The sequence below is a fragment of the Vibrio sp. 10N.261.52.C2 genome (genome assembly GCF_041471425.1).
Taxonomy (GTDB): Bacteria; Pseudomonadota; Gammaproteobacteria; order Enterobacterales; family Vibrionaceae; genus Vibrio; species Vibrio crassostreae_C.
Map to the genome: position 1 here is coordinate 94,113 of NZ_JBFROH010000032.1, position 57,671 is coordinate 151,783.

Below are 57,671 nucleotides of genomic sequence, written 5' to 3' on the forward strand. Positions count from 1 at the left end.
CAGCCATCCCTCCAGTGGCGTGAATAATATAAGGGGTGGAGGATCTTGTAAACCCTTAATTTTCATAATTTTGTTTTGTTGCTTGTTTTCTAATCATTCACGGCAATAAAAAAGGGAAGCCATTGGCTTCCCTTTGCTGTTTGCTGATTATTTAGTCATTTTTTGTGTAGAAACGCTGTAGCTCTGTCAGGCCTTGCATCAACACAGGTAAGCGAGGGCTTACGTTTTTCAGGCGCTTGTAATTTTGGTCGTACAATTTGTAGTTACCAAATTTATCCAACACCGTTGTTTGCTGGTCAGTAACAAGAGCAAGTTCACGAGAGTCGCCCGCGAGAATCCACTTTCTGTTACGTTCATTAAACAGGCTGCGACCACTACTGAAATCTGTTGGGTTCGAAGATACACCCAATAGCTCTTGCATCAGTGTTACTGACACGTCTAGATGACTAGAACGGTGGGTGTATTCAGAAGCAGACTTGCCAGGCCAGCTGATAAACAGTGGTACTTGTAACTGATAACGACTGTAGTTGGAGTTTGCACCCCAGCTGTTGGTTTTGGTTTCGTTAAACTCAGTACCGTGGTTAGAGGTAATGATAACCACCGTGTTATCGGCAAGCTCTAAGCGTTCCAGTTCAGCGTAGATAGTTGCTAGCTGAGCATCGGCCGCTGTCGCCGACTTTTGATAATCTGCAGCAAAACGTTCTGCTGTTGTTAACGTTGAGTCCGACTCTGAACTTGAATCGTAGCTGGCGAAGTTATCCAGTGTAGTCAGTTCAATAAAGTTAAACCAAGGGCGTTTAGCTTGTGGTGATTGAATCCAATCAGACCAAGCTTTGATTGCACTCTGGTCATCATAAGTTGCTTGCTGTGGCATAACATCACGGCCTCGGAAGATAATATCCGAGTAAAGTGTATCGCTAAAGTTGTCGCCGCTGAAAGCAGCAAACTTATAATCGTGATTATCTAATACATCCAACAGTACTGCGCTTGACCCTTGAGCTTCGATGCTGCTTGCGTAGCTGCTCGGCAGGCCGTAGAACAAGCCGAAAATACCAAACATATCGTTACTTGAACTGTAGTGGTTGGTGAAGTTGATCGACTGTTGTGCGTAAGCATAGCTGTTTGGCATCGCTGTCGCATTTAGTGCGTCAGCGCGAAGGTTGTTCACACTCACCATCAGGATATTAAGATCATCACTGCGGCGGTTGTATTGAATTTTTTCTAGCGGATAGCTAACTAGGTTTACGTTCTCTTTGTTCGCTTCTAAACGCTCAAGGTACTCTTCACGATCTAATAGGCCATGTTTTTCCATAAAGCTTTTCGCTGTCATTGGGTAAGACAGTGGGAAGTTCGCTTTCTGGCTAGTAATTGGGTTATAGAAATACGCATCAGCCCACATGTAGGTCAAGTGGCTGCTGATGAAACACAAGAAGAAGACGGCAGTAATTGGACGGCCAATGTGTTTATGAGATAGTTTACGCTGCTTACGCCAAACCCATTCAGACAGACCAAGCTGTAATAAGAAGATAAATGGCATAACAATAAAGAGGTGCTGCAAATCAGACGTGAATGCAGATTCCTCTCCACTGAATAAAACCTCCCACACGACAGGCGTCAGGTGGAGGTTTATATTTTGATACGTTTGGGTATCAATCAGTAGGACAGTTAAACCTATGGTCGCAAAACAAACCGCAACCAAACGTAATAACTTCCTCGACGGAAGAATAAAAGTGAGCGGGAACAGCACTAATAGATAGAGCGCGAACACTAAAAAGCCAAAATGACCAACCCACGATGCAGCCAAATAAAATTGACCTAGCAAGGTTTCTGGCCAAGCAGATTGAGTAATATAACGAGTACCAATCAACATCGCAGCAATGATGTTGAAAAATGCAAACCAGTGACCCCAACCAACTAGTCGAGATACACGATCGCTATATGAGTTTGCGCTGTCTACCATTTATAATTCTTTTATCCGTCAATCAAATTTAGTGAGACTTTTTATCTTCAAGAGAAGAAATTAAAGCCTCGGCAAATTTTTCAGCAATTCCTTTGCGTTGTGAAGCAGCAACATTCTGATTTAAGACATTGGTTGCGATATTTCCAGCGATCATCAGTGAAAGTTCTGGCGAAGCTTTGTGCTTAGATAGTACAGCACCTACTTCAGCTAGGATTTTTTCAACTTGATCATCTGTGTATTTAGATATAATCGGCATAAGGACTCTAATAATGATAGTAAAAGCGGCTTATGATAACCTACTATGCACGACAACTGAAACCTGAACGGTAATATTTTCACTATGAGCCTTCACCTTTCCAACGTAATTTTACACCAGCTGAGTAAGAACGATCAGGATGAGCTGATTGTTAACTATCGTGCTGAATCTCTAGAAAACGATGCTTCATCTGAAAGCCTAGTTGCTGAACTTCACCGTGTTTTTAATTCAAAAGCAGGCAAAGGGTTTGGTTCTTTCAAATCTGACAGCGAATTCCAGCAGTGGTTGCATCAACTTCGTGCTGGTGAGACAAACTTTTACGATTTTTCTCAAAAGAGTGCGCAACGTCTAAAAGACGAACTATCAAAGTATCCATTCGCTGACGAAGGTATCTTGGTAATGGCTGAATATCAGTCACTTGCAACAGATTACCTTTTCATTGGTTTATTGCCTTCAAACCAAAGCCTAAAGGTAACAGAAGGGCTTGATATTAGTGCGACTGACTACCTTGATATCTCAAAAATGGATATCGCGGCTCGTCTAGACCTTTCAACTTATGAGACTGATAAAGAGTCAAACCGTTACTTAACTTACATTAAAGGACGTGTTGGCCGTAAAGTCGCGGATTTCTTTTTAGATTTCTTACAAGCTGAAGTTGGTTTGGATGCGAAACAGCAGAACCAAGTACTGATGCAAGCGGTAGAAGACTTCGTTTCTGACTCTAAATTAGAGAAAGAAGAAGCGATCAGCTACAAAAAGCAGGTTGCGGATTACTGTAACGAGCAGCTTAAAGCGGGCGATGAAGTACAAGTTCGTGAACTTTCTGGTGAGTTGCCAGCAAGCACAGATGGCACAAGCTTCTTTGACTATACTAGTGAGCAAGGCTACGAGTTAGAAGACAGCTTCCCAGCCGATCGCGCAACTATGCGTAAACTAACAAAATTTGTTGGTGCTGGTGGCGGTTTGAATGTTAGTTTTGATAGTCTGCTTCTAGGCGAACGTATCTTTTACGATCCGGAGACAGACACGCTTACGATTAAAGGCACTCCACCGAACTTACGTGACCAACTGACTCGCAATAAGTCATAGTCCGAAGTTAACGGATAAAAGCGGCAGCAGGATGTTGTCGCTTATTTTGTGCTCAATCTTTTAGTAAGTGTCATGGCTTCAAGTTAACACGCACAAGGAATATAGATGGAACAATCAGTAGCAAAGCCCAAACGCTTTAAAAAACCAGCGACCTTCTTGGTTGTGCTCTTGGCTCTGTGGCTACTTCCTTCATTGGCTCTTCTTAATCTAAGCCGTTCCTACACCAATTCTCTTGCTCAAATCGAAGAGCTCGGTATTCGAGTCAACGAATTGAGGCAATCGCTCTATTTCTCAGAACCGCTTCGAGTCTCTCGTATCAATGATCTCGCACTCGACGCTCAGTTAGTTTATTCGATCCGACTGCAGATTGAATCTGATTTCCAACACGCCTTGTTTCGTCCTGATGTGAACCAACTGTTGTACGTAGCCGATCAGTTCCTAGAAAAGTTCGATGAGTTCATTCCGATCGAAAGCCAAGTTCAAGACATTGTTGATAACATTAAGATGTTGCGTGCTGATAAAGAGCTTTCCCCTAAGCTAAAGCCACTATTAAATGAATTCGGAGTTGTGGTATTTGAAGCAATGTACTCTGACAATCAAAGTTCGTCAGCGACTTATCGAGCCTTTGATTCCATTCTAGAAAAATCTTATTCATTAGAAACCGAAGAACAAGATGCACTCCAACAACTACTGGCTGATGCGTCAGCATTGTTGAGTGATTACGCTCAGCTTAACTATTTGGTTGATAAGATTAAGAAAAACTCAGTAAATGAACAGATCATAAAACTCGAAGCTGAGTTCCATGATCGTCAATTCAACCTATTGTTGGTGATGCTAGGCTTAAGCTTGGTGGCGATGAGCGGGATAGTGTTTTGGGGCGTTAGGTCCACAAAAACGATGAAAGAAGCAGACCAAGAACTCAGCTCTGAACTAGAAATTAATTCAAGTAAGGAAGACGCTTCTTATAGCGATGTTGTTTCCTCAGCAGTGAAACAAGCAGATAGTGACGCTTATGTATCCGAGAACAGGCCAACGCGCCAGTCTTCCGACTCTCAACCTCCGCAGAGCGTTAACGTTACAAGCCAACCCGTTGTACCGCAATACTCTATTCAGCAAGTCCCTGAACAGGCGCCAGTAGTAGAGAAACACGTTGCCAGTGTCACAGATTCAAAGCCTGCGATTGATATCGAAGACATGTTAGAAACGCTCGATGGTGATGCTGAGTCTGTCGAACTCTTGCTTGGTGTGTTTGTACAAGACCACGCAGGTGACTACGAGAAGTTTAAGTCTTTGTTGACCAAAGATGAAACCTCCGCGGCTCGCATTGTACATAGCTTAAAAGGCGTGGCTGGCAGTATTAAAGCGTCTCGGTTAGCCATCATTGCCGCAACCATTGAAATGACAATGAAGCAGTCCAGAGCGATCAGTGAACATGATTTAGCTGAACTAGAGCAGGCTATAAAAGCCTCTGTGGATTCTGCTCATGAATATTTAGACAGTCAGCGTTAACTTTTACAGGGTTTTTGACAATACTCTGACGAAGCGCTCATACAATCAGCGCCCCTAGTCTTTGTCAGAGGTTTATATGTTACGAGTTTCGAGTCGAAGTTGGATGGTGTTGGTGCTTAGCATTGTGCTAAGTGGTTGTTCTCTCTTAGAAGTTAAGTTAGATAGTCAAACGACGCCTCTCACTCAACAAGAGTTAAATGCTCGGCTCATGACGCGTGAATACGCCAAGATGTTTTTTACACGAGTAGAAGACTCGGCCGATCTCATCGCGCAATCTTACCCTGCTGATGACACCTTACATCAATCTTATGTGTTGCTTTGGAAGATCTATGCAGAGCAGGGCTTACAACAAGCGGCTTACCAAACTTCCCCTATGTCTGCGTTAATTGACTCGTGGGTTTTCACTGCCCAAATGAATCAGTTTTATAGCCAAGGCGACGGCGCGGATCTGTTCGCGACGGATGATGCAGTAGAGACCGCTCGTTTTCTTGATCAAGAAGCCGAGAAGCTGGCAAAGGGTGTATTGAGTTCGAGTGATTTCAAAAACAGCAAAGCGTTCGTTGCGCAGTTTTCTGCTAGCCACCCATTTAAAGACCTCACATTCAGAAGCACACCTGCTTACCGTGAATGGCTAAATTACCTTGGTAAAGACGAGTCGCAAATCGTCCAGAGCTTAGGCACCATGCCAGAAGCAATGAGTGACGCATCTGATCGTTTAAGCCTTATGGCTGACCAGACACCGAAACTGATGACGTGGAAAGCTGAGTTGGTTGCATTGAATAGCTCGCTAACGGGTGAAGACCTATCGATGACGCTAGAAAGCCTTCGTCAAACATCAGCAAGCATGCAAGACTTTATTGAGAACAACCCAGAATACATGCAAACGCTAGCCTCTATTATGTCGACAGAAATGCAGCCATTGCTCAATGATCTTAGTGACAAAACAGACCAAAAACTGGCGATGTTGAGCGATGAACGTGTGGCTTTAGAAAAAATGGTGACACGTGAGAGAGAAGCACTTGTAGAGATGATTGCGAAAGAGCGCATCGAGATTGCGGGTATTGTGACTTCAGAGAGAGAACTGTTCACACAAGACCTTGATCGCGTCTCTCAAGAGGTGGTGGTACTTGCGATTGATAAACTGATGGAGTTAATCAAAGGTGTGATTATCTACTTCATCCTGTTTATCTTAGTGGTGTTCTTTGCTCCGTTAGGTATCGGTTACTGGTTGGGTAAACGAACCGCCAACAAATAAGTAAATCAGCAGATCAAAAAAGAGCGCCCTAGGGCGCTCTTTTTGCATTTAACCATTAACGTTTTGAGTTATGTTCGAAAGCGTTAGCTCCTGAACTTAAGCTTGTTGCTTGCTTAACTCTGTTGCTTCTTCAGCTTCAAACGCTGGTGCTGTTGGTTCACACTTATCAACGAACCAACCCATGTAAGATGTCACGATAGTCACGATGATACAGATGAAGCTTAACCACATGAACGGTGCGTAAGACAGCGTCGCAACACCAAGAATACTCGCCATGTAGATACCGTTATCACTCCACGGAACCATACCCGACGTTAACGTGCCACCAAACTCAGCATTACGCGATAGGTTCTTACGTTTGTAGCCTAAACGGTCGTAGTTTTTCGCACAGATTTTTGGTGTAAGGATTAACGATACGTACATTGCAGAACCGAATACGTTACCCATGAAAGCCGTACCAATTGTGCTAGTCGCTAGTGAACCTGCGCTGTTTACGCGGCGCTCAAACACCTTAGCGATTGTCTCTAGTACGCCCACTTTATCCAGTAAGCCACCAAAACCTAGACCAAATACGATAACCGCAACTGAACCCAGCATTGAAGACATGCCGCCACGGTTAAGAATCGAATCAATAAACTCTACGCCAGATGAGATTGAGAACGGTGCCCAAGCCGTGTTGAATGCCGTTAGGAAGTCGATATCTTGGATCATGACTGCCCAGATAATACCCAGCAGAGAACCAAAACTGATGACCGGGAATGAAGGCATACGGAAAGCCAACAGACCAAGCACGATAAGTACCGGAACGAATGAGTAAGGCGTGATGTAGAACTGAACTTCCATTGCTTTGATTACAGAGTCTACTTGGCTCATGTCAACGTTGCCCGCGTAGTGGAAACCAAACGCAGTAAACATGATGCCTGTAATCACGTAGCTGATTAACGCAACTGGAAGCATGCCCTTGATGTGTTCAACCACTTCAACACCAGACATTGAAGAAGCCAGAATCACTGAATCAGAAAGCGGAGACATCTTGTCACCGAAGTAACAACCTGACAGCACGGCACCTGCAGTAATCGGTGCTGGAACACCTAGACCTTGGCCGATACCCATCATCGCGATACCTGCTGTACCCGCAGCACCCCAAGAAGTACCGGTCGCCAATGCAGTTAGAGAACAGATGATCATGGTCGCTAAAAGGAAGATAGAAGGGTGGATAGCTTTCAGACCATAGTAAATGATAGTAGGTACGATCCCGCCTGAGATCCAAGTACCAACAAGAGCGCCAACGGCTAAAAGTATTAAAACTGCGCCTAAGCCATTGGATATTCCTTTGAGTGCTGCTTTTTCTAAGTCTTTGTATTGGTGTCCAAGACGAATACCAAGAACCATGATAATGAACCAGCCAATATACAAGGCAAGTTGAATTGGAAGGTCAAGCTTTGCAGTAAAGGAAAAAGCAAGGGATAGAAATAGTCCTAACGCGATGAATACCTGCAATAGGTTCGGTAGGCGAGTTTTACTCTGCTTCATAAAAGCCTCTTGTGATTTCGAGCATTTATAGTGCTTCGTTATAGTGTGTGGTGCAAAATGGACACTACAGTAATTAGTTTATTATATCGAAAAAATACGTCTAAGTTGTGATATTTGACTGTTAACTCAATCAATTGTGGTTTCATAATCTAAAATTTTGTTAAATTCATGATGGTTACATGTTGAAATCTGTCGCACGTTATTTTCGTTTTGTAAAATAAAACTCTGATTAACCTTGGTTTAAAAGAGGGATTTACTGTTTGTGATGAGCGTCGATTGAATCGATTTTGGCGATGTAAATGTTTGAATTTGACGATAATGGGCGCTTAATCAATGAGGTGAAGATGGAATGTCGATACAGGGATAACTGCACGATTCATTACGTTCACTTAAAAGAAACGAAAAAGTTACACTTTTTGACAAAAAGCGCTTGAGTTCTGTTTCTGAAAAACTTATAGATGGGGGAGAGCAATTTTTAATTTATACATGGAGAGTGAGCGATGAGAGTAGGTCTAGTTGGTTGGCGCGGTATGGTTGGTTCTGTACTGATGCAACGTATGGTTGAAGAGAAAGACTTCGACTTGATTGAGCCTGTTTATTACAGCACATCTCAGATTGGTATTCCTGCCCCTGTTCTAGGTGGTAAAGATGCGGGTCTACTTCAAGACGCTTTTGATATTGATAGCCTAAAACAGCTTGATGCTGTGATTACCTGTCAAGGCGGCGATTACACATCAAAAGTATACCCAGCACTGCGTCAAGCAGGTTGGAAAGGTTACTGGATTGATGCAGCTTCTACTCTGCGTATGGACGCTGATTCAATCATCACTCTTGATCCTGTTAACTTGGCTCAAATTCAGCAAGGCATTCACAGTGGCACCAACACGTTCGTTGGCGGTAACTGTACTGTGAGCTTAATGCTTATGGCTCTAGGTGGCCTATACGAGAAAGGCATGGTTGAGTGGATGAGTGCCATGACTTATCAAGCAGCTTCGGGTGCGGGTGCTAAGAACATGCGTGAGCTGATCTCACAAATGGGTGTGATCAACGACAGCGTAAGTTCTGAGTTAGCAAACCCTTCAAGTTCAATTCTTGATATCGATAAGAAAGTGGCTGATACGATTCGTTCATCTTCATTCCCAACAGACCAATTTGGTGCTCCGCTTGCGGGCTCACTGATTCCTTGGATCGATGTGAAGCGTGAAAACGGTCAGAGTAAAGAAGAGTGGAAAGCCGGTGTTGAAGCGAACAAGATTCTTGGTCTAGATGGTCAGCCAATCCCAATTGATGGTACTTGTGTACGAATCGGTGCAATGCGTTGTCACGCTCAAGCACTAACGATCAAGCTTAAGCAAGACGTGCCAATGGACGAGATCGAAGAGATCATCGCAACGCACAATGATTGGGTTAAAGTGATTCCTAATGACCGCGACATCACGGCACAGGAGCTAACACCAGCGAAAGTAACAGGCACAATGTCTGTACCTGTAGGTCGTCTGCGTAAGATGTCGATGGGTAACGACTTCCTAAACGCCTTCACGGTTGGTGACCAACTACTTTGGGGTGCTGCAGAACCACTACGTCGTACTCTACGCATTATCCTTGCTGAGAAAGCGTAACTGCTTCATTTTTGAGAATAATTAACGAAGAAGCGCCTTAGGGCGCTTTTTTTGTTTCTGATGACAGAAGCCTGACTTTAAAACCTTACCTTTCGTGCGTCTTAAAGTTGGAGCTAGAAAATGAAGCAAACCTTAAAGGTTTTACTCTTATCGAGTTGATTGTTGTTATCGTCATTATTGGTGTTTTAGCGGTTGTTGCAGCACCTAGGTTTTTAAACATACAACATGACGCTAGGGCTTCGGTTATGGAAGGGCTAGGAGCATCGGTCCATACTGCGGCTGATTTGGCATTTGAAAAAGCCGCAGTAGAAGGTATGGAAGACCAAGAATCATATTTGATTCCTGAGTACGGGCGAGTGAAGTTTGGTTACCCCGCGGTTGAAAAAGGGGGAATGGAGAACTTTTTAGCGATTGATTCAGGGTTTCATGACCTGACGACTGAATGGACATGGGCAGCGCATAATAATGGGCCTGTGACCGACCCTGACCTGTGGCTGATTACCCGATCGGAATATTTGTCGGACGTTCTTCCTAATGACTTCAATACCGCTATCGAGAAGACCCAATGCTATGTGAAATACACGGCTGCAATGGAAGTAAATGATGGCTACCAAGTGGAAGTTTTCACAGATGGCTGTTAGTTGCTTTAGTTAGATAGTTAACAAAACAAAAAGAGCTCTTAGGAGCTCTTTTTTTGGTTTTTATTCGGTCTCGTCGGTGACGACCCGCTTGTCTGGATCTGCTAATTCGCTAGCACAGTGCTTGCAATACATCGCGTCCGAATCATGGCCCGCTCGGTTGCAGTTAGGACACTTAACTAACTCTTTGTGCGAGTTCATCTCATTACTGAGTTCTGCAGTAATGATCCCGGTTGGCACCGCTAAGATAGAGTAACCCAATAGCATGGTCAGTGATGCTATGGCTTTACCAAGCGCGGTCTGCGGCACCATGTCACCATAACCTACCGTAGTGATAGTCACGATGGCCCAATAGATACTGTGAGGAATACTGGTGAAGCCATTGTCAGGACCTTCAATAACAAAGATCAAGGCGCCAAAGATAACCACCAAGATGCCGACGGTGCTAAAGAAGATCAGTATCTTTCGTCGTGCCATTAATAGTGAGCGCAACAGAATATTCGAATCTTGCAGGTAGCGAACCAGCTTTAGAATTCGGAAGATACGCATCACACGCAGCAGTCTCACCACACCCATAAATGAAGCGCCTGGGAAGATGATTGCTAGGTAGGTCGGAAGAATCGCCAATAGGTCAACGACACCATAAAAACTGGTGGCGTAAGATTTTGGCTTTGGGGAGCAATAGAGCCTTAACAAATACTCAAGAGTGAAGAGTGCAGTGAAGGTGTATTCGATATAACGCAGCTGTTGTGACCATTCGGTCATCACATTAGGGATGGATTCTAAGATCAGAACCAACAGCGAAGCCAAGATTGCAACGATCAGAGTTATATCAAATGCACGTCCGGCTGGCGTGTGAGTACCAAAGATAATGACGTACAAATGATGCTTGAGTGGCTTGCGTGACATAAGGAGAGGTTCGTCTTCTGTTAAATGCATTAACAGTCATTATACAAGCTTCATAATAACGAGGCGAGTGAAAGCCCAATTGCTTTACTCGCCTCATCTATATTTCAATATTGTTGCCCTTTATAGAGCAACCGAAATGTTGTTAAACGTTATGCCAAGCCTGGGAACAGATTACGTAGGCCATTGGCGATGAACTCGATGCCCAATGCGCCAAGAATCAGACCCATGATACGAGTGATCACGTTGATACCCGTTTGACCTAAAAAGCGAACGATAACCGGCGCTGAACGGAACAAAAGCCAAGAGCACGTTGCGAATGCGATGATGCTAATGCCGATGCCGACCGTATCAATAGCAGCAGGGTAGCGAGAACCATAAACAATGGTCGAGCTGATTGCACCTGGGCCTGCCATTAGCGGCATAGCAAGTGGAACAACGCCGATCTGCTCTTTGCTGATGTATTCAGACTTCTCTTGTTTGTTCTGCTTATCTTCACCGAGCTTACCGCTCATCATCGAAAATGCGATGCTCAATAACAGTAAGCCACCAGCAACGCGGAATGAATCCAACGAGATGCTAAACATATCAAGCAGCATTTGCCCTGCAACAAGTGACATAATCAAGATCACGGCAACAGCAATATTTGCTTGTAAGGCTGTCCTGTTCCTCTCTTCTGGCGGCATATGAGCAGTAAGAGAAACAAAAACAGGCATGATGCCGATTGGGTTTACGGCAGCAACAAGCCCAAGGAAGAATTGCATAAAAATTGCGAGTTCTAAGCCTTGCATGAGAGCGATCTCCAGTTAGCGTACTTAAGGTTGAAGGGTTGATCTGTGAATAGTTTAGGCGCGTAATGTAAGGGACAAACTCAATTTACGCGAATGAAAAAAACTAACTTGAAATGGGTGATTCTTTTTAGAAAAACTAATTGAATCTCACTTTTGTTTTAAGCCTGTTGCAAGCTAGTTGGTAGTGTTTCATTTTGTAATTTATTATTGAGTAACTGTTAACCGACGCACGAAATTAATAAAAATTATGTCAGAATCTAGCCCGTACAACGCTATGGATATACTCTCAGTAGCACGAATATAGCTGTATACATGTAATTTAACGGACTAAAAATGAAACTTTTTTACAGTTTATTACGCTATGTAGAAAAAAGTTGTCTGTTTGCTTGTTTTTTGCGCGAACGAAAAGTGTGAGTTTAATCTATATAAATCATGCTCTTAAGTTCATTTTTGCGATTGCCTTACTACTTTCTGGTTAATTCTTTTTGGGTAACTGATCTGGGTCAATTTTTTTCACACAGTGAAATAATATACTCAGCCCTGAAAGCAATTTACTAAGAACGCTGGTGTTTAAGGTTAACGGCAAGCAGCGAATTTAATAAAAAGTTTTTAATATTTATTATTTTAGGAGATCCACCATGCCTGTAACTAACTTAGCGGAACTTGATGCTCTAGTAGCTCGCGTTAAAGCAGCACAAGAAGAGTTTGCAACATTCTCTCAAGAGAAAGTAGACGCAATCTTCCGCGCAGCTTCTCTTGCTGCTAACCACGCTCGTATTCCACTTGCTCAACAAGCAGTTGCTGAATCTGGAATGGGTATTGTTGAAGATAAGGTTATCAAAAACCACTTTGCATCTGAATTTATCTACAACAAATACAAAGACGAAAAAACATGTGGCATCTTAGAAGAAGATGACAACCTAGGCACAATGACTATCGCTGAGCCTGTAGGTATCATCTGTGGTATCGTTCCAACAACGAACCCAACTTCTACAGCAATCTTCAAATCTCTAATTTCTCTTAAGACACGTAACGGCATCATCTTCTCGCCACACCCACGTGCAAAGAACTCAACTAACGACGCAGCGAAACTAGTTCTAGACGCAGCTGTTGCAGCTGGTGCTCCAAGAGACATCATCGGTTGGATCGACCAACCATCTGTAGAGCTTTCTAACGCGCTTATGAAGCACGACGGTATCGCACTTATCCTTGCTACTGGTGGTCCAGGCATGGTTAAAGCAGCATACTCTTCTGGTAAGCCTGCTATCGGTGTTGGTGCTGGTAACGTTCCTGTCGTTATCGATGAAACAGCTGACATCAAACGTGCTGTAGCATCTATCCTTATGTCTAAGACTTTCGATAACGGTGTAGTATGTGCTTCTGAGCAAGCTGCAATCGTAGTTAGCGAAGTATATGACGAAGTTAAAGAGCGTTTCGCTTCTCACAAAGCTCACGTTCTATCTAAAGCTGACGCTGATAAAGTACGTAAAGTTCTGCTTATCGACGGCAACCTAAACGCTAAAATCGTAGGTCAACCTGCTCCAGCAATCGCTGAAATGGCTGGTGTTAAAGTTCCTGCTGATACAAAAGTACTTGTAGGTGAAGGTCTTGGTAAAGTTTCTTACGATGACGAATTCGCTCACGAGAAACTATCTCCAACTCTAGGTCTATTCCGCGCAGATGACTTCGAAGACGCAGTTGCTCAAGCGGTAACTATGGTTGAAATCGGTGGTATCGGTCACACATCTGGTCTTTACACTAACCAAGATACTAACGCAGACCGCATCCGTTACTTCGGTGACAAGATGAAGACTGCTCGTATCCTAATCAACATCCCGACTACTCACGGTGGTATCGGTGACCTGTACAACTTCAACGTTGCACCTTCTCTAACTCTAGGTTGTGGTTCATGGGGTGGTAACTCTATCTCTGAGAACGTAGGTCCTAAGCACCTTATCAACAAGAAAACTGTAGCGAAGCGAGCTGAAAACATGTTGTGGCACAAACTACCTAAGTCTATCTACTTCCGTCGTGGTAGCCTTCCAATCGCAATGAGCGACCTAGAAGGTAAGAAACGCGCATTCCTAGTAACTGACCGTTTCCTATTCAACAACGGTTACGCAGATGACGTAGTTAGCTTGCTTAAAGCACAAGGCATCGAAGTTCAAACTTTCTTCGACGTTGAAGCGGATCCAACGCTATCTGTTGTTGAGAAAGGCGCTGAAGCAATGAAGAGCTTCCAACCTGACGTAATCCTTGCTCTAGGTGGCGGTTCTCCAATGGATGCTGCTAAGATCATGTGGGTTATGTACGAGCACCCAGAAACTCACTTCGAAGAACTAGCAATGCGCTTTATGGACATCCGTAAACGTATCTACAAGTTCCCTAAAATGGGTCAAAAAGCTGAGCTTGTATGTATCACTACAACTTCAGGTACAGGTTCAGAGGTTACTCCATTCGCTGTTGTTACTGACGACAAGACTGGTGCTAAATACCCACTAGCTGATTACGAAATCACGCCAAACATGGCTATCGTTGATGCGAACCTAGTAATGAACATGCCTAAGTCTCTAACAGCGTTCGGTGGTTACGATGCAGTAACTCACGCTCTTGAAGCTTACGTATCTGTTCTAGCGAACGAGTACTCAGACGGTCAAGCTCTTCAAGCTCTTAAGATGCTTAAAGAATACCTACCATCAAGCTACAAAAATGGTGCGGCTGACCCAATAGCTCGTGAGAAAGTACACAACGCAGCAACTATCGCTGGTGTAGCATTTGCGAACGCATTCCTAGGTGTGTGTCACTCAATGGCTCACAAAATTGGTGCTGAGTTCCACCTACCACACGGTCTTGCTAACGCACTACTTATCTCAAACGTTGTACGTTACAACGCGAACGATAACCCAACTAAGCAGACTGCATTCTCTCAGTACGACCGTCCACAAGCACGTCGTCGTTACGCTGAAGTTGCTGACCACCTAGGCCTAAGCCAAGCTGGTGACCGTACAGCTCAGAAGATTGAACGTCTACTGACTTGGTTAGAAGAGCTTAAAGTTGACCTAGACATCCCACTATCTATCCAAGCTGCGGGTGTTAACGAGTCTGACTTCATCGCTAAACTAGACGAGCTAGCTGTTGAAGCGTTCGATGACCAGTGTACAGGTGCTAACCCACGTTACCCTCTAATCACTGAGCTAAAAGAAGTTCTAACAACTTCTTACTTCGGCCAACCATACGTTGAAGGCGAAACTTTCGAAGGTACTACAGTTATCCTTAAGAAAGCAGACCAAAAGCCAGCTGAAGCGAAAGCGCCAAAAGCTAAAAAAGAAAAAGCTAACGCATAATAAGTAAGCATTAGTTTTGAGATAAGTTTTCGCTAGCACGATACTTATCTATCGGGAAAAGATGAAAGCCCCAGTCGAGAGACTGGGGCTTTTTTTATGTTTGGTTCGTTTGTAAAACGGATTGAGAGGCAATAGCTCTGCTACTTAATATGAGCTGAGCCAGTCATGTTCAATTGGAATAGGGAGTTAAACCTCTGCCGCGACAACTCGCCCACTGAAGTAGTCATTCGAGACAATGTATTCGGTTGTTCTGGTCAGCTCGTCTTGCAGCTGCGCCCAGTGACATCGGTTGAGCTTGCCATCGGAGTTATGAACGGCGGGAACAACGCCACCGACTCGAATGCCAAAGGGAGTCAGCTCTTTCGCCCAACTATGGGTAAAGCCAGTGATCATTGAGTTTGCGCTCTCTAAGCCAGACACATCGTGAAAGTCATCATGAGATATCACATTCACAATCACGCCTTCCTTATCTTCCTCTCGCAATCTCTCAGCACTGATTTGCCCAAATGCGAACAGGGTCGATGCCATCGATGAGAGATCATTAATAAAGCTGCTCACAGGCTGATCGCCAATTAGGCTAGGCATTGGGGAGCTTATCCAGTTATTGACCAGCACATCGGGTGTCGTGTTGAAGGTGGTTTGAATAAAATCATATACGCTGAGAATCGCTTGGCTGTCATTGCCTTTGAGCGTGTAGTGGTAAACAGAGTCAGAAAACCGGGCACACTGTAGATACGTCGCTTTAAGTGCTTCCGTGTCTTTATCACAAAGGATGACGGTGGCTCCAAGGTTAACAAAGTGGTTCGCAATCGCCCCCCCCAGTCGCGAGCCGGCAGATGTCACCAATATGATTGAGCTTTTTATTTCCATCCCAGTACCTAAACAAATCGTCCATGTCGGATAAGGATGGGTTAAAATTTATACAACGGGTGTGAATTGGTTCAAACTAAGGTGTGCCAATTAATAAGTTTTTATGAAGTTAGTGGCACGTCACATTTTGTAGTAACTTCAAGCGGTAACCGACATCAGGTGTTTTTAGGTTGCCTAAGGCTAGTGGTTCGTATCACTCGTGTGAATACTTTGAAGTGTGCGAGTTAGTCGAAGAAGAGCTATGGATAGACAGCGAAAAAGGGAAAGGTAGGCGACCGCTATACTTGAGCTTGAATTTGATACTGACGTTGCGCGGTGGTTAGCTCATTGTAGAGCGTGGCATGTGGCAAATCAGGTAAATGCTTGTTTGCGAGTTTGCGTCGGTCATGACCAGAAAGGTTTTGGTAAACCTCTTCGGGTAAGTCGGCTGTATCTTCAGGCATGAAGGCAAGCGCTTCAGGTTTCAAGTAATGGCTGAGCTTGGCGCTGGCAAGGCTAGCTTGATGAAAATGATTAGATTGCTGAGCTGAAATCTCATATGAAGACTGGTTTGAACGCAGTTGTTGAGGTTCTGCTATGCCAAATTGTTTGCGCAGGCGATCTTCATTTGTCTCTGTGATTTCAATGGTGTCAATTGGCGTGCAATCACGGACATCATTAGAAAACATAGATAACAGCAACGCGAAATCTGCACGGCGACCTTGCTCAACCGCTTGGCTGATCCCGATGCCGAACTTCAGTTCGTTGATGATTCCTGGTTTGTCTAAAGTATGTATTTGCATGTCGCCTCTCATTGGATACACCTTTAACGGCATGGAGTCGGCAAACTTTAGTGTTTAATTACAGGCAAATAGAGAATTTATGTAGGGTTGGGAAGAAGGCTATCAATAGTTCGAGAAATAAGCGCTATTGGCGGGTTTATTACGAAATGTTTAGATTTTGTGGAACACGACAGATACAAAAAAGCTCACGCCGAGGCATGAGCTTTCAATAGATAACTCGCTATAAATAGCGCAGCGTAAGCAATAATTACTTAGCTAGGTTCTCTTCTACGAAAGACCAGTTTACTAGGTTCCAGAATGCAGCCATGTAGTCAGGGCGAACATTGCGGAAATCGATGTAGTAAGCGTGTTCCCATAGGTCAACAGTTAGAAGTGGAGTAACACCTTCTTCTGTTAGAGGAGTAGCAGCGTTAGAAGTGTTAACGATGTCTAGAGAACCGTCAGCTTTCTTAACTAACCAAGTCCAAGAAGAACCGAAGTTGTTGATTGCTGAATCAGTGAATTTCGCTTTGAATTCTTCGAAAGAACCGAATGCAGCGTTGATAGCTTCTGCAACAGCGCCAGTTGGTTCGCCGCCCGCTTTAGGAGCAAGACAGTGCCAGTAGAACGTGTGGTTCCAGATTTGAGCAGCGTTATTGAAAACACCACCAGTAGAAGTCTTAACGATCTCTTCTAGTGTTTTGCCTTCAAACTCAGTACCTGGGATAAGGCCGTTTAGCTTAACAACGTAAGTGTTGTGGTGCTTACCGTGGTGGAAATCTAGCGTTTCTGCTGAGATGTGTGGTTCTAGCGCGTCTTTCGCGTAAGGAAGAGCCGGTAGTTCAAATGCCATTGCTCAATTCTCCATTGATATGAAAGAGTTAACTCTTTCGATTGCTTCCAGTGATATTATTATTCATGGCTCGCTATACTGCCAACCATGGTCAATTTGCTGACTTGCGATATAGTTTAGCAAGTTTTTACTTTATTAAAAGCTTATTTCATTACTTTTGTGTGAATTGTTAGCTTAGCTTGTTAACCGCTTTTTTTATATGGTTTTTATTCTTTTAGTTTGGGGTAGAATAAAGGCAATAAAAGCCGTAATCCATTAACGAGGAAGCAATGGAAACTATCGATAAAATCAAACAGCAAATTGAAGAAAACACTATTCTACTGTACATGAAAGGTTCTCCTAAGCTACCTAGCTGTGGTTTCTCTTCTCAAGCGTCTCAAGCTCTAATGGCATGTGGCGAAAAATTTGCTTACGTAGATATCCTACAAAACCCTGATATCCGTGCAGAGCTTCCTGCTTACGCACAGTGGCCAACTTTCCCACAACTTTGGGTTGAAGGTGAGCTAATCGGTGGTTGTGACATCATTCTTGAGATGTTCCAAAAAGGCGAACTTCAGCCAATCATCAAAGAAGCAGCGGCTAAAGTTGCTGGCGATGACGCTGAATAAGTTCTAGCCTTTGCGCTGAATAGTTAAAATGAGGGGCCTTAATCAGGCTCCTTTTTTGTTTGAATTGATCGAATCATTGACTCGATAAGGAATGAACAATGAACGTAAAACTTCATTATGTGCATGATCCAATGTGCAGCTGGTGTTGGGGTTACAAGCCAACACTTGAGTTATTGAAACAACAATTGCCTGCGAGCATTGAGTTTAACTATGTAGTGGGTGGTTTGGCCCCGGATTCTGATGAGCCAATGTCAGAAGAGATGAAAGGCAAGCTGCAAGCGATTTGGAAGCAGATCGAAGCTAAGTTGGGTACTGAGTTTAACCATGATTTTTGGACAGAGTGCCAACCTGTTCGCAGTACTTACCCTGCGTGCCGTGCCGTGATTGCTGCAGGTTTTCAAGACCACTACGAAGCGATGCTTGAAGCGATTCAACATGCTTACTACCTTCGTGCGATGTTGCCACATAGCCAAGACACACATTTGCAGTTGGCTGAAGAGCTAGGTATGAATGTTCAACAGTTTGAAAATGACCTTTCTAGCAAGTTATTGGAAAGTGAGTTAGATGACCAGCTAGGCTTTAAAGAAGCGATGGGTGTATTTTCTTACCCGACCTTAATGCTTGAAGTGAACGGCATCTTTAGTGAAGTTGAATTGGATTATCATTCAACGGAAGCGACGCTTAAGTCTATTCGCGAAATTTTAGTGAGTAATGCTCCCGCTGCGTAATTCAGCGAGAGTCATCTGTATTCGCAATGATTTCTAAGGCTTACTCATCAGAGTAAGCCTTTTTTGTTTGGTGTCGCTAGTTCAATGAGAGTGAGCGGAAGGAAGAGTAGAATGAATCTCAGAGACAAAAAAGACCGCACGAGGCGGTCTTTATAAAAGTGAGTGTAGGGCTCTTTAACTACAAACCTAATTACAGAACCATGGCTGCAATCCAACCGAATACGATCAGTGGGATGTTGTAGTGCAGGAATGTTGGAACTACGGTTTCCCATACGTGCTCGTGTTGACCATCAGCATTTAGACCAGACGTTGGACCTAATGTTGAGTCAGAAGCCGGAGAGCCCGCATCACCAAGTGCTGCAGCTGTACCTACTAGAGCGATTGTTGCCATAGGCGAGAAGCCAAATGCTGCTGCTAGTGGAACGTAGATGGTAGCAAGGATCGGAATCGTAGAGAACGAAGAACCGATCCCCATTGTTACTAATAGACCAACGATGAGCATAAGCAGTGCTGCTAGAGGCTTGTTGTCGCCGATGCTTGTTGAAAGTGCTTCAACCAGAGATTCAACGCCACCTGTTTGCTTCATAACTGCAGCGAAACCTGCCGCTGCAATCATGATGAAACCGATCATTGCCATCATGTGAACGCCCTTGGTGAAGACATCTTGTGTCTCTTTCCAAGCAATGACGCCACCGAAGGTAAATACCATGAAACCCGCTAGAGCACCGATGATCATAGAGCCCGTCGACAGTTGAACTGTTAGCGCAGCTACGATACCCGCCGCTGCAACTAAGATGTGCTTCTTGTTGATCTCTTTCACTTCTGTTGAAACAACAGTGTGAGAGGTTTCTTTGTATTGGCGAGGCTTACGGTAAGTAAAGAATACTGCAGTAAGGAGACCGAAGATCATGCCTGCTGCTGGTAACAACATTGCCATAGGTACTTGGCTTGCTACAACGTTTTCAAGACCATTGTCGTGAAGGTTTTTAAGCAGGATGTTGTTTAGGAAGATGCCACCAAAACCAATCGGTAACACCATGTAAGGTGTAATCAGACCAAAAGTCAGCACACACGCAACTAGACGACGGTCTAGGTTCATTTTTGCGAATACGCCTAGTAGAGGTGGGATTAAGATTGGGATGAAGGCGATATGTACCGGAATCACGTTTTGCGAAGACATGGTCACTAAGATCAACGACGCAAGCATGCCGTATTTAAGACCAGTCGATGCTGCACTGTTCTCTTTGCCGTGAATGCGTTTGATAACACTTTGAGCAAGGAGATCTGTGATACCAGAACGTGAGATAGCTACAGCGAATGTACCAAGCATAGCGTAGCTAAGTGCAATCGTTGCACCGCCGCCTAATCCACTTTCGAAAGCCGCGACTGCGTCGTTCAAGCTCATACCAGAGGCTACGCCACCGATAATTGCACTGAACGTCAGAGCAACGACTACGTTTACACGCATCAAAGCTAAAACAAGCATGATGCAAACTGAAATTACAACAGGATTCATATTATTCTCGGGATGTTGTGTTTTTTATGAAGGCAATACGAAAAAACGTTTACCGACTCTATTTTTTATTCTTCGTCAACAAGAGGCCAACCACCAAGGGCTTTCCATTTGTTTACAATGCCGCAAAATAACTCTGTGGTTTTTTGCGTATCATACAAAGCAGAGTGTGCTTCTTTGTTGTCAAATTCCATCCCTGCAGTGCGGCAAGCTTTAGCCAAAACGGTTTGACCGTAGGCAAGACCACTAAGAGCTGCAGTGTCAAAAGTAGCAAATGGATGGAAAGGGACGCGTTTAAGCTTACAGCGCTCACTTGCCGCATTAACGAAGTTCAAATCGAATGTAGCGTTGTGAGCAACCATGATTGCGCGACTGCAATCTGAAGCTTTTTGTTCTTTTCTCACTAGCTTGTAGATTTCTTTAAGGGCTTCTTGTTCCGACACAGCACCACGTAATGGGCTAAATGGGTCTTTAATTCCGTTAAAGTCTAATGCTGCCTGCTCTATATTTGCGCCTTCAAAAGGCTCAATGTGAAAATGAAGCGTTGATGCAGGGTGCAGATCTCCGTTCTCATCCATTTTTAATGTAATGGCACAGATTTCTAATAATGCATCGGTTTCAGCGTTAAACCCTGCGGTTTCCACGTCGATGACCACTGGAAAATAGCCGCGAAAGCGTTTTTTTAGGGTCAGAGCTTCGTTTTCTACAGTCATGTTAGCCCAAATAAGTGTGATTAAGGCTGCATTATTGCAGATAATAGCAGTGATAAAAACTAGGGAAGGGCAATAAATCATAAATTACCTAACCCATTACGGCTTGATAATTGCATATTTAAACGTGAGAGAAAAATGCGGCAATTGGCTGCATTGTTAAACGAATTGCTTAAGAGATACTCCACTTTATGAAGAAACAACTCATAACAGGTTCAATGCTATTTTCGCTACTTGTGTCGTCATCGGTCATGGCACAAGAAAAGCGTTACGGAGCATCTCCTCAACAGTCGACATGGGAGATGGTGGCCAACACGCCACTAGAATGTCGCTTGGTTCACCCAATTCCAAACTTTGGTGATGCTGAGTTCTCATCTCGCGCGAGTAAAAAAATCATTTTGGACTTTGAGCTTAAAATGCGTCGCCCAATGGGTGCTACGCGTAATGTCAGCTTGATTTCGATGCCGCCACCTTGGCGTCCGGGTGAAAGTGCTGATCGCATGACAACCATTAAGTTCTTCCAACAATTTGATGGCTATGTCGGTGGTCAAACAGCTTGGGGCATCTTGAGTGAGTTGGAGAAAGGGCGTTATCCGACATTCAGCTACCAAGAGTGGCAGAGCCGAGATCAACGTATCGAAGTGTCGTTGTCGTCAGTGCTATTCCAAGAAAAATACAATGTGTTCAGTGACTGTGTTGCTAATCTGCTGCCTTACAGCTTTGAAGATATCTCTTTCACTATTTTGCATTACGACCGCAACAGCGATCAGCTGAATAAATCGTCGCGTAAAAGGCTGAGCCAGATTGCTGATTACGTTCGCTATAATCAAGACATCGACCTTGTGCTGGTGGCAACGTACACCGACTCTGTCGACAGCAAAGGGATTAGCCAAAACCTTTCAGAGCGCAGAGCGGAATCGTTAAGAGAGTACTTCAAATCTCTAGGCTTGCCAGAAGATCGTATTCAAGTACAAGGCTATGGTAAGCGTCGTCCGATTGCAGACAATAACTCGCCAATTGGTAAAGACAAGAACCGACGTGTTGTGATCTCTTTAGGTCGTACACAGGTTTAAGCTAAACAATAGCTTGTTTTGAAATGACAAAGCCCGTCTTGATGACGGGCTTTTTTATGTTTTAGATTTGGAGTCGTTGTTTGGACGTAACTTGTTTAGTTCAAGCGGAAGCGGGCGATCATTTCACAGTTGGTCGCGGTATCGATCTTCTCCACCATAGAGGCAATTTTAGGGTTTGGGTGGCGTTTCATGAAATCGATCAGCGCTTTCTTACAGCAACCAATAGAATCGATAAAGCTTGAACATTGAGTATTAGGGCACTGAGGGATCAGTGTGAGTACCTTTTCGGAAGCCAGTTGAAGATACTTGAGCTCGTATTCAGTGTCGCCAGCCCAACGCCAGAATTGAGCAAGATTGTGGCAAGAAATCACCGAGATCAGTAACCGCTCATCGGCTTGAATATCGGTGCGTTCTGTAATTTCTTCACTTAAGTTCAAAGCCTGCTGATAATGAAGAATACTTCGTACAGGATCGTCGAGCTGCAATGCAGTATCGGCAAGTAACGTGTGTTTTTCCCATTCGCTAATCATTGTATTACCTCATTAATCAATAGGTGGTTAATTTAAATAATAATTATTATCATGTAAAGTTTCATCAATGAGATTGTTAAGAATAATTGGTGAAGCATATCGATTATGGGGAGAGTGATAAAAAAGAAGCGAGCATAGTGCTCGCTTCTTTTTTATTTCATCAGGCGTTCAAACTCAACTTCTCAAAGAGGTTAAGGAATTAACCTTCTAGACCTGCGCTTGCTTGTTTGTTCTGAATCAGCTCAATCATGTAGCCATCAGGATCTTTAACGAACGCAATGTGTGTAGAGCCGCCTTTAACCGGACCCGCTTCTCGCGTTACGTTGCCGCCAGCTGCTTTAATCGCATCACACGTTGTGTAGATGTCATCAACACCGATAGCAACGTGACCAAAAGCAGAGCCAAGATCGTATTCCGTGGTGCCCCAGTTGTAAGTCAGCTCAATCACTGCGCCTTGAGATTCGTCGCCAAAGCCAACGAAAGCCAGTGTGTATTCGTACTCTTTGTTTTCGTTCTTACGTAATAGCTGCATGCCCATTACATTGGTGTAGAACTCGATAGACTTGTCTAGATCACCCACGCGTAGCATGGTGTGTAAAATACGACCGTTTGACATGATTTGCTCCTAGCTTGTTATTGGTTGTTTCTTTTATAGCACTATATATGAGCAAGCTCATAAGCAACACCAAAGAGATGATGAGTTTGGTCATATTTTCTTATTCTCATCATCTATCTTACTCTCCCTCTCTAGATTTTTCTTATTTGTATTACAAGAAAATGAAAGTAGACGGCCTTCTTGATTTGTCAGTCACTATTGATTAATTCGAAGTTTTGCATAAATAGTAAGTTTGAGTATTGGTCTTTTTTGTAATGGTCTTGGTTATTGAATTGTGATTTATATCTCCATCTTGTTGCTGATTTCCTTTCGTTTTTACAATTGGCATCTAACTTTCCATTTTATCAATTTATGATTACGCCAACATCTCCCTGTTTATAGAAAGGTTATTCCGATGTTTTACTTCGTTATTAAGGAATTTTCGATAAAATACGCCGATAACCAATGGTTTTTACGAAAGTGCAAAGGGTGTCTATTTTTTGTGCTTATCTTTTTTAAACAATAGTTTGGGCTTGTATTGTTTGTTTTATGTTTGATGTTTGATGTGGTTGTGTTTTCAAAGTAGTTGTCAAGTGTGTATCAAGTGTATCTTTTGCGATCTTTGCTAAATAGACAATCCTTACTATATAGTTTTTCAAGCGCACTAAATCGACTAAATATTCACTTTTGATTTGTGCGATTTTTCTATCACATAAGAATAAGTATTATTTTATTACATTAGCCTCGGCGTGAGGCATTGATGTGGAGTACTCAAATGACGAGTAAATGGTTTACACAACAAAGTTCAGATGTTTTAAACGAACTGAACGCAGATCAAACGACAGGTTTATCAACTTCTGAAGCGGATGCACGCTTAGAGAAGCACGGCACTAACGAACTGACTGCACAAGAGTCAGCTTCTGCGTGGGAACTGTATATTCATCAATATAAAAACCCACTGATTTTTATTCTAGCTGTTGGTGCAATCGTTTCTTGGTCTACTGGCCACGCGATTGATGCTATTGCTATTGCAGTGATTATCCTTATCAATACTGGTATCGCGTTCTGGCAAGAATTTAAAGCTCAGAAAGGGATGGAAGCGCTAAAAGAAATGGCAGCTCCAGAAGCCGAAGTGATGCGCGATGGTAAATGGATCAGTGTTCCAGCTAAAACCCTCGTTCCTGGTGACATCATCAAAATTAATACTGGCGATATTCTGCCTGCTGATGTTCGTATTCTTGAGTCAAACCGTCTGACGGTAGATGAGGCTGCACTGACCGGTGAATCTGAGCCAGTGAATAAGCAGTCTGAACGCCTTGAAGATGAGACCCTTGGTCTTGGCGATCAGAAGAACATGGGCTTCATGACAACAATCGTGACTACAGGTACAGGCCTTGCTGTGGTAACAAGCACAGGTATGCAAACTGAAGTTGGTCACATCGCTGATATGATGAACCAAACGGAAGAGACGAAAACACCAATGCAAGAGCGTATGGACACCATCGCACTCGCATTATTGGTTGTTGCTCTTGTGGTTGTTGCTATTGTTTGTGCTATCGGTGTTTACCACGGTATGCCATGGTTAGAAATCCTAACAACAGGTATCTCTTTATCGGTTGCCGCTATTCCTGAAGGTTTACCAACGGTGGTTACTATCGTATTAACGATGGGCTCGACTAAGATGGTTAAGAATAATGCTTTGGCTAAACAGCTAGCAGCAATCGAAACGCTTGGTTCTACAACCGTTATCTGTTCAGATAAAACCGGTACGCTAACACAAAACCAAATGCAGGTGATGAAAGCGTACGATGTGTCTGGTCGTTACTGGGATGTGTCAGGTAAAGGTTTTGATCCTAAGGGTGAATTCATTACCAAAGGTCACAATGTCGAAGCGACAAACAGCCCTGCAATGATGAAAGGTCTTGTTGTTGCAACGCTTTGTAACGATGCTGAATATGTAAATGCTGATGGTAAATGGACGGTTCGTGGCAACCCGACAGAAGGTGCACTAATTGTTGCAGCTGCAAAAGCAGGTCTTAAACAAGATGAAATGCTATCAACGGGTGGCTACTCAATCGTTAAGAAGTTCCCGTTCGATTCTGGTCGTAAGATGGCTTCTGTTATCGTTCGTGACCCACAAGGTAAGCACTTCCTAGCATTGAAAGGTGCGCCAGATGTTGTTCTTGGTAAATCAACCAGCTTCATGGTTGACGGTGGTTTCGTACCAACGGTTGGCTGTGAAGTTTCAGGCAACTTGGCTCTCGATACCGCACCGTCTCAAGAGCTTCATTTAAACTTTGAAGCGGCAATCCAAACCTTTGGTGGTGATGCTCTGCGTACACTTGCCGTTGGTTTCCGTGAATTAAAAGAAGAAGAGCTTGAGTTAGATTTCCCTGAGCTTGAAAAAGACGTCAGCATCCTGGGTATCTATGGCATCATGGATCCACCACGCCCAGAAGTACGCGATGCAGTAAATAGCTGTTATAGCGCTGGTGTTCGTACGGTAATGATTACCGGTGACCACGCAGTCACGGCAGCAGCGATTGCTCGTGAAATCGGAATCATCCGTAGCGAAGACGATCTAGTGGTAACGGGTGCTGAGCTTGACCAAATGGATGACGAGAAGCTGTTGTCTATCTGTTCTCAGGTTGCAGTATTTGCCCGTGTTACTCCAGAGCACAAGCTGCGTATCGTAAAAGCGCAGCAAGAGAACAATGAAGTTGCCTCTATGACCGGTGACGGCGTGAACGATGCGCCAGCACTGCGTCGTGCAGACATTGGTGTTGCGATGGGTATTACAGGTACGTCTGTTGCGAAAGACTCAGGTGACCTTATCCTGTTGGATGACAACTTCAGTACTATCGTGAAGGCGGTACGTCAGGGTCGTCAAATTTTCGATAACCTACGTAAGTTTATCCGCCAAGCACTTACAGCGAACGTGGGTGAGGTTTCGGTAATCCTATTTGCATTCCTACTCATGGGACCAGATGTAGTACTTCCGCTAACTCCACTAATGATTTTATGGGTTAACCTCGTTTCTGATGGTCTACCAGCACTCGCACTCGGTGTTGAGCCAGAAGAGAAAGATCTCATGGAGCGTAAGCCAGGCAAACGTGACCAAGGCTTCTTCTCTAATGGTCTAGGCGCTCGTATCCTAACTCGTGGTCTCGCATTAGGTGGTCTAAGCTTTGTGACATTCTCTTACGCACTCGACGGTGGTTACAGTGCTCAATACGCACAAACCGTTGCGTTTTTAACACTGATCTTTGCTCAACTTTGGAGCTTGTTCGATGCACGTACGTTTACAACGATTTATCGTAAGAATCCGTTCACTAACCACTACCTACTTGGTGCGGTGGCAGTATCGGCTATCTTGTCTTTAAGCGTTGTGTACACAAGCTTCGGTCAGTTGGTATTCAGCACAGAAGCGCTAGAGTTTAATCACTTAATATCGTTAATCTTCATTGCAGCAGTACCAACATTTGTTCTATCTGCTATCAAAGAAGTGACTAAAGTGGAGTTTATCTAAGACAGACTTCTTAGCTAAATAATTGAATCCCGCCATAAAAGGCGGGATTTTTTATGCCTGTTGTCTTGGGAGCGCAGAATTAGAAGTGAAAACTTATGTAGAGGCGGATTCTAGAGAGTGGCAATAAAAAAGCAGCGCTTTAAGCGCTGCCGTATTGATTAATCGTTGTGAACGGAAAGACTAATCTTCGCTCTTTTCTTTGAATTCACTTTATATGAACTAAAAATCATCTTTACTCGGTGGGTGAGTGAGTGACTATCTAGTTATTGTAAGGGGTGTAAGTGCCATCAACGGTAAAAATACATTACAAATACCCTTTAATTTGTAAAGGTGATGATTTTATAAGACTAAACTCGACAAAATCATCCCCAATATCCTTTACAAAAATAGTAACAAATTAATCAAATACACTCTAGTTGACTTTACCCAAAGTCTTGGCAAGGCGATGGCCTCACTGCGTGAACCATCACCCTGCTAAAAGGGTATCTAGGGGAATGATGGTAAAGTAAAATAATAAAGCCACTCCTGACGCTCGCACGGCTCGCTAGTCGCTAGGCGTTTATGATTTTTCTTGACCATCGGTATCACTCACAAAAGAGCTTCGTAACTCGTTTTTGGACAGGAATCATTTAGAGTACTCTGTCTAAGTCGACTAATATTGATTAGAAAAAATATCCCAAATTATCAAAGATCTATAATTAGTTTTGCCCTCTTTATCTACAAAACGAGCGGTGAGCGGTAGCCGTAGAGTACAGGGCAAGATCACCAAGCTTTACCTTGAGCTAAGTTTTTTATCTTATACTTCTTTTTGATAACAAACCAAGTCAACCATGTCTGAGCTCAATTTATTCAAGTACTTTGTAGCCATTGAAGATACACGCCAATCAGGATGAGTTGTAAATAAACTCTTTGATATTCTGTTCCTTACCACTAGCGTTGTGATTGCAGGAAGTCAAGGTTGGGAAGAAATTGAAAAGTTCGGGCGTGACAAACTGGATTGGTTGCGTAAGTTTTAGTTTTCTTTGCATTTTGACCTAATTACTCTTTATTAAAAACGACGTATACTCCCTCAAAAGTAGCAACCAACTCATCCGCACAAAATAGATTGCAGGCTATTTGAACACGCCCTTTTCCCTTGCGTTGAAACGCACGATGAAACCGAGACCACGCCGTAAGGTTGTCATATTTACATACTGCTGTTACATCTTTGTTGGCGGGCTTCAGGTATCGAATGCTATTTTCTTGAATAACAATTTGATGTTTTTTACCCTCTAACTGGGCATAAACTAAAGACCAACCTGCCAAAATACCAACAACAGATAAGCTGCCGCCAAACACCGTATTCATGTGGTTTGTATTCACTCTCAATGGTGCAGTAATCTCGATATTTTTGCTGCTACAAGTATTCACACCGATACCGAGAGACTTTGATACTGGTATATGATGATGAAGGTAGACTTCAAGCTCTCTATTTTTCATATAGACCGTTGCCTTTTTCAGACCGCCACAATATTGCAAAAGTCCGTTTTAGAGGGATGCAGGAATTACACTTTAGCTAATTCAGTTAATACTTGCTTATAAGTATCCACTGATTGGGCTCCAGAAATAGCGCTCTCGCGATTGAATACAACCGTTGGAACACCTGATATACCCGCTTGTTTCCATTGTTGTTCCAGCGACTGGACATGACTTCGAATATCATCATCATCTAGGCATTGCATTGCTTCGTCAACATTAATACCAAGACTTTGCAACTCTTGCTCGAGGGTACTCTTGCTGGATATATCTTTTTGCTCGCTATAAAACGAAGCAAATAACCGGTTTTTAAGCTCGGTTTGCTTGCCTACACTTTTTGCATGCTCCAGAAGAATATGAGCATCAAGGGTATTTACAGCTTTTAGCCCGTCAAAGTAGTCGAATTTAAATCCAACGTCTTCTCCAAGCTCTGTCATCTCTTTTCTGAAACGAATGCTATCTTCTAATGTAGTACCGTACTTCCTTTTAAGGTGGGCACGTAGGTCTTCACCTTCAAGCGGCATATCTGGATTTAACTGAAAAGGTTGCCACTCAATCTCAATGCGATCTTCTATACCAAGCTCTTTTATCGCGGTATTTAAACGCTTATAACCGATAATACACCAAGGACAAATCACATCTGACACTATATCCAATTTGATTTTCTTATTCATATTTAACTCTTTTTATCAAGCGTTTAGTTTCAATTTTATTTCATTAAATAACACTAAGCAGAATCCAAATTGTTTATTATTCGGTATCCTGCTCATTTTCACCGTAGAGAGTTGCGGTTCTATATTTTTTGCTCACAAAGCTGAATTGTTGGAACGGTATTAGTGAAGTTCGGTACATCAGCTTTTATCTTCTCTGCATTTGGGCCAAATGCCGTTTGAAATGACTCTATAGATTCAAATGAAATTGTACTAATCGCCACATATGCCGCTGCTTCACCAGGAACAACACTTGTTAGCCCTGCATCTACTGTCGCCCCTTTTAGTGCGTCTCCCAGAAGCTCTCCTATCATAGGAACATGTTTGTTGCAGTAGTAATCAAAATCAAAAATCACATCATCGTTATTTGGGTATATTACGTATACTTTAATCATTGCTTTTTCCCTTTTTCCCTTTTTCTTTCACTAAAGTTTTAAACTGTTGGGGGTTACATTTTGTTCTTGGGCATTGCTTTTCCAATCATTGATTCACCCATTATTGCCTGCTTTTGGTGGGAGATGATCCCAGAAAGAATAGCGGTCATTCGATTACGTTTACCTGGAACCACAACTGCTTTTCTACCCAAACCATTGATAGCTATTTCTGCTACTTCCGCTGGATCTTTTGCAACCATTGGTAGTTTTGACCAGTCAACACCATTATCAGCAGTCATCGGTGTAGTTGTTAACCCAGGAGAAAGAACCGTTACATCAATACCTTTGGGTTTAAGTTCGCCATGAAGAGATGCACCTAGCTGAAGAACATAGGCTTTGGTACCTGCATAATTTGAAAAATATGGGGAAACCATATGACCAGAAAGACTTGATACCATTAAAATGCCGCCTCTTTTTCTTTCGATCATCGCTGGTGTAAAGTGGTGAGTCAGTTGCAATACAGAGGTAACGTTAAGCTGTATCATCTTCAACTCTTGCTCTAGAGATGATTTAGCAAACGAACCATTAACTTCAATACCAGCGGCTAGTACAAGTAGCCCAATACTTTTGTCAATTTGCTTAACTTTTTCGACGCCTTCTGACGTACTTAAGTCAGCAGAAACGGTCGTTGCTTTAATTCCGTAGCGTTCAGTAAGCAACGTAGCTTGCTCTTCAAGCTCTTTTTCTCGACGAGCGACCAAAACAATGTTCAATCCTTTTGCTGCAATCTGGCTTGCCATTTCTGCGCCAATGCCTGATGTTGCCCCTGTGATAAGTGCCCAATCACCATATTTTTCTTTAAAGCTGATACCCATAATTCGTTACCTTTCTCTGTGTTTAGTTGATGGGGTAACTATATGGAATTTGGAGGTACAGGGCTCTCCATAAAAGTTCAAAAATTGCTCACATTAGTTCAAACGAGCCAACCTGAATGGAAAGGTTAAAATGCGTTGGTGTCAGGTTAAACGAAATTGAGAAGGGGATAGACCTGTTTGTCCTTTAAAGGCACGGTTAAACGTGGAAATCGACTCGAAACCTGTTTCAAAAACGATGTCGGAGATACGTAAGCTATTATCTTTCAGTAACACTTTAGCTTTGTTGATTTTTAATTTGGTAATGTATTTTATTGGGGGTTCTGAATACACCTCTTTAAACTTACGTTTAAAAGTAGAAACACTCATATGACACAATGCTGCCAACTCATCCACACTCAGATCCGCATACAGATTACTTTGGATAATATCTTCAAATTTGGCAAAGTTAGGTTTAAACATAGAAGCAAGAAAATCGAGTTCAGAAGGTGCGCTGGTTCTTTTCGCCATAAGAATGACAAATTCACGTAGTTTGCTCTCGATAAGCAAATCATCCGCCAACTCTGGAGAATCCAGCAATATACTGATGCTATCACGATAGTGCTCTAGCAATTTGTCCACTTCAACCTGCAAAATATTATAATCGACCCTGTATTTTGACTGGCTAATATCAAAGTTAAACAGTGACTGAAATATTTCAGGATAGAGAAGGATACCAATCGCTTCACCTGCACCTTCATCATTATGATAGCTAGTGTTTTCATAAAAGTAGTTGGTGCATTTTGCCAGTATTCCGCAGTTTTTGTTCAATGAAGCAGATTCTGTCTGTTCCCTGACGTTAAAATCGCCATTTGTGACAAACGCAAAACACGCTTCACTGTCTACAAATACGCGCGGCATACGTTTGAAACTGGGTATATCTTGTTTTTGAAAAACAATACGTCCATTATATTTTATTGTTTTCATTTAAAGGCACCATTCAATAGTATTGCGATAAGGATAAAGCAGTCTACCTGCTCGATTAACTAATTGGCTCAACTAGAATCGTGTTGCTACGGTGCTGCACTCATAATCATTAGACATCTAAAACTCGACAACAAAGCTAAAGCTCGAGAATAGTCTACGCATAATCTATTTTTCAAATGTACTCAATACAAGCATGAATGCATGTATAGATCGAGCGAGAGATTCATGTGGTCTTTGCCCTCTTGATTGAACTTTTAGTCCTTGACGAAACGTAAGGAAATAGTCGGTCAAATGCTCTGCATCTATACCATCAATAAGTCGTTCTGTTTTCTCATATTGAGTAAAAAATGCCAGTGTTGCAATACGACCTTGTTCAAACTTCTTAATAACATACTCATAGAGGGCTGGTTCGTTTGATTTTAATTCAACAATACTGTTTGTAATTAAGCAGCCGTAAGTGAGTAGATCATTCTCTGGATTTAAGAACTCACTATCAAATAAATATTGAAGATTCTCTGATATTGATTTATTTGAGTCGAGTTTCTTGAGTACCACAGACATGTGATGCTCAACATAGAAATCTACTATACATTTAAACACGGTTTCTTTGTTGCCAAACGCGTTGTAAATACTGGTTTTCGTTAATCCTGTAACGGTCGATAATTGATCCACCTTAGTCGACGCATAACCATGCTGCCAAAAATATTTGGCCATAACTCCAAGCACTTCTATCTCGTCAAACTGTCTTTTCTTTGCCATTTATCTATACAACTACATAAAATTCTTATTGACACCTATTGTACTAGTTAGTACATTAATTGCAAATGTACTAACTAGTACAATTAAGCAAAACAATGAGGAACAAACGATGTATTCAGCTATAGCACTATCACTACTTGGATTTTCCACAACGGTGATTGGAAGTTTGCATTACTTTCTAAAAGTAAAAAAGAACAAGCCGCCCAAAAATCCTATCATCCTTATGCTAGCACTTGCCGCAGGTGTCCTTTTGGGGCTAGGTGCAATTATCAGTGGGATTATAAATATGCATTGGAGCTTTGTTTTCGTTGTCTTAATGTCCAGCTTTTCCATATTTCTTGGTGGTAAATTCATTTGGGTATTCAGTCAAAAAGATACTCCTCTAGGTGATATTGAGGTTGCAATTGGAGATAAGTTCCCACAATTCGAATCAACCACATATGACAACGAGATTTATTCGACTGATGACCTAAAAAATCAACGTGTTCTACTTAAGTTTTACCGAGGTGCTTGGTGTCCATACTGTAGTGCTGAATTAAAAATGTTTAACGATATGAAACCGACTCTGGATCGATATGGAGTTAAGGTCGTTGCGTTGTCGGGAGATACGGCAGAACAAGCAAAAATGCACATCGAACGAGATAGTTTAGATCTTCTTCTTTTGTCAGACCCAGAACTCAAAGTAGTTAAACAATACGGCGTTGAACACCACAAGGCTTTAGGGGCTGACTCGTCTAAAACAAAAACAGTATTAGGGCTGCCATTTCCTACTTCATTTGAATACAAATCAATGTCTATCCCAACATCGATCTTAATTGATGAACATGGTGTCATCCAATGGATAGATCAATCTGAAGACTATCGACTAAGAGCAAGCGAAGAACGATTAACTCAAGCCTTACGCAACGTTTTCACCATTAATAAATAATAAACCGAGAGAATTATTATGTTTAACTACCACAATATTGAAACAGCACCAGAAGCATCAAAGCAAATGATGGAGCAATCTAAAAAATCACTTGGTTTAATTCCAAATTTACATAAAGTGCTAGCAGATGCTCCTGCAACTTATCAAGCTTATTTGAAGACTTATGAGTTATTCACGCAAAGTACACTATTCAGTCCACTCGAAGCTCAAGTGGTTCTGATGACATCAAACTTTGAAAACAACTGTCACTATTGCGTTCCTGGTCATACGTGGATCATGAAATCAGCTAATATGCCAGAAAGCATTATTGAAGCACTACGGGAAGGAAATGAGTTACCTGATGTCAAACTACAAGCGTTGCATGTCTTTACTAAAGAGCTACTAGATAATCGTGGTCATATAGGTGATGAAAAGTTGCAGAACTTTCTAACGGTAGGATACACAGAGCGGCATGCGCTTGAAGTGTTGACAGGCCTAGCTTGCAAACTTATTTCAAATTTCACCAATGCATTATCTCATACACCAGTTGATGGCCCATTAAAGGCTTTTGACTGGACTCACCCTTCAGAGAGGTAAGATCAATCTGAAGAGAGTATCTACTGATACTCTCTTTTAATGGCCGTGTATTTTCATAAGTATATGTGTTGTGGATTAGTAAATTTGGCCACATAGTCAGAACTCTAGGCATAAAGAAAAGTAAGTCAAATTACGAACCTTTAATATAGCCTCATTCCTGCTCTAGCTTGTTATGGGGCAGAACCAAGCTAGCCCCCTACGAAACAACTTTGTTATCACAGTTATCACGTAAAACAGCAAAATGAGAATGACGTTGACTGTCGGAAAGCCGCTTAGTAAAGCTTCCAAACCTACTGAAATATCTGTCAATTTCACCGTAAAATCCGACACTGAAAACCCTATTAAACCTATGTTTTATAAAGGTTAATTTCGGTTGCAAAAGTTATCATTTTTTTTAGAAAAAGCATTCCGAACTGAAAGAGCTCAACATCTGCCACTATTGATCACTGGTAGCGCGTAATAGAGCTACTTTTTGTGGTTATGGTCGTGTCTGTGCTTTAGCTAAGCTAGCTCCTTTGTGTTCGACACGTAAATCCATATTTTATAAACACTTTAGGGGAGAAATAAGTTCATTTCGCAGGTTGCGATTCGCACACTGCGAAATGAGCGTCTAACTCGAAAGTGGGCAAATTAACGGGTTAGTAAGCTTTAATGAACAAACTGACGGAACACAAATAAGCCTCGCATTGGCGAGGCTTGATGGTGTTCATTTGTAGTATTGGTGACGTCTTTTCGAATTATGCTTCCAACACTTAGCAACGTCATATACGTGTGCAGGGTAATCATCCCACGGGTTAGCTAGTGATCTTCCTCTAGCTGCTCGCAGTTTGATAGGATATTCACCACACTCAACTTTATGGAGGAAATAGTAGCTCTTCTCCTGCTTGGTTGAAAAATGCTTGTGAGTTCCACTGCGTACGCTAGGATACACATCCCACAGATAATCCCCTTGCGCTTTGACATAACTTCGATACTGTCGTTTTAGTTTTTTCATTTACCCTCCAGGTTTACATTACCTAGAAGGGGGCCTGTGCAAAGTAGTTCATTCGTCCACCATGATGTGCTCTTTACCCAAGTCTAGCAACTTCTAGTTAGGGCCTAAAATCATTACCAAAGCTTATCAAGAAACCATTAGTCTTAACGCCATCTGTGAAGAGTTTGGGCAAAAATGGGGCAGACTCGCTTGAAATTAAAACAGCAATGTTTCATGTCTTTGAATTATTCTTAAGCTTCGCTATCGATTCTAGTTTTCCAATTAGCTCACGATCACTGGCGACCATACCAAGGTCATTTTCGAGGCCTAATACTGACAAAACGATCATATAGTGCCCAATAGAGACTGTTGAATCACCTCTAATGATCCTTCGTAATGTCGGTTTTGATATCGCCGTTCGTTGGTGTAACAACTCCTGTGATATATGCCGTCGCTTTAACGCCAACTCGATATTCTCACCCAGTTGTTCGAGGATGCGTTGCTGTCTAGGAAAAACCACGGCTCTGCGACGTGAGCTCATAATGAAACTATATCTCCATCAATGTTCAAAATGTGAAAGCGTAGTTTCACTAAAGGTCTAGGTATACGTTCTGTTGTAAGTAACTCAACCAGTAACATTATACCTTCTTCATACATGCGTCCCCATAAACACATTACCGACAGTACCAAAAGTAAGTCAATTGTGTCTCATATGAGTTAAATAGATAGCCGGCACAAGCAAAGTTTGGGGCAAATGTATGGTACGCCCCGTTTTGCAAGTGAATAAGCAAAATAACAGAGTTGGTTTGCGCTAATGTATTCAGAGTCTACTTGAGACTTACATTAGCCCCAGCTCTACGATGAGATCCGCGCCAGATTGTCCTCATAAGCGAGAAAGCATTTTTAATGCTGTTTTGCCCCTCAGGTCTTCAATCTGGTGGTCTAACCGTTTTGTCATCTTGATTTATCATATGCAAATTTTGGTTATACTTTTGATTCAAACGCCTTGTGAGAGTTCATCACTGACCATGCTATGCGAGCCAATTTATTGGCCAATGCAACAACAGCAACGTTGAATGGTTTTCTACACTTCAAATCAATAAGCCATGATCCGAAGTAATGCTCCGCAGAGCTATCCCTCCACATGACAGCTCTAGCCGCATGAACAAATAATTCTCTCAGTTCTTTGTTTCCTCGCTTCGATATACCCAACAATCGAGGTTTTCCTCCCGTTGTATATTGAAACGGTACTAACCCTATCCATGCTGCAAAGTTTCGCCCATTAGCAAAGTCTTTTGGGTCTCCGACAGAAGACAAGCAACACGAAGCTGTCATAGGCCCTATGCCTGGTATCGTTTGAAGCAAGCGATATAGTTCATTTTCTTTATTGAGTTCGACTAGTTTTTGGTCTTGAACAACAATCTTTTCGTTTAGTTGATTGTAGTAGTCCAATTGGTCACGAAGCTCAAGAATGATCTGTGGTGGGACTATAGCCTCTTTATCTGCTAACCACTGGAACAGCATTTTCATATTGGCATGCCCGCGAGGGAAGCTAATGCCAAACTCTAGCAAGATTGACCCGATTCTATTCATACAGGAGGTTCTTTCGCGAATATATCCTGTTCTGATTCTCCTAATCACAGTACTAATTTGAGCTTGTTCGCTTTTCGGAGAGACAAACCTCATATTAGGTCTCATGGAAGCTTCGGCAATGGCATCAGCATCAATGAAATCGTTCTTGTGGCTCTTAACGTATGGCTTTACATACTGTGCAGGTATTAACTTGACCTTATGAGCATATTCTTGGCATTTTCGAGCCAACCAATGCGCACCACAACACGCTTCCATTGCTATGGTTGTAGATTCTTGCTGTGAGATAAAATGAATGAGCTTAGCTCGGGTCAATTTGTGTCGGAAAACTTCACGGCCAGAGTAGTCGTGGCCAATTAGATGGAAAACAGACTTACCGAGATCTATACCAATAACTTTAATAGCTGACATGATGGCACCTCTAAATGTTCATCGACTATGCTGAGTTTAGCGTAGGTGTGGGGCGTACCATCTAATTAACGAGTTTGAAATTGCTAACTCAACAGTTCTTTCAGGTAGCTATTCCGCTTATGAGAGTGACTAGGTACCTCGGTGATCTGCCTCATGTTATCACTACTTCCAACGATATGAATTTCGCTTTCTGCTCTTGTAATTGCCGTATAGAGCCATGCTCTATCGACTATTCTGCCCTTTTGTAGAGCGATGATGATACGTGGAAACTGTGACCCTTGAGCTTTATGTAGGGTGATTGCGTAACCCAACTCCATGCAATCGAGCACAGATTGTGTAATCTCGACCTTTTCACCTGTATCTAGTGTCACTTCACCGTAACTATCACCAGAAGGTTTAGCGTTGGTTAGTGTGCCAAGTGAGCCGTTCTGAATGCCTTTGTCATAATGGTTCTGCGTGAATAACACGGCATCATTCATGCGAAGTGGTAAAAAGAACTTATCACCATTGATTTCGAACTCAAGGTTAGTGCTATCTGGGTTAACGGCTTGTTGGGTGAGTTTATTGATTTCTGATACGAGTGCCTTGGTTGGAGCCATGACGCGACTATTTTCAGGACACTGTTGGTAAAGCTCACAGCAGACTTTGGCAATGTCTGTTTTACTGGTTTCGTGAAAGTGTATTGCTCCCGTACTTAATCGATCAGGCACCACTCCTTGATTGATGAGCTTTGAGTATTCGGGGATACCCGTTGAACCATCCTGTCTCTTGACGATATCTAACTTCGTATTAGCCACCGTGTTTGCTTCAACGATGTCTGCCAACACCTTGCCGCAGCCGATTGGTGGAAGTTGGTCGGGATCGCCAGTGAATATCAATCGTACAGAGGGGTGAATGTGATTAACAAGACGATACATGGTTGGCAAGTCAATCATGCTTGCCTCATCAACCACTAGTAGGTGATTTGTTTTCTCGACACTGGGTTCTATGGGGTCTTCACGCAGCAATTTGGCAATGGTTGAGGTAACAAAACCGATGGACTCATGAAGTCTCATTGCAGCACGACCGCTGAGCGCAACGGCGTGTATTTCAAATCCAAGTTGATGGTAAGCCCTGAGAGCCGTTCTGAGTACCGTTGTCTTGCCTGTTCCTGCACCGCCCGTAATACAGCTTACCGAATTATCCAGACACGTTGTTACGGCTTCGATTTGCTTAGGAGTTAATTCGTAAGGAAGCTCGCCAGCCGCAGAGCAATACGCAGCATTGGCGTTTTCATCAAACAAGTCATTCCGCTGAACCAGTGTATTTAGCCGTTTGGCAACGACACTTTCCATCAGAAGTTGCGCAGTTGGATGGTAGGTTCCTGTGTCGGGGTTTAAAATGTACTGAGCTTTATTATGACCTGATTGGAACGCCTGAGTGACCAGTGTTTTGTCTTTCAGTAGCCTGTTGAGGTAAGGGCGCACATTGGCATGAGTGGTATAGGTGTGACCTTTTTCAATCTCCTTGCGAATCGCCATTTCCAGAGCAGCGCTGAGCCTTCTAGGGTCATTCTTCGCAACATCGCTCTTAAAATCCGTTACCTTGATAATATCTTCAATGGCACTGAACGAAAGACCAAAACCCATCAAAGCATAAGGATTATCCTTAATTACCTCTATGGAGGCTTCACCGTGATGCTTGAGCAGCCGTTGCTGCACACTGGCGGGGATGTTGTGCTCGCTCATCCAGTTGCAATGTGCCAGATTTTTATATTTGGCGTACCCTTTAAAGAGTGCCTCTACTGAATCTTCGCTCAGAATCGATGTCAGAAGCTTTCTGGACTCTGGGGTGTCATTTCTCAGGGTGATATGGAAATCTTTCCCCAAGAGCTGCCAGAGCGCTCTGGCTTTGCTTTCCCCTATGCCTTTGAAGTCATTTTCTTTAGCAATAAATCGTATCAGTTGCTCACCTGTTTCGGGCAGGGAGCATTCAATATGCTTGGGGGATTCATACGTGTGTTGCTGCATTACATAATCGCCAGTTTCAACAGCTTTAATTTGGCGAGCGCCTTTGACTGACCAATGTTGGCCTAACATGGGTTGAATAGGGATACGATCAGGATCGGCTTTAATGGTGACGTAATACTTACCACTGTTGATTTTGTAAGAGTCCTTCGCCAGCGGTATACCGCTGAATATCACCACCTTGGTCGAGCGATAAGGAATGCTGGTTACGCGCATCTGATCTTCATGTAGGACAGTATTCATCGTGGCATCAACCCCATTTCAGATAGGGTCTCTGATAGCTCCCCAAAGCGCTCAAGTCGTTTTTCCAGCTCTTTTACCTTGGCTTTTAATTCAATGTTTTCAGCCTCTAATGAGGATACTCGTTTTGAGTCGAGTAGCTTGCGGTTAGCGGTATTGTCATAGGCTTTTGGTTTGCCTTCGTTTTTCTTAGCTGAGTTGGTCAAAGGTGGCAGAATGCTTCTATCACGCAGCTCATCTTCTAATGCTTTGAGTGCGTCTTTGAGAGCAGGGTTTTGGTTAAGGGCAGATTTACCGCAGCCGATCCCTTTCGCTACTTCGATGCGATTGAGCTGGCCTCGGTAGATAATTTGTTTAAAATCATCATCGCTTTGTGTTGCTACCCAAACCTTAAATGCCTCAAGATTGTGCTGCGCTTTCTGCTGACCACTTGCCATTTTAAGCCCTCAATTAGATTATAAAATACAAAGAGTTGCATTTAGGTCTTTATTTACTTTCCTCGATACTCCGCATTGCCCTTTGAAAAATAGCCATTACATTTGGATCGCTTTGACCGATATTGACGATTTTTTGAATAAAAGTTTGCAGATAACCGATTTCATCTTTTGCAACTTTTAGTTCGGCTTCTAGCTGAATCACTTTTTCAGCTAGATCAATATCTTTTTGTAGATAGATAAGTAGCTCAGTATTGTCAGTGGAAACAGGTTGCCCTTTGAGTGAGCGCTTTCTATCCTTGTACTCATTTTTTATATTGAGATATTTATCAAGTGTTTGCCGCGTAGTAGTGATCGCAAGGCTAGACTCAATTTTGGTTACCAATAAATCCCAAGTTAGCTTTCCCTCCCAACTTCTAATTAAAGCTTGAATGGAGATTTGTTGATCAGTGTCTAATGATTTAGTTGCCATGTGTACTTTCCTATACTGATCCCAAAAAGCCTAAAAAGTTATTTTTAGCTGAGTCGTTATTCGTTTTGGTTGTTGCCGCAAGAGCCGCTTGAAGAGCTTCTTTCGCATCAGGTAGCGAAAGCTTTCGTTCTGTTACTGTTTTGGTTTCTAAATCTGTAATGCGCATGACACTTGAACGAGTCAAAAAACGAACAATAGCCCCTTCTTTAATGGAGTCGTCTGATAGCACTTCAATAAGACTCTTGAGCATACAAGTATTTTGGTAGTGGGTTTCATACCATTGCTGCATTCCTTCACTGGTTGCAAAGTTAATGGCCTCCTGAACTTGCTTTAGGTTGTGTTTTTGGATTGTTAAATCCTTATTTAGCAGTTCAATCGCATCTTTATCATGCGCAATATGACATGAGGATGAACAGAGTGTGCATTGTGTTTCAAATTCCGTCATGTAAGAGCAAGGGGTTAAAGTTAAATCTTGGGTGCAAAAGCCGACCTCACTGACAAAAGTTGGGCTTAAGTTGTCGGTGGCATCATCGTATTGAGCTTTACTCTGTACGCGTTTGCTAACCTTAACTTGTACTTCTTCCTCGGTTTCTTTTTCATATAAAATATCACTGATAACTGAGGCATTTTGGGCGTCAGTCGTATGAATATAGGTGAGTGTTTGCTCTGGGTTTTTACGACCAGACAGCATCGTTATAAGTAAGTGGGGCAACCCCTTATTGGCTAGGTAGTTATTTTGCCAATGCCTGAAATGGTGGGGGGGGATTGCGAAACCTGTTGAGAAACTATGCCGCTCAAAGATGGTAGCGTAACTATTTTTTCGTTTTTTGATGTTTGAATCAAAATAATTACCTAAAGCTTCGATGGGAACTAACAGAAAGTGAGAGGCTTGTTGAGTTTTTAATTGTTTTTCAGTATAGGTAAATAAAGCCTGCTCATAATTGACACGCTTGGACTTAACTTTATTGTATCCGGACATAGTTTGTTGATTAATTGTAATGTAATGGTTTTGAAATTCTGCAACCGTTATTTCTGCTTGACCATTGAAATATTTACTCAATTGGGATTTGTCGTTGGCAGCAGCGCCAACAAGTAAGGATGCATAAGGACATCGGCTTTTAATTTCTAGTTTATCGTGTGGCAACAGCTTGGTGATGTGTTTGATAAATAAAGGGGATTTTTTACGTTTTGTTGCATCAATAGCCCCTTTGGTATCACACGTAATACGGGCATAGCCGTCACTGTTATCATAAAATCCCAATAAAAAACCAAGATGAATCAGGTTGGTCGGCTTACTGTCATTGGGTTTGAGTGCATCTAGGTTTTTGGCACTTGGCTTAAAATCACCTAACACCTTTTTTAAGCTTAGGTTTGGGTTTTGATAAAATCTTGCTAATGCTCTCGCAGGCTCAGTTACAAGAGCGGTATAATGTAATGCTCGGTCTAGGCTGTCGGCCATTTCAGCATTGATATGATTTTGATAGTCTTTATATCCTTTTGACCCACGCCAATTAAGGTAGTAGACAGTATTAATGTTATTATTAACCACTTCATTATGATCTTTAACTCGTTGTTTGGTTAGTAACACTTGCTCTGCTGCCGCTCGATTAGGGGACGACATCGCAAGTGCTGACATGGTGCAAACATAACTATCGAGTTGACTCGTTGTTGGATGGATGAGTTCAGCCCAAGAATTAGTGTTCTCTTTATTCTTGATGTCTTGATAAGGCGGGATTGCATCATAAAAGATCGCCCCGAGTGCCAATAACGCCTTTTCATCAGGCAGTTTACTGCTTTCAGCCTCGATAGCGTCATCACCTCTTTTGGCTCTTGTTGAGTTTTTCTCCCTGGTTAAGTTCGGAGTTATACTCGCTGGAAGCATCTTATGGGCATTTAGCCATCCCCAAAATGCAGGAAGATTCTGGATATACTTCATTTCATCGATGGTGTTTTGAATCTCATCCATACTGGAAGAAGCGACATTCTCACCAAGTGCAATAAGAAATTTTTTTGCATTAGTGATTTTATCTCTCTTGTAATTGTTAGAAATATTTTCTTTAAGTACATCAAGAGCAAAGGCAAAGAGTAGATGGTGCGTATGTTCATCGAGCTTGTCTTTATCGGAAAAAGTGGAGTTAATATTGGCGTGGGGTTGATTATCGTTATTAAAAAGGAGGTTAATAGGGATGCCTTTGTTGCTGGTAAAGGTAACAGCAATATCCTCCCACGTTGCTTGCTTTCCTGATGGCGTGGTAAAACCAAGTAACGGCAGTTTTTTCTTTTCGGCGATATATGCGTGTTGATTGGTAATGTAACGGTTGATTGTATTCATTTTTCACCTCCAAGCTTAACAGTTTTTTTCTCTTCACAAATGGCTATAGTCGCCTTGATGTAAAGAATGATTTTCTTGAGACGTTTCACTGTGGCAGGGTGTGCTGATTGACTGTTTATCACCAGTTTTCTTTCTGCTTTATCAAGATATTGTTGATGGTTTGCCGTTTCTAGAGGTCTAAAGTTGTCGCAGGGATAACATGCCATAGGCGCACCGCCTTTTGACTGGCAACTGGAGCAGTTAGCAGGATTGAGTTTATGGCCAATTTCTTCATCAAACCTGCTTTTTACTTTGAAATCATCGTGCGTTTGTAACTCTTTTACCGACAGGCTATCAAATCGCTTGATGATATGATTCCCAGCATACGCCTCATCAATTTTTACTCGCTCTGAGGTTTTCAAATCAAGATAGGGGGTAATCGCTTCAATGGTAACGCCTGTTATGGCAGCAAGGTGGGCAGGGCTTAACCCATATTTTGCACCTTGGGTGAGAATGGTGTGTCGCCAGCGATTGTTACCAAGTCGCAAAGAATCGTTTGGACATCTATCGCTGTTTGGCTTGAGTTTGTTTTTGAATAAATGCTGTATATTTGCTCTAAGGTTGTCCGAGCGCATATGGTAGGCTTTTGAGGTATCACTGATGGAGGTAAATAGTTCTGCTTTGGATTCAAAATTAGAGTGAAATAAGCTTTGGTCAGGCAATACAGGTAGGCGTCTTATGAGTTCTTTTGTTTCATCTTCACTTAATGTGATGTATTGCATAGGCAGCGAATGTAAAAGGTAGTTTTCATAAACCTGATAGTAACGCAAAAGCAATCGAGAAAAGTCTGACTCTAGGCGGTGTGAGCGTGATTCCGCATCACCGCGAAATTGTCCATCCTTGCCTTTAAAGGTGCGAACGTGCAATTGCTCAACATCTGAGAACAAGTGTTGAGTAACGGGTTTCCAGTTAAGGTTTGGTTCTTTATGAGATAAAAAGGTTTCGCCTACAGGTAAGACATCACACCATTTAAGTTGCACAAGTTGGGTTGGTCGTCTTATTAGGGCGAGAAGTAACTGACTGGCTATGACATTCCGTAGTGCGGTAAACTTTTGTTGCGATAGTATTTCCCCTTCTAATACTCGCTGCGTTTCAATTCTTAAGCTTTCAAGAATATTGTCGTGCTCAACTTCACTGTAAGCACCAGTTTTTGGGTCAAGAATGCCTTTCATTACACCTTGGCGCTTTAAATTTTCATCTTTAATTGTGTCATATAGTGGTTGGAGAGTATGGCAGGTATAACCATTTCTTGGGTGGCATAGGGCGTATAAGCTATTTCTGACATTTTTCTTGTAAGTATCTAGTGTTAGCCACCATGCCTGAAAATCGTAAATGTCGAGGTGTGCTAAGATACTTTTGAGGCTACTAACGTGACCGTTTAGAGAGAGATAAGCGTAATACTTTGCTGTATGAGCTATTGCTAATTTTAAGTCCAGATAAGTATTAGTATCAATATTTAGTTCATTCAGCCAATTTAGATACAAATAGGATTTATAACCAAGCTCCCACGTATCTGAAAGCACATCAAAAGAGTAACCATCTTCTCTTGCATTGAATATGCGCTGCCCATCGTACTCCTTTTTTAACGTTGCGATATGGTTATGACTCATGACCACCTCCTAACCTCGGAACAGCTTTAGATTGAGTTTTAGCGGAAATATCAGCCACAGTGACCGCCAGTTGATATTCGTTATAGACGGATGCCATTTTCGAGTCTTCAACCCAACCCATTGCATATTTGCGTAAATCTTCAATTTTTTCAGGCGTTAACCCATGCTCTCTCGCCTTATCTTCAAAAACTTCATTCCACTTATGACGAAGTTTGTGAGGGTGGAGCTTGATACCTAATGCCTCACCAAATTTATCTACGATTTTATGAATGGATTTATAAGTGAGAGGCTGCCCTGATGTTGTTCCTTTTTCTGAGATGAACACAAAGTCATGTTCACGGGCGGCTGGGTTTTCTGTTCGCACAGTTTGTATGTAGAGCTTGATAAGCTTCATTAACTCTGAGGAAATAGAAACCGATAGCGCTTTGGTTTTATTCGATGGACGCTCTAACCTTGGATCAGTCGGATCATTGGGAGTTTTGGTCAATAAGAAGCGAGGGTTATCCCAATCGTCAATCAAGTCAGTGACTTTTAGCTTTAAAACAGCACCAACACGAACCCCTGTGTTAATTAGGATTTGCATGATGAGTTGGTTTCTTAATTTGCTGGATTTAAATGGGTTCTCAGGTGAACTCTCTTTGATGATTTCAAGCAAATAAAAAAACTTATCTGAAGGTATTACCGACTCAAATGCATCTTTAACAATGGTGTTATTTTTACGTGTGCCGCTAATAAACGTATTGATGTATAACTTAAACTTGTTGAATTGGTCGTCAACTCTGGCTTGCGTATCAGTTGGTTCTTGATCATAGTGGTGGCAAACGAATAAGTATTCGATATAAGCTCTAAGTCGAATTAAGCGTTGACGTAATGTGTGTGCAGAAACTTGTGGTTGGCTATGTGAAGTTGCATGGATGGCATCTCTTATGCGCTTGTCAGAAATTGCTACAACATTACTTTCATCAATAGTGCCTTCATCAGCATAAAGCTTGCACGTTCTAACAAAATCATCGATCTCTTGCCTTGAAAGAAACTCACCAGAGCTGACACGTTCAACAAGATCGATACCTTGCTCGATAAAATAACAGTATAAAAATTTTAGTTCGTAGGCATATTTTCTTAGTGTATGAAAAGCTGGGGCTTGAGAGCTTGCTTTATTCTTTCCCGCCGAAAGTGGGGAGTTATGGTTACCGTTAAGATAAGCATTAAGGTACAAGCAAACGGGAAATACTCCAGATCTTACAACAAGGGGAAAGCTGTACCCATCGGCATCTTTATAGATTTTTACTGCAACACTTTCACTTAATTCATTCATTACAAAATCATAAATCAGTTACACATAAATCTAACATAGCGACAAATAATGATTTTGTAAAGCAAAAAAAAAGACTCATTTAAGAGCCTTTATAGATTTAAACGTATTTATTTCTTCTTTTTCTTTACGTTTTCTTTTGGTGGAGAGTATTCACAGAGGTCTTCAATGATACAGCTGCCACAGCGTGGTTTACGTGCGACACAGGTGTAACGTCCATGAAGAATGAGCCAATGGTGGACATCCAGTTTGAATTCTTTTGGGATAACTTTAAGTAGTTTTGCTTCGACATCGTCGACGGTTTTACCCATCGCTAGCTTAGTGCGGTTTGATACACGATAGATGTGAGTATCAACGGCAATGGTTGGCCAACCGAATGCGGTATTTAACACTACGTTTGCTGTTTTACGACCGACACCTGGAAGGGCTTCTAATGCAGCGCGATCTTCCGGTACTTCACCATTATGTAGGTCAAGCAGCATACGACACGTTTTGATGGTGTTTTCTGCTTTTGAGTTAAATAGGCCGATGGTCTTGATATACTCTTTTAAGCCATCAACACCTAGGTCGAAAATTGCTTGCGGAGTGTTGGCTAAAGGGTACAGCTTATCCGTCGCCTTGTTCACGCTGACATCGGTTGCTTGTGCAGACAATAGAACGGCAATCAGCAGCTCGAATGGGCTGTTCCAGTTAAGCTCAGTCTCTGGCTTTGGATTGTTTTCTCTTAAACGCTCAAGTATTTCTACTCGTTTTACATTGTTCATAGCGACATTACTTTCAAATAGTTAGGGCATGAAGCTTGGATTGCTTCTGCTTTATCATCGGTTACGCGCTCTTATGAGCGTCATTATTATATGTACTGTTTAGATCTGATTTCCCCCGCTGAGTGGTTGAGCTAACTCAGCGAGGTTTAAGCTAATTTAACTTATTAGGCATTGGTAACGCGAGCGCGTTCAATGACTGGTTTTTCTTGTTTTGGTTGTCTAGATTTTGCTTGGTTATCGATGATATTTTTCAAAGCAATTAAGAAACCAACACCAATGAAGGCACCCGGTGGAAGCAGGGCTAACAAGAAGCTGTTATCAAATTGGAATATCTGGATTCGTAACACCGAAGCCCAGTCACCAAGCAGCAGGTCTGCGCCATCAAATAGGGTCCCGTTACCAATAATCTCACGCATCGCACCTAACACGACCAATACTGATGTCATGCCTAGACCCATCCAGAAACCATCTTGAGCCGCTGGTAGCACTTCATTTTTTGAAGCGAAGGCTTCCGCACGACCAATGATGATGCAGTTGGTTACGATCAGCGGGATGAAGATACCCAAAGAGAGGTAAAGCCCATAGGCGTAAGCGTTCATCAGCAATTGAACACAGGTTACTAGCGAGGCAATGATCATTACGAATACTGGGATACGTACTTCTTTTGGCACATGATTACGAACCAAAGAAACAGAAACGTTTGAGCCGACCAGTACAAGCAAGGTAGCAATGCCTAGCCCAAGTGCGTTAGTGACTGTTGACGATACAGCCAGCAGCGGACATAACCCAAGAAGTTGCACTAGGGCAGGGTTATTGGCCCACATGCCATTTTTGATCAATGTTTTATGGTCACTCATTATTCACCACCACAATTTAGAGGTTGAGCAAGCAATGCTTGGTTGTTTTGGTTAACGTACTGGACCGCTTGTTTGACTGACTTCACGACTGCTCTTGGCGTGATAGTAGCGCCAGTAAACTGGTCAAAATCACCACCGTCTTTACGAACCTTCCAACGGTCAAGATTAGAATCTGTTACTTGCTTACCTGCAAACGAAAGAATCCAATCACTCACACGCAGATCAATCTTATCACCCAAACCTGGAGTTTCTTGGTGAGAAAGCACGCGAGTACCTAAAATAGTACCGTCGATCTTCATTCCAACAATCACTTTAATCGCGCCGTTGTAGCCGTCTGGGGCAATCGCTTCGATCGCAATCGCACTCGGCTCACCATTGATTTTAGCAATGTAAGCCGGCATCGCTTGCTCAGTACCAAGCTCTTCTGCTTGAACCAAAGTACAAGACGAAAACAGCTCGTTGTCGTGCAGATCGTGCGGGATCACTTGATTAAGAACAGACAGTAACTGAGCCTGTTCTTGTTGTTTGATCTGATCTTTGGTCAGGTAGTGAGTTACCGCGACCAAACCCGTCGAAGCACACGCAAAGATCGCGAGTACAAGGCCGTTTTTCTTAATTGCATTTAGCATGATATCCGCTCCCTTAGTGGCCGTATGTACGAGGTTTGGTGTAGTAGTCAATCAGTGGAACACACATGTTGGCTAACAATACAGCAAACGCCACGCCATCAGGGAAACCACCCCAACTGCGGATGATAAATACCAAACCGCCGATCAGAGCACCAAACACCAAGCGACCTTTGACTGTCGTGGATGCTGAAACTGGGTCGGTCGCAATGAAAAATGCGCCTAGCATAGTCGCACCAGACAATAGATGAATGGTCGGTGATGCGGTTTCGCCAGGAGTGAACATCAAGAACACTAAGCTAAATAGGGTCAAGCTGCCCAGAAACGCGACTGGGATATGCCATTGAATCACGCGTTGCTTGATAAGCACCAAGCCACCAATAAGGTAAGCAAGGTTTACCCACTCCCAACCCACGCCAGCTAACCAGCTAAATTGAGGTTGAGACAGAGCTTCAGAAGCGGTGTTGCCTGCCGTTAATGCGGTTTTGAAGGCATCGAGTGGCGTCGCCATTGTGGTGCCATCAATCCCTAAACGAGCTTGTTGTAGAGATAATCCTTCATTATTGAAGCCAGTAAAGATCATCAAGAATGAGTCCACAAAGCTGGTTGCTTCAGCGGTTAAGCTCGCGGGAGCATTCCAACTGGTCATCTGAACTGGGAACGAGATCAGCAAAACAACGTAAGCGACCATCGCTGGGTTAAATGGGTTTTGCCCAAGTCCGCCGTATAGGTGTTTCGCGATGACAATTGCGAAGAACATACCTATCACTAGAATCCACCAGGGAGAGTGTGGAGGAATCGCGACACTAAGTAGCCAAGCGGTGACAACAGCACTGTAATCACGTAGCGCCATCACTGGCGGGCGCTTTCTTAGCAGCATGATTGCTGCTTCAAAGGTAATCGCAAGTGCGATAGCAAATACTAACTGGATGAGCGTACCCCATCCGAAGAAGTAGGTTTGAGCTAGTAGACCTGGCAATGCACAAATAGCGACCCATTTCATCAGATCTGGGGTGCTTCTACGACTGTGTGCGTGCGGTGAGCTGGCGATAAAGAAGGCCACTACTCTTTCTCCTCATTATTCTTTTTATCTAGCTCTTGCTGTGCTTTTCTTGCTTTAGCACGAGCAATAGCAGCAGCAACGGCTGCTTTTTTAGGATCGACGGGTTCTGATTGAGTTTCAGCCTTTACTTCAACTGCAGGTTCAACCACAGATTCAGGCGTTTCTGCTGATTCTTCCTGTTTCGCTTGTTGTGCCTTTCTTGCTTTAGCGCGAGCAATCGCGGCGGCAACTGCAGCTTTCTTAGGATCGACTGACTCTTGTTGAGTTTCAGCTTCAACTTCAATCACTGGCTCAGGCGTTTCTGCCGTTTCGTCTTGCTTAGCTTGTTGAGCTTTCTTGGCTTTAGCGCGAGCGATGGCTGCAGCAACAGCGGCTTTCTTAGGGTCGCCAGAGCTTTCAGCCGGAGCTTCACTTTCGGTTTGAACAGCTGATTCCGCTTGTTGAGCTTTCTTCGCTTTAGCGCGAGCAATGGCCGCAGCGACAGCATCTTTCTTAGCGTCGCCAGTACTTTCAGTCGGAGCATCAGAAGCTGATTCTGCTTGTTGAGCTTTCTTGGCTTTAGCGCGAGCAATAGCTGCAGCAACGGCGTCTTTCTTGCCATCAACTGAGCTTTCTGCCGGAGCTTCAGTAGCTGATTCTGCTTGTTGAGCCTTCTTCGCTTTAGCACGAGCAATAGCTGCAGCGACTGCATCTTTCTTAGCGTCACCTGATTTTTCAGCCGGAGCGTCAGAAGCCGATTCCGCTTGTTGAGCTTTCTTCGCTTTAGCGCGAGCGATGGCTGCAGCGACAGCATCTTTCTTAGCATCGCCAGAGCTTTCAACAGGAGCATCCGAAGCAGATTCCGCTTGCTGTGCTTTCTTCGCTTTAGCGCGAGCAATCGCAGCAGCAACGGCGTCTTTCTTCGTATCGCCTGAGCTTTCTGCAGGAGTATCGGCTGCTGCTTGTTGTGCTTTGCGCTCTCTCGCTTGACGCTTGCGCTCTTCACGCAGTTTAGACATTTCAGAGTTGTCTGGTTCAGCGCCTTCCGCTTTTTGAGCTGCAGCTTGTTTCGCTTTTGCCTTCGCAATAGCGGCAGCAACCGCAGGTTTCACTGCTGGTTCTTCATTCGGAGCCTGATCCGCAGCGGCTTTTTGTGCTTTAACACGAGCAATCGCAGCAGCAATAGCATCATCACCGCCGGATGTTTTCATATCTTTACGGCGGTTATCTGCGGCTTTTTTAAAGCGGTTTTCACGTTCGGCTTTATCACGCTCCATACGAGCGTTCTTCTCTTCAAAACGAATCTTGGCGCGTTCTGCAGCAGCGGCTTCATCTTTTCGAGTTTTGATTTCAGCTTTTGCTTGGCGATAGTACTGAACAAGAGGGATTTCGCTTGGGCAGACAAATGCACATGCACCACATTCAATACAGTCTTTAATATTTAGCTCTTCACACTTATCCAACTCGTTGGCTTTGGCGTGCCATTGCAGTTGTTGAGGAAGTAGAGACGCAGGGCAAGCTTCAGCACATGCGCTGCAACGGATACATTCCATCTCGTAAGTGCTTGGTGAGATCTCACGACGCGTTGGCGCCAAAATACAGTTCGACGTTTTGGTGATTGGCACATTGGCATGCGGCAAGGTAAAGCCCATCATCGGGCCGCCCAAAATTAAACGCGGCAGTTTTTTATCTGCTTTGTAGCCAAACTCTTCAAGTAACTCATGTACTGGTGTGCCTAATAGCGCCCAAACGTTACGAGGTTGCTTAAAGGTTTTACCGGTTAATGTCACAACGCGGTTAACCACAGGTTCGCCGTCAATTACCGCTCGCTTAATCGAGTAAAGAGAGCCGACGTTCTGAACCAAAACACCAATGTCTGCAGGAATGCCGCCAGCTGGAACCTCTTTGTTGGTGAGGATCTTGATAAGTTGCTTCTCACCACCAGAAGGGTATTTGGTTGGGATAACGCGAATGACGATATCTTTGTCTTTCGCTGCAATCTCAAGTGCTTTTATCGCATCTGGTTTGTTGTCTTCAATACCGATAACGGTCAGCTTTGGTTGAAGAATGTGTTCAACCACTTCGATGCCTTTTAATACTTCGTCGGCATGTTCTTGAAGCAACTTGTCATCAGAGGTGATGTAAGGTTCACATTCCGCAGCGTTGACGATCAAAATGTCGGTACGACCTAAGCCTGATTGAAGCTTCTTAGCCGTAGGGAAACCTGCGCCGCCCATGCCTGAAATACCAGCTTGGCGAATCACATCAAGCAGTTCGTCAGAAGTCTTTGTCGAAAAATCTTCAACTGGATTTTTTTCAATCCAAGTGTCTAGGCCATCAGGTTTAATAACCACGCATATTTCGCTCAAGCCTGAAGGGTGAGCGGTAGTTCGCGGTTCGATAGCGGTAATCACACCCGATGTTGGTGCGTGTACTGGCAAAGTAAAACCTGTGTCTAAGGCCGTAAGTTGCTGACCTTTTAACACAGTGTCGCCAGCAGCAACCAATAGGTTCCCCGGCTTACCGATGTGCTGTTTCACAGGAAGAACGATTTCTTCTGGAAGCCTTGCATGGACGATATCAGTAGTATTCGACTGTTTCTTGTTTTCAGCAGGGTGCACGCCACCAGGGAAGTTCCAAATACAGCCCGTGCGAATTTGTTCAATTAAAGAGATCATACTAACCCTATGCTTTAGGCTCTGACGCAGTCGCATCAGTCGCTTGGTTAGTGATATCAGTAACAGGGATGATGTTCATCTGCCATTTCCAATTTTCAGTCGTTGTTGCCACTGGAATCATTTCAATACAGTCAGTAGGGCACGGTGCGACACATAGATCACAACCTGTACATTCATCTTTAATTACTGTGTGCAGTGCCTTGGTGCCACCAACAATGGCGTCAACAGGGCAGGCTTGAATACACTTGGTACAGCCGATACACATATCTTCGTGAATGAAGGCAACGGTTTTTACTTTGTTATCTAAATCATGAGCGGAGTCTTCAACTTCTACGCCCATTAAATCTGCTAGCTTCTCAATGGTTGCTTGGCCGCCCGGAGGACATTTGTTGATCTTGTCTCCGTTAGCGATCGCCTCTGCGTATGGGCGACAGCCAGGGTAGCCACACTGGCCACATTGAGTTTGCGGTAAAATGGTGTCGATTTGATCGACGATAGGATCAGCTTCAACTTTAAAACGGATAGAAGCAAAGCCCAAAATAGCGCCAAAAACAGCGGCTAAAACGGCTAGCGCAATGATCGCAATTAAAATGGTACTCATGTTTATTTCACCAACCCAGTAAAGCCCATGAATGCCAGAGACATTAGGCCTGCTGTGATCATCGCAATCGATGCGCCTTTGAATGGCATTGGAACATCAGCAACCGCAATACGTTCACGCATTGCAGCAAATAAGATCAATACAAGAGAGAAACCCACCGCTGCGCCGAAACCATAGATGATCGACTGAATGAAGTTGTGGTTTTCATTGATGTTCAGAAGTGCCACACCTAATACCGCACAGTTGGTGGTGATAAGAGGCAGAAAGATACCCAGCAGGCGATAAAGAGTCGGGCTGGTTTTGTGAACGACCATTTCCGTAAATTGAACAACCACCGCGATAACCAAGATGAAACTCATGGTACGCAGGTATTCAATACCCAGAGGGGTAAGGATGTAGGTTTCTACTAGGTATGCAGAGACCGACGCTAACGTTAGAACGAAAGTCGTCGCGAGGCCCATGCCAATCGCAGTCTCCAGTTTCTTGGAGACTCCCATAAATGGACATAGTCCTAAAAACTTCACTAGCACAAAGTTATTGACCAGCACTGTGCCAACCAACAACAAAAGGTATTCGGTCATAATGGATTAATTCTTGAGATTCCGATCCCGATATTATCCTGCTTTGCTCACCTAATAACAACCAAGGATCACTAGGGATTTAGACACTTGGTGAAAAAATCAACGGGTAACCGTTTGATTAAGATGGATCAGGTTAAGTATAGGTGGGTATTTGCGGGGAATGAAAAATAAGATTAACTCAATGATAACTCATCGAATCAATCCTATTTTCTTTGTTGTAAAAAGTGTCGAGGAACGAAATGACTTAGTCTTTATGAACCTGAGCTTTCTCAATTAATGTTTCGAACAGAGGCTCTGCGCACCAAAATTGGCATAAATAGCTTATGTTCCGTGTGTTCTTTTGGCTCGTCACTTGCGAGTTGCAGAGAGAGCTTAACCGCTTGATTAGCCATGACTTGAATTGGGTAACGAATGGTGGTCAATCGAGGGTAGATGAAGCGAGCAATGTGGCCGTCATCAAACCCAATAACTGATATATCTTCTGGAATACGAACGCCATTTTCTTGTAATAACGCCAAACAGCCTGCTGCCATGTAGTCGTTATACGTTGCAATGGCTGTGATATCTGTGTTTTTTGCCATTAAGTTAACCATGGCTTGCTCACCGCCTAGCTCGTCAGGTTCACCATATTCGATGTACTCATCGTTCGATTCAATACCGTGATCTTTCAATGCATCCAAATAGCCACCTAAGCGGTCGTGAGCATCTTCAATATCGTGACTCGAGCAGATGTAGCCAATGTGCTTGTGGCCGTTTTTAATCAAATACTCAGTCGCGATGTAAGAGCCGCGGCGGTTGTCGAGAGCAATACAGCGGTGTTCGATATCGGGAACAATTCGGTTGATGAGAACTAAGCCGGGCACTTCATTGGCTAGCTTAACCAATTCTTCGTCGCTAATGCCTTTGCTATGAACCACGAGTGATTCGCAGCGGCTGTTGATCAGCAAGTTAATCGCATTACGCTCTTTGGTCGCGTCATGGTAGCCGCTGCCAATCAGTAGCTGCTTTTCTTGCTCACTTGCCACGGTATCAATGGCTTTGATCATCGAGCCGAAGAACGGGGCAGAAACATCATTAACCAGTACACCAATCGCGTTTGAAGATTTGCTGACCAATGCACGGGCGTTGGCATTTGGGCGATAGCCGAGTTTTTCCATAGCGGCTTTTACCGCCGCAATTGCGGTTTCACTGGTGTGAGGTGCATTGTTGATTACTCGAGAGGTGGTCGCGATTGATACGCCTGCTTCCTTCGCAACATCTTTAATGGTAGCCATTCCGCTCTCTTATTCTGAATATAATGCTGTGTGCTGGTGGTTGGACATTTAACAACGGATAGTTAGGCAATTCAAATATTAAACATCAAATATGACGAGGTTTGATGGTTTATTTTTGATTGGCTGACTAGTTTGAAAATAATAAGCCAAGCTCTAGATTTGAGCTTGGTTTTTGAGTCACATTGGCGTGTGGACTGCTGTCGTGTGAGCTGTTGTCGCGTGAAGTAAGGTAATCACAGGTAACCCAAAGTAATAGGGGAACCAAGTGGCTTAGAGCAAGCCGCTTGGTCCGAATCTACTTACGATGCGCTTGTTAGCGTAACCTGATAACGATATTGATTGTCGGTGAGTTGAAACTCTTGGTGAACACTTGGACTCCAAGAATCATCACCACCAACACCCATATGTTGGTGATCTACGCGTACATAGATTTTCTCTTCACGAGTCAGGTCATTGGTATGCTTAGCATCCGTTAATTGTTGCTGGCTGTACTGACTCACACTGAATGAAAAATCGCCTTCGATCCCGATATTTCCTACATTCAAGTTTTTGGTTCCGCAACGTAACCCGCTATCGGTTGGGAATATATACGGCGTATGCATCTGATCCAGTGTCTGTTTGTGTAAACCGAATCGAGCAGCAGCCAAACGGTCTGGATAGTTTTCAAAAGGACCTAATCCCAGCCACGATACTGGAGTTTCATTGGCAGTTTCGAGTGGTAAAGGTAGCTCCATCTCAAGACCAATGCGTGGCATCGGTGGTAAGTGATCGGCTAAGTTGACATCAACCGCGATATTCATTTCGCCTAGGTTATTTAAGGTGTATTGCCATTTGGTAATCGCTTGGATTTGGCCATTAAATTGGTAGGCGAATACTGACGCAACTTGTACTGAGTCTGCGAGCGCTTGCACGACACAACTTGTACACTGACGCTCCCATTGACCAATGCCTGCAAGTTCCCAGCGACAAGCCCATGCATTTGGGTCGATGTTGTCTATCTCACTGATACCAATGTCGTTATCAAGTGGCGCGCGATAGAAGTTATCGACAGGTGCCTTGATAACTTGCGGTTGCCCATCAACGATCCAGTGGGTCAACAATCCACTCTCTGTATCCCATTGCCATTGATGTGTTTCATCTAGGCTAGACACGACCACTTTATTGTCTTGCTGATGTAACTGGGGAGCCAAAGCATTTGCCGTGATCGGGAGTTGCAAGCCAGCATGGTTACGTAAAGCAAATTGCTCCGTCGCACAAACATGGCCTTCCCCTGCCCACTTGGTTGAATGAGTCAGAGTAATATCGGTGTTGAGATGATATTCGGCTTGTGCTTTTGGTGTGAAAGCGAGGTCAATTACCAGCTCTTGTTTACTATCTTCAGCAACGGATAAGACTTGTTGCCCTGATTGAATCACGATGCCATTTTCGAGCAATCGCCAGCGTAAGATTTCATTGTCAGTCGCTCGGAACAGGTTTTCATTGGTTACCGTTAGGCGGCATTGATCTTCAGTTTGCTCTGCTAACGTCACATTGATCATTCTCTGGCAGTATTTCGCCTCTTCCAAGGTCGGGTGTACGCTGCGATCTGGGAAGATCAAACCGTTGATGCAGAACTGACGGTCGTTGATGACATCGCCAAAGTCTCCACCGTAGGCCCAGAAGTGTTCACCGTTTTCATCCCATTGGCTTAGTCCTTGGTCAACCCAATCCCAGATGAAACCGCCTTGTAGGCGAGGATATTCTCGGAATGCATCCCAGTAATCATTAAAGCTACCCAAACTGTTACCCATTGCGTGTGCGTATTCACAAAGAATAAGCGGGCGTTGCTCGTTAGGCAGAGAAACCCATTTCTTGATAGACCATTTTGGAACGGCATCGTCTTCGATAGTGCTGTTAACGCGTGCGTACATTGGCGCAATGATATCGGTCGCTGTGGTATTTGAACCACCGCCTTCATACTGTACCGGGCGAGAAGGATCGTACTGTTTCGACCAAGCATACATCGCATTGTGGCTGCTGCCGTGCCCTGACTCGTTGCCCAAAGACCAGATGATGATAGAAGGGTGGTTCTTATCACGCATGACCATTTGCGTATAGCGACTCATATAAGCGTGTGCCCATTGCGGATCCGCAGACAAGCGATTCATAGGCTGCATGCCATGGGTCTCGATGTTCGCTTCATCACACACATATAAACCGTATTCGTCACACAGCTCGTACCATCGTGGGTGGTTAGGGTAGTGAGCGGTGCGCACAGCATTGAAGTTGTACTGCTTCATTAGACAGATATCGCGGATCATGTCTTCTTCTGTCATCACATGCCCCAACTCTGGGTGATGCTCATGACGGTTGACGCCGCGAATCAATAGCGGTTTGCCGTTTAGCTTTAGCTGACCGTCTGTCATTTCGACTTTACGGAATCCAACTTGATAAGCTTCACTTTCTATGTGGTTACCTTGCCTATCAAGCAATGACACGACAATTCGGTAAAGGTTAGGAACTTCTGCGCTCCATTTCTTCGGATCTCGAACATGAAGAGTTTGGAATACCACATCATCGTAGGTGCCACGCTCGTCAATTCGTCGATTATGAGGGCGATCGATAAGCGGTTCAGTCACCGCGTTTTCACCGTCAAACAGTTGAACCTGAACTTGGTAAGTGTCTGGTGCCGTAATTTTGGTGACAATAGACAGTGAACCATCGCGATAGCATGCGTCTAAGTCCGGCGTAACGAACACATCTTCAATGCACTGCTTTGGTTTAGCTAGTAAGGTCACATCACGGAAAATACCGCTTAGCCACCACATATCTTGGTCTTCTAAATAGCTACCATCACACCAACGTATCACCATGACAGAAAGCGTATTGTCGCCAACCGTTAGATACTGAGTTAAGTCGAACTCGGCAGGTAAGCGGCTATCTTGGCTGTAACCAACCCAATTGCCATTACACCAAAGATGAAAAGCGGAATTGACGCCATCAAAGATAATACGTTGGGTGTTCTTTAGGTCATTTTTAGTCAACGTAATTTGAGTGCGGTAACAACCGGTTGGGTTTTCTGCCGGTACAAACGGTGGGTTCACTTCAAATGGGTATTTTACGTTGGCGTAGATAGGTTTATCGTAGCCTTGCATTTGCCAGTTCGATGGTACGGTAATCTCGTCCCATTGTGAGTCATTGAAACTTGTTTCGATAAATTCACCGTCAACTTGTTCAGGTGCATCAAAGTATTTGAACTTCCATTGTCCATTAAGAGATTTACGTTGTGACTCAATGCCGTCTCGAGCGTGCTTAAGGTTGCGGTAGCTTGATAATGGGCTGTGCGCATTAAGGCAGTGGATATTCACAGACTGTGGGTTTTCCCAATCGCGTCTTTGGATGATGTTTGAAAATGCCTTCATGGTATTCCTACTCTTAAAGTGTTCAATATGGGTAATAATTCTATTAAGTCATCGGTCTTTTAAGCCGTGATGACCGTTATCAAATCGTTGGTTATGCGTATTGTTCTGTTGGCTTATTCAGCTATTCAGCGAGCTGTTTTAATAAATAATCTTTTGCTTCGGGTATGCCCTGTTCGGCCGCTTGATTAGCAATAAATGCAGCTTGTTTGATGTCATTGTTGTTTAGGGCTTGGTCAATGTCTTTTTGGATATTCAGCCATTGCGCCTTTTGATTGGTTTCAATTGTCTGATTTGATGGTTGAGAAACTTGCTTTGAACCTAAGGTTTCGGGTTCATTGTCGGATGAAACACCAAGCTCAGCCAATAGAGTCAAAACCGCACTGTTTGTTGATTTGCTCGCCGTAACATCAATGACACCTACGTAGCTCAACGTCGCAGTCAACGGCAGTTGCTTATTGCCAATAACCTGCTGAGATTCTGAATACAGATCTTCAGGATGAATTCGATTGATGGCGCTATCTAACTTAGTGCTATCGGCGCTGACCACAATAAATTGCGCGTTGTCTCGTTGAGGTTCGAGTGCAATTGATGCTTCAATTCTTTCTAACCCTTGCATCGTTGTCGGGTAGTAAGTGAAGTCGTTAGTACTGTATTGACCAAGCAGTCGCCATTGTTTGTCAAAGACATAAATAGACGGTGCGAATAGCGCATCATTTTTAATGTATGAACGAATGAGCAAGGACAGCGATTCTGTCGTGTCACTGATTTGGTACGCGATGGTCGGAAAGCGTTGGCTATCCGCTTGTGTATTGTCATTTAACAATGAAGAGGAAAGGGTCGGTAAATGACCGTCCATAATCACTTGTTGGTGGAATGGAACAGACAATTGCGTCATTGGCAGCGCACTTAGCTGAGAGCAGCATGCACTCTCATTGAAATCAGTATTAAGTTCCTTTTCAGGTATTCCGCTGCATGCGCTAACTGTGAGTGCCGCGACAATGATCACCAATGATTTTAATTTCATCTGATTGCTACCTTAGTAAAGGGGAAAACATCGG

Annotated in this window: 49 protein-coding genes; 13 read left to right on the forward strand and 36 right to left on the reverse strand. The window is 43.3% G+C overall.

Features of this window, described 5'->3' with window-relative positions; genetic code table 11:
- Window positions 1-151: 151 nt before the first annotated feature.
- Both AB4307_RS12930 and AB4307_RS12935 read right to left on the reverse strand, forming a co-directional pair.
- Window positions 152-1,960, reverse strand: a complete 1,809-nt coding sequence (locus tag AB4307_RS12930) for a DUF3413 domain-containing protein (protein ID WP_372132034.1) — start codon at window positions 1,958-1,960, stop codon at window positions 152-154.
- Between the two features lie 28 nt (window positions 1,961-1,988).
- A complete protein-coding gene (locus tag AB4307_RS12935; protein WP_017068253.1) occupies window positions 1,989-2,216 on the reverse strand; it encodes a YejL family protein in 228 nt (75 codons plus the stop codon).
- 84 nt (window positions 2,217-2,300) lie between these two features.
- Here AB4307_RS12935 and yejK point away from each other — a divergent pair, with 84 nt between their 5' ends.
- The 3 genes from yejK (at window position 2,301) to AB4307_RS12950 (ending at window position 6,069) form a co-directional block, all read left to right on the forward strand.
- On the forward strand, window positions 2,301-3,305 hold the full coding sequence (gene yejK, locus AB4307_RS12940; protein ID WP_017061190.1) for a nucleoid-associated protein YejK: 1,005 nt from the start codon (window positions 2,301-2,303) through the stop codon (window positions 3,303-3,305).
- A gap of 105 nt (window positions 3,306-3,410) precedes the next feature.
- The gene (locus AB4307_RS12945; protein WP_372132036.1) at window positions 3,411-4,814 is read left to right on the forward strand and encodes an Hpt domain-containing protein; all 1,404 of its coding nucleotides are present in this window, start codon (window positions 3,411-3,413) and stop codon (window positions 4,812-4,814) included.
- Window positions 4,815-4,890: 76 nt separating this feature from the next.
- Window positions 4,891-6,069, forward strand: a complete 1,179-nt coding sequence (locus AB4307_RS12950) for a chemotaxis protein (RefSeq protein WP_372132038.1) — start codon at window positions 4,891-4,893, stop codon at window positions 6,067-6,069.
- Window positions 6,070-6,165: 96 nt separating this feature from the next.
- Here the strand turns inward: AB4307_RS12950 and nhaC are convergent, their stop codons facing one another.
- Window positions 6,166-7,602: a Na+/H+ antiporter NhaC gene (gene nhaC / locus AB4307_RS12955; RefSeq protein WP_017063453.1), complete on the reverse strand. Its 1,437-nt coding sequence runs from the start codon at window positions 7,600-7,602 to the stop codon at window positions 6,166-6,168.
- 500 nt (window positions 7,603-8,102) lie between these two features.
- On the opposite strand from nhaC, the gene asd reads away from it, so the two are divergent.
- On the forward strand, window positions 8,103-9,221 hold the full coding sequence (asd, locus tag AB4307_RS12960; RefSeq protein WP_017629874.1) for an aspartate-semialdehyde dehydrogenase: 1,119 nt from the start codon (window positions 8,103-8,105) through the stop codon (window positions 9,219-9,221).
- A 107-nt stretch (window positions 9,222-9,328) separates the two neighbouring features.
- Complete coding sequence (locus AB4307_RS12965) at window positions 9,329-9,862, forward strand: prepilin-type N-terminal cleavage/methylation domain-containing protein (protein ID WP_372132040.1); 534 nt, start codon at window positions 9,329-9,331, stop codon at window positions 9,860-9,862.
- Window positions 9,863-9,922: 60 nt separating this feature from the next.
- Here AB4307_RS12965 and AB4307_RS12970 read toward each other — a convergent pair whose 3' ends face one another.
- Both AB4307_RS12970 and AB4307_RS12975 read right to left on the reverse strand, forming a co-directional pair.
- Window positions 9,923-10,768: an ion transporter gene (locus AB4307_RS12970; protein WP_050651638.1), complete on the reverse strand. Its 846-nt coding sequence runs from the start codon at window positions 10,766-10,768 to the stop codon at window positions 9,923-9,925.
- A 149-nt stretch (window positions 10,769-10,917) separates the two neighbouring features.
- Complete coding sequence (locus AB4307_RS12975) at window positions 10,918-11,556, reverse strand: YchE family NAAT transporter (RefSeq protein WP_017061184.1); 639 nt, start codon at window positions 11,554-11,556, stop codon at window positions 10,918-10,920.
- A 638-nt stretch (window positions 11,557-12,194) separates the two neighbouring features.
- Between AB4307_RS12975 and adhE the strand changes: the two genes are divergently transcribed.
- Window positions 12,195-14,900 (forward strand): bifunctional acetaldehyde-CoA/alcohol dehydrogenase, encoded by a 2,706-nt coding sequence (gene adhE, locus AB4307_RS12980; RefSeq protein WP_017061183.1) that lies wholly within the window; start codon window positions 12,195-12,197, stop codon window positions 14,898-14,900.
- Between the two features lie 186 nt (window positions 14,901-15,086).
- Here the strand turns inward: adhE and AB4307_RS12985 are convergent, their stop codons facing one another.
- From AB4307_RS12985 to sodB, 3 genes are all read right to left on the reverse strand, one after another.
- Window positions 15,087-15,770 (reverse strand): SDR family oxidoreductase, encoded by a 684-nt coding sequence (locus tag AB4307_RS12985; protein WP_017061182.1) that lies wholly within the window; start codon window positions 15,768-15,770, stop codon window positions 15,087-15,089.
- Between the two features lie 278 nt (window positions 15,771-16,048).
- On the reverse strand, window positions 16,049-16,552 hold the full coding sequence (locus AB4307_RS12990; protein ID WP_276605597.1) for a VC2046/SO_2500 family protein: 504 nt from the start codon (window positions 16,550-16,552) through the stop codon (window positions 16,049-16,051).
- 247 nt (window positions 16,553-16,799) lie between these two features.
- Entirely contained in the window at window positions 16,800-17,384 is a 585-nt protein-coding gene (gene sodB / locus AB4307_RS12995; RefSeq protein ID WP_004734050.1) for a superoxide dismutase [Fe], read from the reverse strand.
- A gap of 269 nt (window positions 17,385-17,653) precedes the next feature.
- On the opposite strand from sodB, the gene AB4307_RS13000 reads away from it, so the two are divergent.
- Window positions 17,654-17,992 carry a Grx4 family monothiol glutaredoxin gene (locus AB4307_RS13000; protein ID WP_004741702.1) on the forward strand — a complete coding sequence of 113 codons (339 nt, stop codon included), beginning with the start codon at window positions 17,654-17,656 and terminating at the stop codon, window positions 17,990-17,992.
- 98 nt (window positions 17,993-18,090) lie between these two features.
- Window positions 18,091-18,720, forward strand: a complete 630-nt coding sequence (locus AB4307_RS13005) for a DsbA family protein (RefSeq protein WP_017061180.1) — start codon at window positions 18,091-18,093, stop codon at window positions 18,718-18,720.
- 190 nt (window positions 18,721-18,910) lie between these two features.
- On the opposite strand, the gene AB4307_RS13010 is transcribed toward AB4307_RS13005, so the two are convergent.
- Window positions 18,911-20,236 carry a Na+/H+ antiporter family protein gene (locus tag AB4307_RS13010; RefSeq protein ID WP_029235135.1) on the reverse strand — a complete coding sequence of 442 codons (1,326 nt, stop codon included), beginning with the start codon at window positions 20,234-20,236 and terminating at the stop codon, window positions 18,911-18,913.
- Between the two features lie 65 nt (window positions 20,237-20,301).
- Window positions 20,302-20,946, reverse strand: a complete 645-nt coding sequence (gene rnt / locus AB4307_RS13015) for a ribonuclease T (protein WP_017061178.1) — start codon at window positions 20,944-20,946, stop codon at window positions 20,302-20,304.
- A 188-nt stretch (window positions 20,947-21,134) separates the two neighbouring features.
- Here rnt and motY point away from each other — a divergent pair, with 188 nt between their 5' ends.
- Window positions 21,135-22,016, forward strand: a complete 882-nt coding sequence (motY, locus tag AB4307_RS13020) for a flagellar protein MotY (protein ID WP_017063457.1) — start codon at window positions 21,135-21,137, stop codon at window positions 22,014-22,016.
- Window positions 22,017-22,111: 95 nt separating this feature from the next.
- On the opposite strand, the gene AB4307_RS13025 is transcribed toward motY, so the two are convergent.
- Window positions 22,112-22,546, reverse strand: a complete 435-nt coding sequence (locus AB4307_RS13025) for a DUF2753 domain-containing protein (RefSeq protein ID WP_004734047.1) — start codon at window positions 22,544-22,546, stop codon at window positions 22,112-22,114.
- 199 nt (window positions 22,547-22,745) lie between these two features.
- Window positions 22,746-23,162: a lactoylglutathione lyase gene (gene gloA, locus AB4307_RS13030; RefSeq protein ID WP_004734046.1), complete on the reverse strand. Its 417-nt coding sequence runs from the start codon at window positions 23,160-23,162 to the stop codon at window positions 22,746-22,748.
- 754 nt (window positions 23,163-23,916) lie between these two features.
- Between gloA and AB4307_RS13035 the strand changes: the two genes are divergently transcribed.
- A complete protein-coding gene (locus tag AB4307_RS13035; protein ID WP_102321073.1) occupies window positions 23,917-26,670 on the forward strand; it encodes a cation-translocating P-type ATPase in 2,754 nt (917 codons plus the stop codon).
- A 914-nt stretch (window positions 26,671-27,584) separates the two neighbouring features.
- Window positions 27,585-27,686: a transposase family protein gene (locus tag AB4307_RS13040; RefSeq protein WP_102430419.1), complete on the forward strand. Its 102-nt coding sequence runs from the start codon at window positions 27,585-27,587 to the stop codon at window positions 27,684-27,686.
- A gap of 22 nt (window positions 27,687-27,708) precedes the next feature.
- Here the strand turns inward: AB4307_RS13040 and AB4307_RS13045 are convergent, their stop codons facing one another.
- The 6 genes from AB4307_RS13045 to AB4307_RS13070 all read right to left on the reverse strand — a co-directional run bounded on the left by AB4307_RS13045 (window position 27,709) and on the right by AB4307_RS13070 (window position 31,866).
- A complete protein-coding gene (locus AB4307_RS13045) occupies window positions 27,709-28,149 on the reverse strand; it encodes a YiiD C-terminal domain-containing protein (RefSeq protein ID WP_102366907.1) in 441 nt (146 codons plus the stop codon).
- A gap of 65 nt (window positions 28,150-28,214) precedes the next feature.
- Complete coding sequence (locus tag AB4307_RS13050) at window positions 28,215-28,859, reverse strand: DsbA family oxidoreductase (RefSeq protein ID WP_102366906.1); 645 nt, start codon at window positions 28,857-28,859, stop codon at window positions 28,215-28,217.
- A 119-nt stretch (window positions 28,860-28,978) separates the two neighbouring features.
- Window positions 28,979-29,290, reverse strand: a complete 312-nt coding sequence (locus AB4307_RS13055; protein ID WP_055024798.1) for an EthD family reductase — start codon at window positions 29,288-29,290, stop codon at window positions 28,979-28,981.
- Window positions 29,291-29,343: 53 nt separating this feature from the next.
- Complete coding sequence (locus tag AB4307_RS13060; protein WP_102366905.1) at window positions 29,344-30,144, reverse strand: SDR family NAD(P)-dependent oxidoreductase; 801 nt, start codon at window positions 30,142-30,144, stop codon at window positions 29,344-29,346.
- A 141-nt stretch (window positions 30,145-30,285) separates the two neighbouring features.
- Window positions 30,286-31,107 carry a helix-turn-helix domain-containing protein gene (locus AB4307_RS13065; RefSeq protein WP_198589006.1) on the reverse strand — a complete coding sequence of 274 codons (822 nt, stop codon included), beginning with the start codon at window positions 31,105-31,107 and terminating at the stop codon, window positions 30,286-30,288.
- Window positions 31,108-31,272: 165 nt separating this feature from the next.
- On the reverse strand, window positions 31,273-31,866 hold the full coding sequence (locus AB4307_RS13070; RefSeq protein ID WP_102366904.1) for a TetR/AcrR family transcriptional regulator: 594 nt from the start codon (window positions 31,864-31,866) through the stop codon (window positions 31,273-31,275).
- Between the two features lie 109 nt (window positions 31,867-31,975).
- Between AB4307_RS13070 and AB4307_RS13075 the strand changes: the two genes are divergently transcribed.
- Together AB4307_RS13075 and AB4307_RS13080 are read left to right on the forward strand one after the other, a co-directional pair.
- Window positions 31,976-32,794, forward strand: a complete 819-nt coding sequence (locus AB4307_RS13075) for a peroxiredoxin family protein (protein ID WP_102319797.1) — start codon at window positions 31,976-31,978, stop codon at window positions 32,792-32,794.
- 18 nt (window positions 32,795-32,812) lie between these two features.
- Entirely contained in the window at window positions 32,813-33,370 is a 558-nt protein-coding gene (locus AB4307_RS13080; RefSeq protein ID WP_102366903.1) for a carboxymuconolactone decarboxylase family protein, read from the forward strand.
- 1,205 nt (window positions 33,371-34,575) lie between these two features.
- Here AB4307_RS13080 and AB4307_RS13085 read toward each other — a convergent pair.
- The 18 genes from AB4307_RS13085 to AB4307_RS13170 all read right to left on the reverse strand — a co-directional run bounded on the left by AB4307_RS13085 (window position 34,576) and on the right by AB4307_RS13170 (window position 57,637).
- The gene (locus AB4307_RS13085; protein ID WP_016767808.1) at window positions 34,576-34,884 is read right to left on the reverse strand and encodes a helix-turn-helix domain-containing protein; all 309 of its coding nucleotides are present in this window, start codon (window positions 34,882-34,884) and stop codon (window positions 34,576-34,578) included.
- 443 nt (window positions 34,885-35,327) lie between these two features.
- A complete protein-coding gene (locus AB4307_RS13090; protein ID WP_136973529.1) occupies window positions 35,328-36,344 on the reverse strand; it encodes an IS110 family RNA-guided transposase in 1,017 nt (338 codons plus the stop codon).
- Between the two features lie 83 nt (window positions 36,345-36,427).
- Window positions 36,428-38,593 carry an AAA family ATPase gene (locus AB4307_RS13095; protein WP_136973530.1) on the reverse strand — a complete coding sequence of 722 codons (2,166 nt, stop codon included), beginning with the start codon at window positions 38,591-38,593 and terminating at the stop codon, window positions 36,428-36,430.
- Entirely contained in the window at window positions 38,590-39,027 is a 438-nt protein-coding gene (locus AB4307_RS13100) for a VPA1267 family protein (protein ID WP_045062732.1), read from the reverse strand. The genes AB4307_RS13095 and AB4307_RS13100 overlap by 4 nt, the downstream gene beginning before the upstream one ends.
- A gap of 49 nt (window positions 39,028-39,076) precedes the next feature.
- Entirely contained in the window at window positions 39,077-39,496 is a 420-nt protein-coding gene (locus AB4307_RS13105; protein ID WP_064354197.1) for a hypothetical protein, read from the reverse strand.
- Window positions 39,497-39,506: 10 nt separating this feature from the next.
- A complete protein-coding gene (locus AB4307_RS13110) occupies window positions 39,507-41,828 on the reverse strand; it encodes a hypothetical protein (protein ID WP_136973531.1) in 2,322 nt (773 codons plus the stop codon).
- Window positions 41,825-43,477, reverse strand: coding sequence for a hypothetical protein (locus AB4307_RS13115; RefSeq protein ID WP_136973532.1), 1,653 nt, complete (start codon window positions 43,475-43,477; stop codon window positions 41,825-41,827). Before AB4307_RS13115 ends, AB4307_RS13110 begins: the two co-directional genes overlap by 4 nt.
- A complete protein-coding gene (locus tag AB4307_RS13120) occupies window positions 43,467-44,792 on the reverse strand; it encodes a site-specific integrase (protein WP_136973533.1) in 1,326 nt (441 codons plus the stop codon). Before AB4307_RS13120 ends, AB4307_RS13115 begins: the two co-directional genes overlap by 11 nt.
- Before the next feature lie 107 nt (window positions 44,793-44,899).
- On the reverse strand, window positions 44,900-45,553 hold the full coding sequence (gene nth / locus AB4307_RS13125; protein WP_136973534.1) for an endonuclease III: 654 nt from the start codon (window positions 45,551-45,553) through the stop codon (window positions 44,900-44,902).
- A 164-nt stretch (window positions 45,554-45,717) separates the two neighbouring features.
- On the reverse strand, window positions 45,718-46,410 hold the full coding sequence (rsxE, locus tag AB4307_RS13130) for an electron transport complex subunit E (RefSeq protein WP_012603531.1): 693 nt from the start codon (window positions 46,408-46,410) through the stop codon (window positions 45,718-45,720).
- Window positions 46,410-47,039, reverse strand: a complete 630-nt coding sequence (rsxG, locus tag AB4307_RS13135) for an electron transport complex subunit RsxG (protein ID WP_012603532.1) — start codon at window positions 47,037-47,039, stop codon at window positions 46,410-46,412. Before rsxG ends, rsxE begins: the two co-directional genes overlap by 1 nt.
- A 13-nt stretch (window positions 47,040-47,052) precedes the next feature.
- Window positions 47,053-48,099 carry an electron transport complex subunit RsxD gene (gene rsxD, locus AB4307_RS13140; protein WP_372132043.1) on the reverse strand — a complete coding sequence of 349 codons (1,047 nt, stop codon included), beginning with the start codon at window positions 48,097-48,099 and terminating at the stop codon, window positions 47,053-47,055.
- A complete protein-coding gene (gene rsxC, locus AB4307_RS13145) occupies window positions 48,099-50,756 on the reverse strand; it encodes an electron transport complex subunit RsxC (RefSeq protein ID WP_372132045.1) in 2,658 nt (885 codons plus the stop codon). Before rsxC ends, rsxD begins: the two co-directional genes overlap by 1 nt.
- Before the next feature lie 7 nt (window positions 50,757-50,763).
- Complete coding sequence (rsxB, locus tag AB4307_RS13150) at window positions 50,764-51,357, reverse strand: electron transport complex subunit RsxB (protein WP_004734040.1); 594 nt, start codon at window positions 51,355-51,357, stop codon at window positions 50,764-50,766.
- A gap of 2 nt (window positions 51,358-51,359) precedes the next feature.
- On the reverse strand, window positions 51,360-51,938 hold the full coding sequence (gene rsxA / locus AB4307_RS13155; protein WP_004734039.1) for an electron transport complex subunit RsxA: 579 nt from the start codon (window positions 51,936-51,938) through the stop codon (window positions 51,360-51,362).
- A 269-nt stretch (window positions 51,939-52,207) separates the two neighbouring features.
- A complete protein-coding gene (locus AB4307_RS13160) occupies window positions 52,208-53,212 on the reverse strand; it encodes a substrate-binding domain-containing protein (RefSeq protein WP_136973536.1) in 1,005 nt (334 codons plus the stop codon).
- A gap of 299 nt (window positions 53,213-53,511) precedes the next feature.
- Window positions 53,512-56,613, reverse strand: a complete 3,102-nt coding sequence (locus AB4307_RS13165; protein ID WP_372132047.1) for a beta-galactosidase — start codon at window positions 56,611-56,613, stop codon at window positions 53,512-53,514.
- 121 nt (window positions 56,614-56,734) lie between these two features.
- Window positions 56,735-57,637, reverse strand: coding sequence for a MalM family protein (locus AB4307_RS13170; RefSeq protein WP_372110616.1), 903 nt, complete (start codon window positions 57,635-57,637; stop codon window positions 56,735-56,737).
- Between the last annotated feature and the right edge of the window lie 34 nt (window positions 57,638-57,671).

Excerpts from the sequence above, each read along its gene's own strand:
- AB4307_RS12930 (WP_372132034.1), bottom strand. The coding sequence starts at position 1,960 with ATGGTAGACAGCGCAAACTCATATAGCGATCGTGTATCTCGACTAGTT.
- AB4307_RS12935 (WP_017068253.1), bottom strand. The coding sequence starts at position 2,216 with ATGCCGATTATATCTAAATACACAGATGATCAAGTTGAAAAAATCCTA.
- yejK (WP_017061190.1), top strand. The coding sequence starts at position 2,301 with ATGAGCCTTCACCTTTCCAACGTAATTTTACACCAGCTGAGTAAGAAC.
- AB4307_RS12945 (WP_372132036.1), top strand. The coding sequence starts at position 3,411 with ATGGAACAATCAGTAGCAAAGCCCAAACGCTTTAAAAAACCAGCGACC.
- AB4307_RS12950 (WP_372132038.1), top strand. The coding sequence starts at position 4,891 with ATGTTACGAGTTTCGAGTCGAAGTTGGATGGTGTTGGTGCTTAGCATT.
- nhaC (WP_017063453.1), bottom strand. The coding sequence starts at position 7,602 with ATGAAGCAGAGTAAAACTCGCCTACCGAACCTATTGCAGGTATTCATC.
- asd (WP_017629874.1), top strand. The coding sequence starts at position 8,103 with ATGAGAGTAGGTCTAGTTGGTTGGCGCGGTATGGTTGGTTCTGTACTG.
- AB4307_RS12970 (WP_050651638.1), bottom strand. The coding sequence starts at position 10,768 with ATGTCACGCAAGCCACTCAAGCATCATTTGTACGTCATTATCTTTGGT.
- AB4307_RS12975 (WP_017061184.1), bottom strand. The coding sequence starts at position 11,556 with ATGCAAGGCTTAGAACTCGCAATTTTTATGCAATTCTTCCTTGGGCTT.
- adhE (WP_017061183.1), top strand. The coding sequence starts at position 12,195 with ATGCCTGTAACTAACTTAGCGGAACTTGATGCTCTAGTAGCTCGCGTT.
- AB4307_RS12985 (WP_017061182.1), bottom strand. The coding sequence starts at position 15,770 with ATGGAAATAAAAAGCTCAATCATATTGGTGACATCTGCCGGCTCGCGA.
- AB4307_RS12990 (WP_276605597.1), bottom strand. The coding sequence starts at position 16,552 with ATGCAAATACATACTTTAGACAAACCAGGAATCATCAACGAACTGAAG.
- sodB (WP_004734050.1), bottom strand. The coding sequence starts at position 17,384 with ATGGCATTTGAACTACCGGCTCTTCCTTACGCGAAAGACGCGCTAGAA.
- AB4307_RS13000 (WP_004741702.1), top strand. The coding sequence starts at position 17,654 with ATGGAAACTATCGATAAAATCAAACAGCAAATTGAAGAAAACACTATT.
- AB4307_RS13005 (WP_017061180.1), top strand. The coding sequence starts at position 18,091 with ATGAACGTAAAACTTCATTATGTGCATGATCCAATGTGCAGCTGGTGT.
- AB4307_RS13010 (WP_029235135.1), bottom strand. The coding sequence starts at position 20,236 with ATGAATCCTGTTGTAATTTCAGTTTGCATCATGCTTGTTTTAGCTTTG.
- rnt (WP_017061178.1), bottom strand. The coding sequence starts at position 20,946 with ATGACTGTAGAAAACGAAGCTCTGACCCTAAAAAAACGCTTTCGCGGC.
- motY (WP_017063457.1), top strand. The coding sequence starts at position 21,135 with ATGAAGAAACAACTCATAACAGGTTCAATGCTATTTTCGCTACTTGTG.
- AB4307_RS13025 (WP_004734047.1), bottom strand. The coding sequence starts at position 22,546 with ATGATTAGCGAATGGGAAAAACACACGTTACTTGCCGATACTGCATTG.
- gloA (WP_004734046.1), bottom strand. The coding sequence starts at position 23,162 with ATGTCAAACGGTCGTATTTTACACACCATGCTACGCGTGGGTGATCTA.
- AB4307_RS13035 (WP_102321073.1), top strand. The coding sequence starts at position 23,917 with ATGACGAGTAAATGGTTTACACAACAAAGTTCAGATGTTTTAAACGAA.
- AB4307_RS13045 (WP_102366907.1), bottom strand. The coding sequence starts at position 28,149 with ATGAAAAATAGAGAGCTTGAAGTCTACCTTCATCATCATATACCAGTA.
- AB4307_RS13050 (WP_102366906.1), bottom strand. The coding sequence starts at position 28,859 with ATGAATAAGAAAATCAAATTGGATATAGTGTCAGATGTGATTTGTCCT.
- AB4307_RS13055 (WP_055024798.1), bottom strand. The coding sequence starts at position 29,290 with ATGATTAAAGTATACGTAATATACCCAAATAACGATGATGTGATTTTT.
- AB4307_RS13060 (WP_102366905.1), bottom strand. The coding sequence starts at position 30,144 with ATGGGTATCAGCTTTAAAGAAAAATATGGTGATTGGGCACTTATCACA.
- AB4307_RS13065 (WP_198589006.1), bottom strand. The coding sequence starts at position 31,107 with ATGAAAACAATAAAATATAATGGACGTATTGTTTTTCAAAAACAAGAT.
- AB4307_RS13070 (WP_102366904.1), bottom strand. The coding sequence starts at position 31,866 with ATGGCAAAGAAAAGACAGTTTGACGAGATAGAAGTGCTTGGAGTTATG.
- AB4307_RS13075 (WP_102319797.1), top strand. The coding sequence starts at position 31,976 with ATGTATTCAGCTATAGCACTATCACTACTTGGATTTTCCACAACGGTG.
- AB4307_RS13080 (WP_102366903.1), top strand. The coding sequence starts at position 32,813 with ATGTTTAACTACCACAATATTGAAACAGCACCAGAAGCATCAAAGCAA.
- AB4307_RS13085 (WP_016767808.1), bottom strand. The coding sequence starts at position 34,884 with ATGAGCTCACGTCGCAGAGCCGTGGTTTTTCCTAGACAGCAACGCATC.
- AB4307_RS13090 (WP_136973529.1), bottom strand. The coding sequence starts at position 36,344 with ATGTCAGCTATTAAAGTTATTGGTATAGATCTCGGTAAGTCTGTTTTC.
- AB4307_RS13095 (WP_136973530.1), bottom strand. The coding sequence starts at position 38,593 with ATGAATACTGTCCTACATGAAGATCAGATGCGCGTAACCAGCATTCCT.
- AB4307_RS13100 (WP_045062732.1), bottom strand. The coding sequence starts at position 39,027 with ATGGCAAGTGGTCAGCAGAAAGCGCAGCACAATCTTGAGGCATTTAAG.
- AB4307_RS13105 (WP_064354197.1), bottom strand. The coding sequence starts at position 39,496 with ATGGCAACTAAATCATTAGACACTGATCAACAAATCTCCATTCAAGCT.
- AB4307_RS13110 (WP_136973531.1), bottom strand. The coding sequence starts at position 41,828 with ATGAATACAATCAACCGTTACATTACCAATCAACACGCATATATCGCC.
- AB4307_RS13115 (WP_136973532.1), bottom strand. The coding sequence starts at position 43,477 with ATGAGTCATAACCATATCGCAACGTTAAAAAAGGAGTACGATGGGCAG.
- AB4307_RS13120 (WP_136973533.1), bottom strand. The coding sequence starts at position 44,792 with ATGAATGAATTAAGTGAAAGTGTTGCAGTAAAAATCTATAAAGATGCC.
- nth (WP_136973534.1), bottom strand. The coding sequence starts at position 45,553 with ATGAACAATGTAAAACGAGTAGAAATACTTGAGCGTTTAAGAGAAAAC.
- rsxE (WP_012603531.1), bottom strand. The coding sequence starts at position 46,410 with ATGAGTGACCATAAAACATTGATCAAAAATGGCATGTGGGCCAATAAC.
- rsxG (WP_012603532.1), bottom strand. The coding sequence starts at position 47,039 with ATGCTAAATGCAATTAAGAAAAACGGCCTTGTACTCGCGATCTTTGCG.
- rsxC (WP_372132045.1), bottom strand. The coding sequence starts at position 50,756 with ATGATCTCTTTAATTGAACAAATTCGCACGGGCTGTATTTGGAACTTC.
- rsxB (WP_004734040.1), bottom strand. The coding sequence starts at position 51,357 with ATGAGTACCATTTTAATTGCGATCATTGCGCTAGCCGTTTTAGCCGCT.
- rsxA (WP_004734039.1), bottom strand. The coding sequence starts at position 51,938 with ATGACCGAATACCTTTTGTTGTTGGTTGGCACAGTGCTGGTCAATAAC.
- AB4307_RS13160 (WP_136973536.1), bottom strand. The coding sequence starts at position 53,212 with ATGGCTACCATTAAAGATGTTGCGAAGGAAGCAGGCGTATCAATCGCG.
- AB4307_RS13165 (WP_372132047.1), bottom strand. The coding sequence starts at position 56,613 with ATGAAGGCATTTTCAAACATCATCCAAAGACGCGATTGGGAAAACCCA.
- AB4307_RS13170 (WP_372110616.1), bottom strand. The coding sequence starts at position 57,637 with ATGAAATTAAAATCATTGGTGATCATTGTCGCGGCACTCACAGTTAGC.